The sequence below is a fragment of the Lysinibacillus sp. GW821-FHT14F06 genome (assembly GCF_058803665.1).
Genome location: NZ_JBXAPF010000008.1, coordinates 113980 through 171650 on the forward strand (window position 1 = coordinate 113980; position 57671 = coordinate 171650).

Annotated in this window: 53 protein-coding genes and 1 riboswitch (1 of these 54 running past the window's edge); of the genes, 33 read left to right on the plus strand and 20 right to left on the minus strand. The window is 37.1% G+C overall.

Annotation, left to right across the window (positions count from 1 at the left end; genetic code table 11):
- Positions 1-1437 carry the 3' portion of a protoglobin domain-containing protein gene (locus tag AC1RNS_RS10045; RefSeq protein WP_492992315.1) on the plus strand. Its footprint begins 315 nt before the window's first position, so the window shows 1437 of its 1752 coding nt (coding positions 316-1752); its start codon lies off the left edge, out of view; it ends in the stop codon at positions 1435-1437.
- Between the two features lie 49 nt (positions 1438-1486).
- On the opposite strand, the gene AC1RNS_RS10050 is transcribed toward AC1RNS_RS10045, so the two are convergent.
- Positions 1487-2092: a metallophosphoesterase family protein gene (locus AC1RNS_RS10050; protein ID WP_492992317.1), complete on the minus strand. Its 606-nt coding sequence runs from the start codon at positions 2090-2092 to the stop codon at positions 1487-1489.
- A 251-nt stretch (positions 2093-2343) separates the two neighbouring features.
- On the opposite strand from AC1RNS_RS10050, the gene AC1RNS_RS10055 reads away from it, so the two are divergent.
- The 9 genes from AC1RNS_RS10055 (at position 2344) to AC1RNS_RS10095 (ending at position 15071) form a co-directional block, all read left to right on the plus strand.
- Complete coding sequence (locus AC1RNS_RS10055) at positions 2344-3840, plus strand: class I adenylate-forming enzyme family protein (protein ID WP_492992318.1); 1497 nt, start codon at positions 2344-2346, stop codon at positions 3838-3840.
- Positions 3841-4125: 285 nt separating this feature from the next.
- Positions 4126-5112, plus strand: coding sequence for a C39 family peptidase (locus tag AC1RNS_RS10060; protein WP_492992320.1), 987 nt, complete (start codon positions 4126-4128; stop codon positions 5110-5112).
- A 68-nt stretch (positions 5113-5180) separates the two neighbouring features.
- A complete protein-coding gene (locus AC1RNS_RS10065) occupies positions 5181-6413 on the plus strand; it encodes a carboxylate--amine ligase (RefSeq protein WP_492992321.1) in 1233 nt (410 codons plus the stop codon).
- Positions 6410-7111: a cysteate racemase gene (cuyB, locus tag AC1RNS_RS10070; RefSeq protein WP_492992323.1), complete on the plus strand. Its 702-nt coding sequence runs from the start codon at positions 6410-6412 to the stop codon at positions 7109-7111. Before AC1RNS_RS10065 ends, cuyB begins: the two co-directional genes overlap by 4 nt.
- Before the next feature lie 214 nt (positions 7112-7325).
- A complete protein-coding gene (locus AC1RNS_RS10075; RefSeq protein ID WP_492992324.1) occupies positions 7326-8471 on the plus strand; it encodes a DEAD/DEAH box helicase in 1146 nt (381 codons plus the stop codon).
- Positions 8472-8476: 5 nt separating this feature from the next.
- Positions 8477-9706, plus strand: a complete 1230-nt coding sequence (locus AC1RNS_RS10080; RefSeq protein ID WP_492992326.1) for an aminopeptidase — start codon at positions 8477-8479, stop codon at positions 9704-9706.
- Between the two features lie 33 nt (positions 9707-9739).
- Positions 9740-10642 (plus strand): SGNH/GDSL hydrolase family protein, encoded by a 903-nt coding sequence (locus AC1RNS_RS10085; protein ID WP_492992328.1) that lies wholly within the window; start codon positions 9740-9742, stop codon positions 10640-10642.
- Between the two features lie 194 nt (positions 10643-10836).
- Positions 10837-11994 (plus strand): exonuclease SbcCD subunit D, encoded by a 1158-nt coding sequence (locus AC1RNS_RS10090; RefSeq protein WP_492992330.1) that lies wholly within the window; start codon positions 10837-10839, stop codon positions 11992-11994.
- A complete protein-coding gene (locus AC1RNS_RS10095) occupies positions 11991-15071 on the plus strand; it encodes an SbcC/MukB-like Walker B domain-containing protein (protein ID WP_492992331.1) in 3081 nt (1026 codons plus the stop codon). The genes AC1RNS_RS10090 and AC1RNS_RS10095 overlap by 4 nt, the downstream gene beginning before the upstream one ends.
- Positions 15072-15237: 166 nt before the next feature.
- Here the strand turns inward: AC1RNS_RS10095 and AC1RNS_RS10100 are convergent, their stop codons facing one another.
- The 7 genes from AC1RNS_RS10100 to AC1RNS_RS10130 all read right to left on the minus strand — a co-directional run bounded on the left by AC1RNS_RS10100 (position 15238) and on the right by AC1RNS_RS10130 (position 22031).
- Entirely contained in the window at positions 15238-15957 is a 720-nt protein-coding gene (locus AC1RNS_RS10100; protein ID WP_492992332.1) for a LutC/YkgG family protein, read from the minus strand.
- A gap of 3 nt (positions 15958-15960) precedes the next feature.
- Positions 15961-17385 carry a LutB/LldF family L-lactate oxidation iron-sulfur protein gene (locus AC1RNS_RS10105; RefSeq protein WP_492992333.1) on the minus strand — a complete coding sequence of 475 codons (1425 nt, stop codon included), beginning with the start codon at positions 17383-17385 and terminating at the stop codon, positions 15961-15963.
- Entirely contained in the window at positions 17385-18119 is a 735-nt protein-coding gene (locus tag AC1RNS_RS10110) for a (Fe-S)-binding protein (RefSeq protein ID WP_492992335.1), read from the minus strand. The genes AC1RNS_RS10105 and AC1RNS_RS10110 overlap by 1 nt, the downstream gene beginning before the upstream one ends.
- Positions 18120-18164: 45 nt before the next feature.
- Positions 18165-19478: a GntP family permease gene (locus AC1RNS_RS10115; protein ID WP_427542564.1), complete on the minus strand. Its 1314-nt coding sequence runs from the start codon at positions 19476-19478 to the stop codon at positions 18165-18167.
- Between the two features lie 111 nt (positions 19479-19589).
- Positions 19590-21386 carry a helix-turn-helix domain-containing protein gene (locus AC1RNS_RS10120; RefSeq protein WP_492992337.1) on the minus strand — a complete coding sequence of 599 codons (1797 nt, stop codon included), beginning with the start codon at positions 21384-21386 and terminating at the stop codon, positions 19590-19592.
- A gap of 131 nt (positions 21387-21517) precedes the next feature.
- The gene (locus AC1RNS_RS10125) at positions 21518-21643 is read right to left on the minus strand and encodes a hypothetical protein (RefSeq protein WP_492992339.1); all 126 of its coding nucleotides are present in this window, start codon (positions 21641-21643) and stop codon (positions 21518-21520) included.
- 55 nt (positions 21644-21698) lie between these two features.
- Positions 21699-22031, minus strand: a complete 333-nt coding sequence (locus AC1RNS_RS10130; protein ID WP_492992341.1) for a magnetosome magnetite crystal formation protein family — start codon at positions 22029-22031, stop codon at positions 21699-21701.
- 123 nt (positions 22032-22154) lie between these two features.
- A riboswitch (TPP riboswitch) is annotated at positions 22155-22262 on the plus strand.
- A gap of 119 nt (positions 22263-22381) precedes the next feature.
- Between AC1RNS_RS10130 and thiT the strand changes: the two genes are divergently transcribed.
- Both thiT and map read left to right on the plus strand, forming a co-directional pair.
- The gene (gene thiT, locus AC1RNS_RS10135; RefSeq protein ID WP_492992342.1) at positions 22382-22942 is read left to right on the plus strand and encodes an energy-coupled thiamine transporter ThiT; all 561 of its coding nucleotides are present in this window, start codon (positions 22382-22384) and stop codon (positions 22940-22942) included.
- A 200-nt stretch (positions 22943-23142) separates the two neighbouring features.
- Positions 23143-23898 carry a type I methionyl aminopeptidase gene (gene map / locus AC1RNS_RS10140; protein WP_427542671.1) on the plus strand — a complete coding sequence of 252 codons (756 nt, stop codon included), beginning with the start codon at positions 23143-23145 and terminating at the stop codon, positions 23896-23898.
- Positions 23899-23927: 29 nt separating this feature from the next.
- Here the strand turns inward: map and AC1RNS_RS10145 are convergent, their stop codons facing one another.
- On the minus strand, positions 23928-24635 hold the full coding sequence (locus AC1RNS_RS10145; RefSeq protein ID WP_492992344.1) for a TspO-related membrane protein: 708 nt from the start codon (positions 24633-24635) through the stop codon (positions 23928-23930).
- Positions 24636-24834: 199 nt separating this feature from the next.
- On the opposite strand from AC1RNS_RS10145, the gene AC1RNS_RS10150 reads away from it, so the two are divergent.
- Positions 24835-25659, plus strand: coding sequence for a polyphosphate kinase 2 family protein (locus tag AC1RNS_RS10150; RefSeq protein WP_492992345.1), 825 nt, complete (start codon positions 24835-24837; stop codon positions 25657-25659).
- 140 nt (positions 25660-25799) lie between these two features.
- On the plus strand, positions 25800-26387 hold the full coding sequence (locus AC1RNS_RS10155; RefSeq protein WP_492992347.1) for a GNAT family N-acetyltransferase: 588 nt from the start codon (positions 25800-25802) through the stop codon (positions 26385-26387).
- Positions 26388-26487: 100 nt separating this feature from the next.
- Here the strand turns inward: AC1RNS_RS10155 and AC1RNS_RS10160 are convergent, their stop codons facing one another.
- The 3 genes from AC1RNS_RS10160 to AC1RNS_RS10170 form a co-directional block, all read right to left on the minus strand.
- Complete coding sequence (locus AC1RNS_RS10160) at positions 26488-27057, minus strand: beta-class carbonic anhydrase (protein ID WP_492992349.1); 570 nt, start codon at positions 27055-27057, stop codon at positions 26488-26490.
- 178 nt (positions 27058-27235) lie between these two features.
- A complete protein-coding gene (locus AC1RNS_RS10165) occupies positions 27236-27370 on the minus strand; it encodes a hypothetical protein (RefSeq protein WP_427542539.1) in 135 nt (44 codons plus the stop codon).
- 140 nt (positions 27371-27510) lie between these two features.
- Positions 27511-28746: an aminopeptidase gene (locus tag AC1RNS_RS10170; protein ID WP_492992351.1), complete on the minus strand. Its 1236-nt coding sequence runs from the start codon at positions 28744-28746 to the stop codon at positions 27511-27513.
- Between the two features lie 194 nt (positions 28747-28940).
- On the opposite strand from AC1RNS_RS10170, the gene motA reads away from it, so the two are divergent.
- Both motA and motB read left to right on the plus strand, forming a co-directional pair.
- On the plus strand, positions 28941-29744 hold the full coding sequence (motA, locus tag AC1RNS_RS10175) for a flagellar motor stator protein MotA (RefSeq protein ID WP_492992353.1): 804 nt from the start codon (positions 28941-28943) through the stop codon (positions 29742-29744).
- Positions 29728-30501 (plus strand): flagellar motor protein MotB, encoded by a 774-nt coding sequence (gene motB / locus AC1RNS_RS10180; RefSeq protein WP_492992354.1) that lies wholly within the window; start codon positions 29728-29730, stop codon positions 30499-30501. The genes motA and motB overlap by 17 nt, the downstream gene beginning before the upstream one ends.
- A 60-nt stretch (positions 30502-30561) precedes the next feature.
- Here motB and AC1RNS_RS10185 read toward each other — a convergent pair whose 3' ends face one another.
- Positions 30562-30783 carry a DUF1128 domain-containing protein gene (locus AC1RNS_RS10185; RefSeq protein WP_492992356.1) on the minus strand — a complete coding sequence of 74 codons (222 nt, stop codon included), beginning with the start codon at positions 30781-30783 and terminating at the stop codon, positions 30562-30564.
- Between the two features lie 323 nt (positions 30784-31106).
- On the opposite strand from AC1RNS_RS10185, the gene AC1RNS_RS10190 reads away from it, so the two are divergent.
- Both AC1RNS_RS10190 and AC1RNS_RS10195 read left to right on the plus strand, forming a co-directional pair.
- Positions 31107-31433, plus strand: a complete 327-nt coding sequence (locus AC1RNS_RS10190; RefSeq protein ID WP_492992357.1) for a YtxH domain-containing protein — start codon at positions 31107-31109, stop codon at positions 31431-31433.
- Between the two features lie 23 nt (positions 31434-31456).
- Positions 31457-32398: a YihY/virulence factor BrkB family protein gene (locus AC1RNS_RS10195; protein ID WP_492992358.1), complete on the plus strand. Its 942-nt coding sequence runs from the start codon at positions 31457-31459 to the stop codon at positions 32396-32398.
- 47 nt (positions 32399-32445) lie between these two features.
- On the opposite strand, the gene AC1RNS_RS10200 is transcribed toward AC1RNS_RS10195, so the two are convergent.
- A complete protein-coding gene (locus AC1RNS_RS10200) occupies positions 32446-34350 on the minus strand; it encodes a heavy metal translocating P-type ATPase (protein WP_492992359.1) in 1905 nt (634 codons plus the stop codon).
- Between the two features lie 336 nt (positions 34351-34686).
- The gene (locus AC1RNS_RS10205; protein WP_492992360.1) at positions 34687-36222 is read right to left on the minus strand and encodes a fumarate hydratase; all 1536 of its coding nucleotides are present in this window, start codon (positions 36220-36222) and stop codon (positions 34687-34689) included.
- Positions 36223-36891: 669 nt separating this feature from the next.
- On the opposite strand from AC1RNS_RS10205, the gene AC1RNS_RS10210 reads away from it, so the two are divergent.
- A complete protein-coding gene (locus AC1RNS_RS10210; protein ID WP_492992362.1) occupies positions 36892-37689 on the plus strand; it encodes a YwqG family protein in 798 nt (265 codons plus the stop codon).
- 63 nt (positions 37690-37752) lie between these two features.
- Here AC1RNS_RS10210 and AC1RNS_RS10215 read toward each other — a convergent pair whose 3' ends face one another.
- Positions 37753-37938: an SE1561 family protein gene (locus AC1RNS_RS10215; protein WP_492992363.1), complete on the minus strand. Its 186-nt coding sequence runs from the start codon at positions 37936-37938 to the stop codon at positions 37753-37755.
- A 368-nt stretch (positions 37939-38306) separates the two neighbouring features.
- Between AC1RNS_RS10215 and AC1RNS_RS10220 the strand changes: the two genes are divergently transcribed.
- Entirely contained in the window at positions 38307-39488 is a 1182-nt protein-coding gene (locus AC1RNS_RS10220) for an MFS transporter (protein ID WP_492992365.1), read from the plus strand.
- A 283-nt stretch (positions 39489-39771) separates the two neighbouring features.
- Entirely contained in the window at positions 39772-40407 is a 636-nt protein-coding gene (locus AC1RNS_RS10225; RefSeq protein ID WP_492992367.1) for a hypothetical protein, read from the plus strand.
- 326 nt (positions 40408-40733) lie between these two features.
- On the opposite strand, the gene rlmD is transcribed toward AC1RNS_RS10225, so the two are convergent.
- The 3 genes from rlmD to AC1RNS_RS10240 all read right to left on the minus strand — a co-directional run bounded on the left by rlmD (position 40734) and on the right by AC1RNS_RS10240 (position 43935).
- Entirely contained in the window at positions 40734-42110 is a 1377-nt protein-coding gene (gene rlmD, locus AC1RNS_RS10230) for a 23S rRNA (uracil(1939)-C(5))-methyltransferase RlmD (RefSeq protein ID WP_492992368.1), read from the minus strand.
- A gap of 44 nt (positions 42111-42154) precedes the next feature.
- Complete coding sequence (locus tag AC1RNS_RS10235; protein ID WP_492992369.1) at positions 42155-42973, minus strand: polysaccharide deacetylase family protein; 819 nt, start codon at positions 42971-42973, stop codon at positions 42155-42157.
- 65 nt (positions 42974-43038) lie between these two features.
- A complete protein-coding gene (locus AC1RNS_RS10240; protein ID WP_492992370.1) occupies positions 43039-43935 on the minus strand; it encodes a TIGR01777 family oxidoreductase in 897 nt (298 codons plus the stop codon).
- A 126-nt stretch (positions 43936-44061) separates the two neighbouring features.
- Between AC1RNS_RS10240 and recX the strand changes: the two genes are divergently transcribed.
- The 3 genes from recX to AC1RNS_RS10255 are packed head-to-tail and all read left to right on the plus strand — an operon-like array spanning position 44062 to position 45463.
- Complete coding sequence (recX, locus tag AC1RNS_RS10245; RefSeq protein WP_492992371.1) at positions 44062-44871, plus strand: recombination regulator RecX; 810 nt, start codon at positions 44062-44064, stop codon at positions 44869-44871.
- On the plus strand, positions 44864-45193 hold the full coding sequence (locus AC1RNS_RS10250) for a YfhH family protein (RefSeq protein WP_492992373.1): 330 nt from the start codon (positions 44864-44866) through the stop codon (positions 45191-45193). The genes recX and AC1RNS_RS10250 overlap by 8 nt, the downstream gene beginning before the upstream one ends.
- Positions 45194-45463 (plus strand): YfhJ family protein, encoded by a 270-nt coding sequence (locus tag AC1RNS_RS10255; protein WP_492992375.1) that lies wholly within the window; start codon positions 45194-45196, stop codon positions 45461-45463.
- Between the two features lie 35 nt (positions 45464-45498).
- On the opposite strand, the gene AC1RNS_RS10260 is transcribed toward AC1RNS_RS10255, so the two are convergent.
- A complete protein-coding gene (locus AC1RNS_RS10260; RefSeq protein ID WP_492992377.1) occupies positions 45499-46485 on the minus strand; it encodes a metal-dependent hydrolase in 987 nt (328 codons plus the stop codon).
- Positions 46486-46686: 201 nt separating this feature from the next.
- On the opposite strand from AC1RNS_RS10260, the gene mutY reads away from it, so the two are divergent.
- The 9 genes from mutY to nikC all read left to right on the plus strand — a co-directional run bounded on the left by mutY (position 46687) and on the right by nikC (position 57456).
- Positions 46687-47721 carry an A/G-specific adenine glycosylase gene (mutY, locus tag AC1RNS_RS10265; protein WP_492992378.1) on the plus strand — a complete coding sequence of 345 codons (1035 nt, stop codon included), beginning with the start codon at positions 46687-46689 and terminating at the stop codon, positions 47719-47721.
- A gap of 69 nt (positions 47722-47790) precedes the next feature.
- Complete coding sequence (locus AC1RNS_RS10270; protein WP_492992380.1) at positions 47791-47967, plus strand: gamma-type small acid-soluble spore protein; 177 nt, start codon at positions 47791-47793, stop codon at positions 47965-47967.
- Between the two features lie 929 nt (positions 47968-48896).
- Positions 48897-49445, plus strand: coding sequence for a nucleoside tri-diphosphate phosphatase (gene ntdP / locus AC1RNS_RS10275; protein ID WP_283869608.1), 549 nt, complete (start codon positions 48897-48899; stop codon positions 49443-49445).
- Positions 49446-49649: 204 nt separating this feature from the next.
- Positions 49650-51395: an ABC transporter ATP-binding protein gene (locus AC1RNS_RS10280; protein WP_492992381.1), complete on the plus strand. Its 1746-nt coding sequence runs from the start codon at positions 49650-49652 to the stop codon at positions 51393-51395.
- 301 nt (positions 51396-51696) lie between these two features.
- Positions 51697-52710, plus strand: a complete 1014-nt coding sequence (locus tag AC1RNS_RS10285) for an ABC transporter ATP-binding protein (RefSeq protein ID WP_492992383.1) — start codon at positions 51697-51699, stop codon at positions 52708-52710.
- Complete coding sequence (locus AC1RNS_RS10290; protein ID WP_492992384.1) at positions 52685-53665, plus strand: ABC transporter ATP-binding protein; 981 nt, start codon at positions 52685-52687, stop codon at positions 53663-53665. The genes AC1RNS_RS10285 and AC1RNS_RS10290 overlap by 26 nt, the downstream gene beginning before the upstream one ends.
- Positions 53666-53695: 30 nt before the next feature.
- Positions 53696-55312 carry an ABC transporter substrate-binding protein gene (locus AC1RNS_RS10295; protein WP_492992386.1) on the plus strand — a complete coding sequence of 539 codons (1617 nt, stop codon included), beginning with the start codon at positions 53696-53698 and terminating at the stop codon, positions 55310-55312.
- Between the two features lie 230 nt (positions 55313-55542).
- A complete protein-coding gene (locus AC1RNS_RS10300; protein ID WP_492992387.1) occupies positions 55543-56547 on the plus strand; it encodes an ABC transporter permease in 1005 nt (334 codons plus the stop codon).
- Positions 56548-56559: 12 nt separating this feature from the next.
- Positions 56560-57456: a nickel transporter permease gene (nikC, locus tag AC1RNS_RS10305; RefSeq protein ID WP_427542455.1), complete on the plus strand. Its 897-nt coding sequence runs from the start codon at positions 56560-56562 to the stop codon at positions 57454-57456.
- The last annotated feature ends 215 nt before the right edge of the window (positions 57457-57671 follow it).

Consider the following 57671-nt stretch of genomic DNA (forward strand, 5'->3'; position numbering starts at 1 on the left):
TATGTATTTAAAAGACGGAAAATTGCTTATGTTCATGCACGAATTGGTGTTTTGCCAAACTGGATGATTTCTGCTTACACACTTATAAATCAATTAATTATCCCATTGATTGTGAAGGAATTATCCCGTGATCAGGATAAAATGCTTGATGTATTACTGTCTTATGATAGTTTAGTAACGATTGACCAACAAATTATTCTTGAGACATACATTGAAATTCAGGGAGGCTCAGTAGTCAATGGCTTAGGCGAGATTATTACATATAATACGCAATTAGACTCCATTAAAGAACTTATTGAATTTCAAGATATTCAACAAAAGGAAATCATTGCGGTGGACAACTCCATGCATGATTTAGATGCAAGTATAGAGGAAATAGCAGCTTCTGTAGGGGATATCTCCACTCATACAAAACATGCATTAAAAAAATTAAACGGAGATTTAGAATCACTGCAGCAAGTTTCTTCCATTTTACAGTCAACAGATGAAGGTCATAAGTCCATGCAAGGAGATATTATTCGCTTAGTTGATCGAGTTAACAGTGTAGCGAAGCTAATGGAGCTGATTAAAAGAATCGCAGACCAAACAAATTTATTGGCACTGAATGCTTCGATTGAGGCTGCACGTGCAGGTGAAGCTGGTAAAGGCTTTGCTGTAGTAGCAGAAGAGGTACGAAAGCTAGCAGATGATACAAATACATCGGTAAAATCTATTCATACTGATATTCAGGAGCTGCTACTTATTACGAATAATATTAGTAACTTAACAAATCAATTTTCACAGGATTTACATCAAGGTGTTACAGATACACTGCAAATTTCACAAACACTTACAGAATTAAATAAAAATCTTCAGCAGCAAGGAATACGCTTTGAGGAAATTGCGACAACAACTAGAGCACAGGCAGAATCATCATCGGAAATTTCAGAGCGCAATCGTAATATGACGGAGAGTATGCAAAAAAGTAAGGTGATTGTGTTTGATATGGGTTCTGCGATTTATAAGCTAAGTAAAATGATTGATGGATATCGTTCATCTACTATTTCGAAAAACTTTATCATCAGTCAAGAGGATATTATTGAACTAGCAATTACTGACCATTTATTATGGCGCTGGAAAATTTATAATTTATTGCTAGGCTTTGAAACAATGACTGAACAAGATGTTGGTTCTCCAAAGGAATCTCGACTTGGGGAATGGTACTATGGTACAGGGAAAAAGCTGTTGAGTAATGAGCAAGCATACATTGTATTAGAGCGTCCATTTATCCATGTTCATGAACTGGCAAAAAAGGCAGTTCAGGAGTACAATCGAGGCAATAAAGCAGTGGCTGAAACTTACTTAACTGAAATAACAAAAGAATCCTATATTGTCATCGACAAACTAAAAGAGCTAAAGCAAATTTTAATGAACGAGAAAAAACAATATATACATTAATACAAAGGGGCCTCCCTATACGGGAGAGCCCTTCTATTATCTAACGCAATTATGAAACACTTATCTTTTCAAGTACAGATGCACACATAAATGTTACTGTTCGTTTTTCGCTGTCATAGAGACACCACTCGCGATGATCAACTACTGAGCCAACATTAATGCCATATTGCTTGTCTTGTAATACGATTGGTTGTCCAAAGCGGATTCGAATAGGTAGTTTTTTATTGCCGTGATAAAGACCAGATTCATGGCTATGTCCAAAGAAAAGAAGTGATTTTTTAAATGAAGGAAATGTTGGCTGCCATGACACACTCCATTTAAATTGATGACCATGCATCAGTATTGCCCCTTCAATTTCAATTGTTTCAGGTAGTTTTGTAAATCGTTCAATGCCTGTTACACGTGTAATACGTTCCTCCTGATTACCACGAATTGAAGGAAACGTCAGTAAATTTTCAAAGTCATTATTGACAATGGCGGCGTTTTGAAGTGATAAACCGGACACCCTTTGGGCCTTTTTCTTACTCACAGTACATTCATATAAATCCCCTAAACCTATTATTCTAGCATCTTTGGCAGTTTGCTGGATATGAGCTAACACCGCCCTTGTATCTTCTATATTAGAATGTAAATCTCCTAAAAGTGCGTACTGCATTTTTAACCAAGCCTTTCTTAAAAATATTGTACAAGTATCATACACCTAACAGAAATTGATAGAAAAGTAAAATGTCTAAGTATATTTTGAAGCATGTCGTTCATATTTTCGAATAGGTAGAAAAATTGCCACCTTTCTAATAGCCTGCTAGAATAAAAACATAATTTTCTGAAAATTTTGTGATACCAAGGTTATTTAGAGGTAATTCTACATGTTTAGATGGTAAAAATAAAAAATTTGGGGGGCTTATAATGACAATGCTAATGACGGATATTTTACAAAACCATGCTGTGCAACAACCTGAAGGGATTGCAACGTTGTATGATGGAAAAAGGCTAACCTATCATGAGTTTTTCAAATGTGCTGAAACTTTTGCAGCTTATTTACAAGAGCAAGGTTATAAGAAAGATGATGTAATTGCCTTATATACATTGAATTCCGATCTATTTTTAATTGCGTATATCGGAGTTCAATTAGCAGGTTTTGTAGTTATGCCGATTAATACAAAATTAGCGGCTCCAGAAGTCGAATTTATTTTTAATCATTCAGAAGCAAAAGGACTCATTTATGATGAGCGATTAAGTGAAATACTAGCGGATATTTCATATACTTTTTCGCATGCTGTTGGGTTTAAGGAAATGGAAAAAATTATAGAGAATTATACTGGACAGCGACGTTCTGTCAAATTGGTGAATGATGATACAGCAGTTGTTATGTATACATCTGGGACGACAGGTAAGCCAAAGGGAGTAATGCTAACACATCACAATATTGTCTCAACAGCAGAAATATGGTCATCCTCGATGAATATGACGAAGGAAGATAGAATGTTTATTTGTACACCTTTATTTCACTGTGCAGGGCTTCATGTATTTGCAATGCCGATGTTTTATCAAGGCGGTACAGTTATCATTGAAGAAGCTTTTTCTCCAGCAAACACATTAAAGCAGCTTGCCGCAACTGATGCGACAATTTTTTTCGGTGTTCCGTCGATGTATACGATGATATTAAATACACCTGGTTTTAAGGAACATACTTTTAAGCATTTACGTTTATTATGTTATGGAGCAGCCCCAATGCCTTATGAGCTCGTGAAGCAAGTGAAAGAAGCATTTCTAAATGTCAAGGTACAAAACCTATATGGTCAAACTGAAAATTCTCCCGCAGCTACTTCTCTTTTAGATATGGATGCATTAACAAAAATTGGGTCAGTAGGAAAGCCATTGACACAAACAGAGGTACGTGTAGTAGATAGCTTTGGAGAATCTGTGCCAGCAGGCGAGGTAGGAGAAATATGTGTAAGAGGGCCACAGGTAATGAAGGGCTATCTTCGAAACGCGGAAGAAACAGCTAGAACGATTAGAAATGGCTGGCTCTTATCAGGGGATTTAGGTCGTTTTGACGAAGAGGGCTACCTTTACATTGTTGATCGGAAAAAGGATATGATTATTCGTGGTGGCGAAAATATTTATCCGATCGAGATAGAAGAGGTTTTATATCAGTTGCCAGAAATTTTAGAGGCAGCGGTTGTAGGACTACCACATGAGGTGTATGGCGAAGTACCAAAGGCATTTGTTGTATTAAAGGAAGGAAAAGCTCTCGATGAAAAATCCATATTGATCTATTGTCGAAAGCAGCTTGCAAAATATAAAGTGCCTTATGAGATTGAATTTTTAGCTGAACTGCCGCGTAATGCTTCAGGAAAAGTTTTAAAACATACCTTGCGTCCTAAGGTAAGTACGCATTAAATTTTGTTATTGGTAAAATGGGAACGGAAATCTCTGTGGATTGCGGTTCTATAAAAAGACGTAGCTATTGTAGCCTTGAGCTTCCGCTAGCTTGTATAAAAACCTTACAGAAAAGCGAGGAGGTTGCAATAAACACAAAGATTTCCTTGATCATTTTGGCTCAGGTTCATTAAAGAAAGATAGAATAGGAACGACTATGAAATTAGCGTATAATAGAGTCTATGACAAATTGAAATATAGATTTGAAGTGATGGTCTTCAAAATAGAATAGGAGCGGAATTTGTCTTGTGGACGGGGTATAAACGCTTTTTACTAATAGGTATTATCATCATTATGTTACTTTCAGGCTGTAATCAATTTTCGCAGCAGGAAAAACAAAAAAGTGAATTAACGGTTTTAACGGTAGAGTTTAATAGTGGTGCACCTATCCCGAATCTTTATATAACGGTTACTGATGTGAAGACTGGAAAAATAGTCGAGGATGTAATTGGCTCTGATGAGGGTGAGGCAACCTTTTCAAAGTTAAAAGAGGGACAGGAATATGCCATTGCTGCAACTACTCTTGAAAATAGTACAGAAAATAATGGATATACGACAATTGAAAATTTTACGTACGATTCAACAAAGCCGTACTATCGACTACAAACACATTTTTCAAGAGATGAGCAGGAATTAGATGTACCAGTTGTTATGCAAAATCCTGAGCTACCGCATGGCTGTGAAATTACATCGTTAACAGCTGTCTTAAATTATTATGGTATGAATGTTACAAAGCTTGAAATGGCTGATACGTATTTACCGAAGCAAAAAATTGACACTATAGACGGGCAGCGGTTTGGTCCAAACCCAAATCAGGCATTTGCAGGTAATCCTCGTGATAAAGCAAACGGTATGTATGTCTTTGCAGCTCCTATTGTTAAAGCTGCAGAGGTAGCAATAGCTGATAAACAGGCAGATTTACGTGTTACAAATATGAGTAAAGCCTCACAGGACAAAATTTTACAGCTTGTTAGGGAAGGCATACCTGTTGTGACTTGGGTTACATTGGATTTGTCAGAGCCTAAAACAAAATCAACTAAGGGCTGGATTTATAAAGGTGAAACAACGCCGCGTGACGCGTATATGAACTTACATGCAGTTGTTTTAACAGGGCATTTAGGTGATAAAGTAGTTGTGATGGACCCATTAAAAGGCTATGTTACATACAATGTCAATCATTTTTTCAAAAGCTATAAAGAGCTAGGAGAACAAGCTGTAGCAGTGCATAAATAGTTTCTTAGAAGCATCAGGAAGTAGCAGTATGTTACACTTAGAAAAAAAGCTAAAGTGAGTTGAGTAGAATGGCTATTACCCATGCTTTTTTACCGGTTTTATTAGGAGATGAAATGAATGCTTATGGCATGGCTAGAGCATTTTACGAATCCTATGGTGTAAAACCACTTGCAGTAAATCATACAAATATGGCGAAAATACAACAGAGTGATTTATTAACATTTCGTGAAATACCAAGACTGAATATTGAAGAACGTTTTGTAGTTGCTTTACAGGCAATCGCAGAGGAATTTGCTGATAAAAAACTATTGTTGTTGGCCTGTGATGAGTTTTATGTAAAAAAAATAGTGCAACATAAAGAGGAGCTAGCAGAGCTTTTTATCATACCTTATGTAGATGCGCCACTAGCTAGCCAGCTATTAACGCGTGAGAGTATGTATGAGCTTTCAGCAAAATTTGGCTTTCAGTATCCTGCTATGCATGTTTGTACAGTTAATGACTATGAGGAATTTGAAATTCCCTTTGAATATCCAGTTGTCATTAAACCAATGAATATGACAAAGTATGCTACATGTATTTTTCCAGGTAAGAAAAAGGTATATATTGCATATGATAATGAGGAAAAGGATGCAATTTTCCAGGCTATTTATAAGGAATCTGCCTATAGAGATGACCTGATGGTACAGCAATATATTCCAGGTGAGGATGCCAATATGCGTGTCGTTAATGCATATGTTGGGCAAGACGGACAAGCGAAGCTACTAGCTATCGGTAATCCCATTTTAGAGGAGCATTCTCCTGATGGAATAGGTCGTTATGTAGCGATTATGACGATATATGATAGGGATTTAATGGATCAAGTCAAAGTATTTTTGGAGGAAATCCAATTTCAGGGCTTTGCCACGTTTGATATGAAGTATGATGAACGTGACGGGCAATATAAGCTATTAAGTATTGAATTACATAATGAGCTTTCAAATTATTATGTGACAGCTAGTGGCTATAATTTAATGCAATACGTTGCGGATGATTTTATCCGTGGTAGCAAGCTACAGTTGACTTATGTGCAAAACAAGCATCTGTGGACAATTGTGCCGAACGGTGTACTTTTTAAATATGTTCAAAATGAGCAACTTGTGATTGAGGCAAAGAGCCTGATTCGACAAGGACTAGCAACTGACTCCATTTTCAATTATAAGGATATGAATGCTAGGCGTTGGCTGAACATAACGCTCGATAATTTAAGCTTTTATCGAAAATATAAGAAATATTTTAACAACAAAGGTCTGTCTAACTCATGAAAAAACAAACTTTAGGTATTATTGGTGGCGTTGGCCCACTTGCAACAATGTTTATCGGTGAAATGATTGTAAGGCGTACAAAGGCAAAGAAGGATCAGGAGCATCTGCATACAATTATTGATAATGATACAAATATTCCTGATCGTACAGCCTTTATTTTAGATAAAACAAAAGAAAATCCTGTTCCAGTCATAATAGATGATGCAAGAAAGCTTGCTTCAATTGGGGCAAATATGATTGCTATTCCGTGTAATACAGCACATACCTTTTATGATGAAATTGCGGAAGGCTCTCCAGTTCCAGTACTGCATATGATACGAGAAACGGCGAAGCGTGCCTATGATTTAGGCGCAAAGCGTGTTGGTATTTTAGCAACAACTGGCACTTTAACATCGCGTATGTATCAGACTGCGTTAGAGGAATATGGTCTTACGCCTGTTGTCCCTGATGAGCCAATCAAAGAAAAAGTAATGTCTATTATTTACGATTTTGTAAAGGCTGGAAAGGATGTTTCAGCAGAGGAATGGCAACCGATAGAAGAGGCTATGCTAGAACTTAATTGTGATCGTATTGTTTTAGGCTGTACGGAATTATCGATTGTGAATAGAGATTTAAAACTAAATGATAAATATATTGATTCATTAATTGTTTTGGCAGAATGTGCGATTTTGTCATGTGGCTATGAATTAGTAGATTAACTAGATAAAATCTGCTCGCTTTTCGCGGGTAAGCCCCAAGCCTTCAATGGAGCGCAAGAGGCTTACATTCCGTGCATGAGGTGTGCAGATTTTTTAGTTACAGTATCACATACTGAATTAGTGAAACGATTATCAGATGGTTTTCGTACATATGAAGTAGGATAATGCTTAGTGTGTTAAACTAGTGTCAAGCAGATAGAAGGTGGGAAATAACATGTCAGTAATAAACTTATTAAATGAAGCATTACAAGCAAAATGGAAATTTGAAGAACCGATGAAAATTCAAGAGGAAATGATTCCAGCAATGCTTGAAGGAAAAGATATTGTGGCAGAATCGCCAACAGGATCGGGGAAGACTTTAGCCTATGTGCTTCCTTTATTAAATAAAGTAAATGGTGCAAAAAAACAAACGCAAGGACTTATTGTAGCCCCATCACAGGAGCTGGCTATGCAAATCGTAGAGGTTATCCGTGAATGGACAGCAGGCTCAGATATTACAGTTCAGCAATTGATTGGTGGCGCAAATGCTGCACGTCAAATTGAAAAGCTAAAGAAAAAACCGACAATCGTTGTTGGAACGCCTGGTCGATTAAATGAACTAGCACGAGCAGGAAAATTAAAGCTTAAAGAAATAGAAACAATTATTCTAGATGAATGTGACCAGTTGCTTAGTCGAGAATATCGTGTAGTTGTAAAATCCTTTATCGAAGGCTCTGCTTATGGGCGACAAGTAGTTGTTGTCTCTGCAACGATTACAGAGGAGATTGAGTTAGTGGCTAGTCGTATGATGTTTGAGCCAATCCGCTTTAAAATAAAGCCTGAGGATATGGTGAAGGTTGGTAAGGTAGTACATTCCTTTATCAAGGTCGAAGAACGGGATAAAACTGATTTCCTACGTCGCTTATCACATACAGAAGGGTTACGTGCATTAGCTTTTGTAAACAATATCGACCAATTATTAATGAAAGAAACGAAGCTGCAATATCGTTCTGCACCAATCGTGACACTACATTCTGACATGAAAAAAGAAGAGCGTAAAAAGGCATTAGATGCATTCCGTAAAGGAGAAGCACGTATTTTAATTGCTACAGATATTGCAGCACGAGGTTTAGATATTGCAGGTTTAACACATGTTATTCATGTTGATGTACCAAGAACGATCGAGCAATACTTACATCGTTCAGGACGTACAGGACGTGCTGGAGCAGATGGCGAGGTATTAACGTTATTAGCTTATCGAGATGAAAAAACATATAAAAAATGGATAAGAGAAATTCCAGGCAAATCTGTACAAAAAGTATGGCATGATGGCAAGCTAGTAGAAGGAAATTCAAAAACAATTGGACAAAAGCGAGGTTAACTAATATGACATTTGAAGAAAAATTACAAGCATATGCAGAGCTTGCAGTAAAAGTTGGTGTTAATATTCAGCCAGGGCAATACTTATTAGTCAATACTTCAGTAGAAGCTCTAGATTTTGCTCGTTTGGTAGTGAAAGAGGCTTATAAAGCTGGAGCAGGACGTGTTCATGTAAACTTTTCTGATGATGTAATGGATCGAGCATATTTCGAGCATGCCTCAGATGAAGAATTCAATCGTTTCCCTGAATGGGTAGTTAAAATGCGTGATGAGCTAATCGAACGCAAGGGTGCTTTATTATGGATTGATGCTGCGGATCCAGATAAATTAACAGGTATTCCAGCCGACCGTCTTGCAACACATCAAAAAGTATCAGGAGCAGCACTAAAAAATTATCGCAATGCTGTGATGAAGGATTTAATCGCATGGTCTATTGTTGCAGTTCCTTCTCCGAAATGGGCAGCGAAGGTTTTCCCGAATTTAACAACTGAGGAACAGGTGCCAGCTCTATGGGAGGCAATTTTTAAAACTGTCCATATTGGAGAGGGCAATGCAGTTGAAAATTGGCGTGAACATGTTGTAAATTTAGAATCTCGTGCAGCGCTGCTTAATCGAAAAAAATATGCAAAGCTTCACTATACAGCGCCTGGTACTGATTTAACAATTGCTTTAGCTCCACAGCATAAATGGCTTACTGGTGGAAGTAAAACACCAGATGATACTGTCTTTATTGCGAATATGCCGACAGAAGAGGTATATACGTTACCATTAAAGCAAGGTGTAAATGGCTATGTAAGTAATACAAAGCCATTAGTATACCAAGGCAATATTATTGATGACTTTAAACTGACATTTGAAGAAGGCAAAATTATCAAGGCTGAGGCACAGGTAGGTCATGATTTATTACAGGAGCTTATTCAGGTAGATGAGGGCTCATGCTATTTAGGTGAAGTAGCGCTAGTACCACATGAGTCTCCAATTTCAGCTTCTGAGATTTTATATTTTAATACTTTATTTGATGAAAATGCATCGAACCATTTAGCCATCGGTGAGGCATATCCAACTTGCCTAGAAGGTGGAAGAGATTTAGAAAATGGACAGCTTGAGGCATTAGGTGCAAATATTTCTGTCACACATGAAGATTTTATGATTGGCAGTGGAGAGATGGATATTGACGGTATTTTACCAGATGGTACTGTGGAGCCAATTTTCCGCAAAGGTAGCTGGGCTTTTTAAATTCTGTTGATGTAAGGAAAAGGAGTTGAGCAGATGAAACGCTTACTAAGTTTTGGTATAGCTATTATGACAATGGTATTTGGTGTTTCATCTGTCTTTGCTCAAAGTGAAAATTACGTGGCTATTGGAGATTCCTTGGCAGCTGGTCAAACACCCTACCAAGAGATTGATCACGGCTATAGTGATTTTATTGCCATGAGGTTGGGCAAGACTGGGCAATTAAGCAACTATACGAAGGAGCTCGCTTTCCCAGGCTTTACAACAACAGATGTACTGAAACGGATAAAATCTGAGGAAGCAAGCGACCTATTAGCAGATGCTACTCTCATTACAATATCGGCAGGCGCTAATGATTTATTACGTCTTGTGCAGGTCAATCCGACTGCTGGTACTTTGACCTTTTCACAGATGCAAACGGATTATGCGTTAAATATAGCTAGAAAAAATATGATAGAGATTTTAGAGGAATTAATAGTACGTGCACCTAAAGCAAAGGTCTATGTGATGGGGTATTATTTTGCTTATCCAAATGTGCACGATACACAAAAAGAAGGTACAAATAAACAGCTAATAAAGCTAAATACAATTTTACAACAGCAGGCAGAACAAGCTGGAGCAACTTATGTAAATGTGTATGATGCTTTTGGCTTAAACGCCACAAGTTTTTTACCAAATATTGCTGATGTACATCCGAATTTTGAGGGTTATCGTCAAATGGCCAACGCATTTCTATATGAATATAGTGGAGGCAATGCATTAGCAATTTCCTCTAGTGAATTGCCTAAACCTCAACCTAAATCGTTTGAGGAGATTTTAGAAAAACAAGAAGAATCTGCGGAGACGCGAGAAGAGAAGGAGAAACCTGATCCTATAGCACGAACCATTCGAGGATTTATCGGATATGCAGCCTTTATAGAAAAAATGAGAGCAATTTAATAAAAAATGAAAAGGGTATCGATTAGAGATGCTCTTTTTTTCATGTGGTAATGGATAAAAGAGAAAAAGTGATGGATAGAACTTTCAAATCAATGGATAGAAGAGCAGAAATAATGGATAAAACAATACTAATAAAAGGTAAATCAAACATCTAACAGTCGTGATAGAATGGAGATAGATTGGAGGCGCAAAGAATGAAAATATTTCATACAGCAGATTGGCATTTAGGAAAGCTGGTACAGGGAGTCTATATGACGGAGGATCAGCGCTATATTTTACAGCAATTTATGCAAGCCATTGATGAAGAAAAGCCTGATGTTATCATTATAGCAGGTGATTTATATGACCGTTCAATGCCCCCTATTGAGGCCGTTAATTTACTCAATGATACTTTGGCAGAAATTGTGCTTGATAAAAAAATTCCAGTGTTAGCGATTGCCGGGAACCACGATAGTGCAGGTCGATTAAATTTTGGCAGCAGCCTGATGAGTGATAGTGGATTACACATGAAAGGTCAATTCACGAAGGATCATGCTCCAATTATTTTAACGGATGATTTTGGCGATGTACATTTTCATCTTGTGCCATATGCGGAGCCTGCGTCAGTACGTACAATTTTAGGAGATGATACAATTCGTTCTCACCAAGATGCGATGAAAAAAATTATCGACCATATTGGACAAAGCTTAGATCCAACAAAACGTCATGTGTTTGTGGGGCATGCCTTTGTAACGAAGTATGGTGAGGAGGAAGCGAATACGAGTGATTCAGAGCGCCCGCTATCAATAGGTGGCTCTGATTGTATAGATGCAGCATTATTTAAGCCTTTTCATTACACGGCACTTGGTCATTTACATAAAGCACATTTTGTGTTGAATGAAAAAATTCGCTATGCTGGCTCTCTATTGAAATATTCATTGTCTGAGCATTTACATGAGAAGGGCTTTTTGATCGTTGAGCTAGATGCACAGGGAGATCTTACTGTTACAAAACGAAAGCTTCTGCCGAGACGGGATTTACGCGTAGTAGAGGGCTTGTTGGATGATTTATTAACATTACCGCCAAATGAAGATTATGTATTTGTCCGTTTAACAGATACGGCGCCAGTGGCTTCACCGATGGAACGTATTCGTACAGTGTTTCCTCATGCAATGCATGTTGAGCGTAAAGCCATGCGTCCAGAAATACGACATGAAATACAAGTAGTTGAGACGGAGAAGGTAGACGACATTGATTTATTTCGTTCATTTTTTACAGATATAATTGGTATAGAGCCGGATCAAGATACAGAGCGTCTATTTACAGAGATGCTTCAGGAATTATTAGATGAGGAGCGAGAAACAGTAAAATGAAGCCATTAAAGTTAACAATTACTGCATTCGGTCCATATAAAAATACAGAAATAATTGATTTTCAACAGCTTGGTGACCATCGCCTATTTGCAATTTCTGGCAAAACAGGTGCTGGCAAAACGACTATTTTCGATGCTATTTGTTATGCACTTTATGGATCAGGTAGCGGTGAAGATCGTCAGGATACAGCTATGCTACGAAGTGGTTTTGCAGAGGATGATGTTTACACTGTGGTAGAGCTCACTTTTGAAATGGATGGCAGGGTTTATCAAGTTTTACGTCAGCCTGGCCATATTAAAGCAAAAAATAAAAGTGTTACTGGTAAGAAAATTGAATTGGCTGAAGTCAAAGAAGGTAAGCTTGATTTTGGAATTGTAGAAAAGCAGCAAACACTTGAGGTAGATAAAAAGCTACAGGAAATAATAGGTCTGACAAAGGATCAGTTTAGCCAAATCGTCATGCTGCCACAAGGAGAGTTCCGTAAGCTGTTAACCTCTGATTCTACAAACAAAGAGGTTATATTACGTAAAATATTTAAAACAGATCGCTTCGGTGCAATGACTAAAAAACTGGATGCCAAACGGAAAGAAGCAGAAGGTGATTTACTAAGAGCTCAACAATTAAAGGAGCATTTACTTGGTCAAATTGCAGGTGCCTTACCACAACGAGCATCCTTTTTATTTACTTGTATAAATGATAATACCGAAAACATGCATCAAATGAAAAACGCACTGGAAGAGGAACATGCCTACTATATCGAGCGTATTCAAGTAGAACAGCAGCGCTATGATGAAGCCTATGCTCATCATCAAAAGGAACAAGAATATTATAGTATGGCAAAAACGCTGAATGAGCAGTTTGATGAGCAATCCAAACGCCAAAACAAACTGCAAGCATTGCTACAAGAACAGGATGTGTATGCTGTAAAGGAACGTGAGATTGCTTTGGCAGAGAAAGCTGAACGTCTAGTGTTACTTGAGCAACAATGCATAGATTTACGCAATGAGCAAAATAGAAAAGAACAATCCTATCAGCGAGCGGTGATAGAACAGAAAAATGCTGAGACTCAGCTGATAGTTGCACAAGAACAGTTTAACATTGAAGAGGCAAAAGAGCCTGAACGTCAGCAACTTCTACAGCAAGAAATACAGCTCCAAGCATTATTACCGAAATTTGAGGCGTATGAACATAATCTTCATCAAATGCAACTAGCTGAGCAAAACGTCGTAACAGCAAAACGGGCACTAGCAGATAATATAGCTTTACTAAAGAAAGAACAAAATCAATTACAGCAATTAACAATAACAATTGAACAATATGAAAAACAGCTAGAACCATATGAAGGTTATTTAGAGCGGCTACCGAAGTTAAAAGAGCAAGTATCATTATTAGCGCAAGTTGAAAAATACACGAAAGCAGCTGAGACAATAGAACAGGATGTAATGACTGTTAATGTCCATCACCGAGAAAGTAAACAAGCACTTCAAAAGCTGGAGCAGCAATGGATTACTAGCCAGGCAAGTATTTTAGCACAGCAGCTTAAGGATGGAGAGCCTTGCCCAGTTTGCGGTAGCACAACACACCTTGAAACACATTTAGAACAATTTGAGGATATTGAATTATCTCAAGTGGAAGCTTTACGTTTAAAGGCGGCAACTGATGAGCGTAAGCTTTTGGAAAAAGAAGCTTTATTGAATTCAACCAAGCAGCTTTTACAAGAGGCACTAGCGCAGTTGGAGACTAATCATATTGATCTAACCAATCAAACAGAAATAGTTACTTCCTTACAAAATGCAGAGCAGCAAATTACCATTTTAAAAGTAGTGAATCAGCAATTAGCTGATATACGCATAAAACAAAAGCAGCAACGTGGAAGTCTGGAGCTGCTACAAGAGAAGCACATAAAGCTGGAGCAATATTTTGCTGACCAGACGAAGGAATTAACCAAACAACAGGCAATTGTGGAGGAGCAGCAAAAGCATATTCCTGAAAATATTAAGACGTTACAAGTGTTAAAACAGGCAATTATTGATATAGCTTCACAGAAGGCAGTATTACAAACTGCCTGGAATGCCAGTCAACAAAACCTGCAAACTGCGAAGGAAGCAGCGAATAGTGCCAAAATGGCCGTAGAAATAAATAAACAGGCTTTCAAGGAATTAAAGCTAAAAATGGATGAAAAGCGCGAGCAATTTTCAGAAAGTATGAGGATAGCAGGCTTTGAAAACTTTGAAGAATTTGCTGCTGCTAAGCGTAGTGAGTTTCAATTAGAGGCTTTACGGAAGGCTTGTAGCGATTATGCTCTACAAATACACACATTACAGGTGCAAATTACTGAAGGAACGAAACATCTTCAAGGAAAAGAAAAGCAAGATTTAACGTTAATGGAAGAAAGGTTAGCAATGCACCGTGCAGCATATGAGGAAGCATTTAAAATGTTGCAGCAAATGAAAGGATATGCAAAAGTTTGCGAAGAATTTGTTGAAAGAATCGAAGATACAGCACATGAGATTCGTTTACTTGAAAACGAAGCGGGGAGAGTGAAGGAGCTTTATGCAGTGCTAAATGGTCAGAATTCGAAAAAACTATCCTTTGAGCGCTATATTCAAATCAACTATTTAGATAAAATCACAGAGGCTGCAAATGTACGTTTACAGCATTTATCCAATGGACAATTTGAGCTTCGACGTTCTGATAGATTAGAGAAGCATGCTAAGCAAAGTGGTTTAGGGCTAGATGTTTATGATGCTTATACAGATCAACTACGCGATGTGAAAACATTATCTGGTGGAGAAAAGTTCAATGCATCATTAAGTCTTGCCCTTGGTATGGCAGATGTGATTCAAAGCTTCCAGGGGAATATTCATATTGAAACAATGTTTATCGATGAGGGCTTCGGGTCACTTGATGAAGAAGCTTTAAATAAGGCGATTGATACACTGATTGATTTGCAGGATTCTGGACGCATGATCGGTGTCATATCTCACGTTGCAGAGTTAAAGGCTACAATGCCTGCTGTGTTACATGTTGAAAAAACAATGAATGGCTATAGTCAAACATATTTTGAAGTGAAATAGAGGCTGGGACATAACTAAATGGTTCCTTTATAAAGCCGAATAATCTCTAAATTAACCAAACACGAAAAATAGATAAACCGAACTATTCCGAAACACTTCATGAGCGTTTCATTGGATAGTTCGGTATTTTTGTTGGCTGAAACACTTTTGTTCCTGCCTCTTTATTCTATAAATCCTCAATAATAATATAGGTCATGTAAATTGGACCATGAACTCCAACGACTAAAATCATTTCAATATCGGCAGAGTTACTAGGACCAGAAATAAAATTAACGCAAGAGGCGAGAGTTTCACCATTTTGTAGACGCTCTCGAATTTGTATTGCTGCCTGTGTCATTCGAGGCACAATAGAGCTTTTTGGTATTAGGATAATAGACTTGGTAGGTAAGAAGCTAACAGTACGACCGTGATTTGGATTGCTAAAAAGTACAGCTGTACCGGATTCCGCTAAGGTAATATCACTAATTGTAATTCCGATATTTGCCTTCTCTACTAGTTCTATATTATCTCTGCCAATCGATGGGTCCCAAGTGTGTAGTTCGATTTGTTTTTTAGGTAATGTATTTGAAAATAGCCCCGTCAGACCATAAGTGTCAAATCGTTCATCCTGCCAAGTCATAATTGGCCCACCATCATAGTCGTCAATGACTTTTTCCAGTGTCATAGCTAAATCAGCAGAGGATGTGACAACGCAGTTCGTATTAATACGTGTGCATTGTTTTTGTAAGATGATCAACAGCTCATCCTGAGATAAGTTTTGTAATGTTTTATGTTGTGGTGAATATCGCCATTGAGGACGCTCTACATGCACTGGTATAGATAATCGTTGAAGTCTAGAAGATAATTGACGAATAAATGTCTCACGATTTTGAATTTTGCCTACCATTCCTTATTCATCTCCTTTTTGTCGATTTTCGAACCAGTCACGGAAGCGCTCTTTTTTAGGCGCAGGGAATTCACGAATATTTGTCCAATTTTTTAATGGACCGATGCCTTTTGATAATTGGTCATTTTTTGTTAATGGCTTTAAAACACTTGAAGCAACCTTAGATCCGAATTTATACATACCGCTTGATGAGGTACCAATACCGAAAATAGACATAAGGAAGCGTTCCGATACAGGTGCACGACCTTCTTTTTCGACAATGGTTTGTCGATGCTTATGCAATAATTCATGTAAAGGAATTTTCACTGGGCAAACATCTGTGCAAGCGCCACAAAGTGTTGAAGCAAACGGTAGTTCCTTATAGTCATCATAGCCACCTAGCAATGGCGATAAGACCGCTCCTACTGGTCCAGAGTAAATTGAGCCGTATGAATGGCCACCTACATGTCGATAAACAGGACAAATATTAGCGCAAGCACCACAGCGAATACATTGTAAGATAGCTTGGAATTCACTACCTAAAATTTCAGATCGCCCATTATCAACAATAACTAAATGAAATTCTTCTGGCCCATCTACATCACCATCTTGACGAGGACCACTTAAAACAGTTACATAACTAGGAAGTTTTTGACCAACTGCACTTCTTGTTAGCATATTGACGAGTACTTCAAGCTCTTCAAATGTTGGTACAAGTCTTTCCATCCCCATTACAGTAATTTGTGTTTTTGGTAGTGCTGTTGATAAGTCAGCATTTCCTTCATTTGTTACAATGCAAACAGAGCCAGTTTCAGCCACCGCAAAGTTACAACCCGTAATGCCGATATCAGCTGATAAATAATCATCTCGCAGCATTTTACGAGCATGCTTTGTTAGCTCCTCAGGACGTGCAGAGCCTTCATATTGGTGATGAGATTGGAAGCTTTCCCGCACCTGCTCTTTCTTGCGGTGTAAAGCAGGTGCCACGATATGTGAGGGTAAATCATTATCTAGCTGTAAAATATATTCTCCTAAATCGGTTTCAACAACCTGACAGCCAACATGTTTTTCTAAATAATGATTTAAGTCTATTTCCTCTGTTACCATCGATTTTGATTTGACAATTTTTTTAGCCTCTTTTTCCTTAGCAACATTAGCAATATAAGCTTGGGCTTCCTCAGCAGTAGTCGCAAAGAAAACATGTCCACCTCGTGCAGCAACCTGTTCACTTAATTCCGTTAAATAATAATCAAGATTTGCAAGTACATGCTGACGGATCTCCTCACCAAGAGAACGCCACTCCTCCCAATGGCCAAGCTCATCTGTAGCCAATTGACGATTTGTTTCTAAACGATCTTGTGCACCTGAAACGGCACTGCGCATAAATGTATTTTGAATACCTTCTCCAACACGATTGTTAAATGGCTCATTACCGACCTTCATTGGCATTATGCACGCACCTCCGTTTTGCGAGAATTCAAAATTTCAGCTATATGAAGTACTTGTATATGGGTACCTAATCGTTCTGCACGTCCACGAATATTCATTAAACAACCTTCATCCGCGCCTACTAAATAAGTGGCACCAGTTTCAATGATATGTTGTACCTTTTCATCAACCATTTGCTCGGAAATAGGTGTCATTTTTACTGAGAAGGTTCCACCAAATCCACAACAAGTTGTTTTATTAGGAAGCTCAGTATATGTTAAGCCTTTAACATTTTCTAGTAACGTTAAAGGTGCGCTTTTTACACCAAGCAAACGTGTCATATGGCAAGACATATGATAGGTCACATTTCCGTTGAAGCTAGCACCCACATCCGTAATACCAAGAACTTCTACGATAAATTGTGTTAATTCATACGTTTTTTCAGCTAATTGCTTTGCATTAGATGCCCATTCAGCATCGTTCACAAAAACCTTTTCATATTCTCGGAACATGTAAGCACAGGAACCAGAAGGGCAAACCACGTAATCAGCACCATCAAATGCTTTTATCATATTTTTCATGGCTTCCTTTGCTTCCTGAACATAGCCTGAGTTATAGGCAGGTTGTCCACAGCAAATTTGCCCCCTTGGAAAAATAACTTCACAGCCAAGATGTTCTAGAAGTTCTACAGTTGCTTTGCCCACATTTGTTTGAAACATATCTACTAAACATGTTGCGAAAAGTGAGACTTTCATGTTTGTTCATCTCCTACTGTTTAAATAATAATTGAGAGTATTTACTTAAGAATAAAGTAAGATCGCAGTAATTAATGCTGGTATTGCCGCAATAATGGGCCCAATTACTGAAACAAAAAAGATATGTTTGTAGGCATCTTTATGTGTTAATCCTATAACAGCCAATACAGTAATAACGGCACCATTGTGCGGTAATGAATCTAAACTACCGGAGGCAATTGTCGCAACACGATGAAGTGCCTCTGGATCAACCCCTAAATCTAAATACGTTTGAGCAAGTGTTTCCATTGCAATTCCAAGTCCACCAGAGGCAGTACCTGTAATCCCTGCAAGTGCTGCAATAGCGACATAAAGAGAAATTAAGGGACTTCCAGGTATGTTGGCAAGCATTTCTGTTATTACACCAAAGCCTGCAGTTGCTGCAATAACTGTACCGTACCCGACATCAGCACTTGTGTTGACAATTGGTAGAACGGTATTTGTTGCACCCACATTAATTGCTTGTAGCTTGTTGTCTATGTATTTCCAAAAAATAATGATAGAAAGAAGCACAGTAAGCATCAATGTATAAAGGATATCTACCTTAAAAACGTTTAACGTAACAATTAAGAAGATAGGTGGCAAAATACTTAAGATAAATGGCGGATATCTTCTAACACTTGCCTCAAAAGCTTTTGAATCTTGTTTTTCGGGATTTTTCATATTTTCATAGGTTTCACCACGTGCCTCTGTTTTAGATAATTGTCTTTTTAAATAGAAGCAATTAAAAAGAATAATGGTAATAGTAGCTACAATTCCAACAACAGGTGCTGCAGTAGCTGTTGTATCTAAATATTTTGTTGGAATGATATTTTGTACAGATGGTGAACCAGGTAGCATGGTCATTGTAAATGTTGCCATTCCGAAGAAAAATGCCCCCGTAAATAAATGCCAAGGTATATTCATAGCTTTAAATAATGGTTTAGCAATTGGTAAAATGGCGAAAATTACGACATATGTATTAATGCCACCTAATGTTAAAAAGGCACAAATGATTACGACTGCCATTAGCGCGTTAAATTTACTATGACGTCCCATAATATTCAAAAGTTTTTCAGCTATTGAACGAGCAGCACCACTTTCTTCCATAAATTTTCCGAATATTGCGGCAAATAAGAAGATGAGGTAGTAATTTTTCATAAAATTTATAAACCCGCTCATATAGTTGCCTTGTAATGAATCTAAAATAGGCATTTGATTTAAAATGATGACGATTAAACTTGCTACTGGCGCAATAATAATGATACTGAAGCCACGTAATGCTAAAAATATTAATAAAGCCAGTGACGCAATAATCGTAAATAAACTCCATATTTCCATACCTAGACAGCCCTCCTGCTTAATAAAAATATTCTGAAAATTCAACAAGTAGGGTTTAGTATAACAATGAATACTATGAAAATACTATGTAAAAACAGACAAAGATAAGAACTATCCTTTGTCTGTTTTGGCTAATTTTATATTTTGTAAGTAAGAAAACATATAGATAGCAAGATTTAATTCGAACATAGTTTTCCCATTCTGCTCGTCAATCCCTATTAATGAAAAAATCGTTTGGAGTCTATATTTAATGGTGTTTAGGTGTACAAAGCATGCCTCAGCTGTTTTTTTTCGGTTTTGATTATGTTCAAAAAATAGCTTTAGTGTATATAACAAATCAGTTTTATGTTGATTATCGTATTCCATAATTGGTCCAAGCTTCAACTCAACATATTCTGCCATTTCCTGTGGGTCATTATTTAAAAAAAGTGTATAAGGTCCAAGTTTATCATAGGAAATGATGAATGGTGCCTGTTCTAGTGTCTGTAAATAGTCAATACACTTTGTGGAGTCCCGATATGAACTGAAAATGTTTTCAATTGTGTTAAAGTGTCTTCCGAGACCAACCATAAATGATAGTGAATTGTACTTTGTCGAGTCTTTTTCGAGGAGTACAAAAAAATATTGAATACGCTCTTTAAACTGTTCGACTGAAACTCGCAAATTGTTCATAAATAAAAAATGATAGTGTAATTCATGCTCCGAGATAAAAACTGGTAAGGAAAATAAGCGAGTTAAACGATATAGTAGTTTACTAAATTGGTGCTGCATTTTATTAGTCTGAGCAACATGATATGTACTTCCATCAAGTTGTAGAGTAGCACATAAGTAATGAGAAGTTTGTTGCACTTCTTGACGTTTATAAAAGGCATTGAAATTTGAGTTTAAAAGCTGTTGTAACAAATATCCGTCGTATTTAAAGGAATTTTCTAGCTCCTTTTCCTCCTCAGCTAACTGTAAGGCAAATAATGCACCTGCCTGTTCTACTGCAAATAAATCTAAAGGATCCATTTGTAAATGTTGATTCATCACAATCAGTAGTATTCCTATAACACCTCGTTCTGTATGGATAGGAAATAAGTAACTTACATACGTTTCATCTTTAAATGGTATGTATACTTGATGTCGTACACATTGCTGTACAACTGTATCAAGATGCTGTGATTTTTGCTCTTTTAAAATGTCAGTAGCAAGTTTAGCTACAGGAGATGATGCAAATAATAAATCGTAAAAATCTGTCATAATTGCTACAGATTGGCCTAGTAATGATGCAAGCGTATCAATCATATCGCTGAGTCGGCCACGTGTTAAGGAAACCTGTGTTAAAGCATTATAAATGCGCTTAGAGCGTTCGTTTTGAGTAAATAATTTTGCATTTTCAATAGCAATTGAGGATTGGTTTGCAAATGCCTGTAACATTGTTAAATCACTATTTTCAAACTGTGTATCTCCTGAAAAATTGACAATTGTTAAAACGCCTATACATGAATTACTTTTATCAAGAAGTGGAGCACAAACAGCACTTTTGGGATAAGTTAAATCACCAACTGCTTTTGTATAGTTTTCTTCGTACTGTGGAAATAAATCCGCCATGCTTTCTGAAACATCATTGCTAGAGTGAAATCTAAATGCTTGTTTTTGAGAGAATACCTTTCCAGTCATTCCTTCATTTGAGGCAAGGTGAATCTTTTTTAAATAAGCCAGGTCATAACCAATGGCATGCTTGGCAACTAGACGATTAGTTTCTGTATTCAACATAAACAATACCCCTGCATCAGCACCGTCTATCACATGAAGTACCTCATTCATCAATTTTTCTAATACTTGGTTAATATCGAGTGTTGAAGTTAGAACCTGCGCTGCCTTAACCAAGCTCATTAATTGTTTTTCACTATTTATTTTTAACAACCCCTCATCTGTAGTGCTAAACCCTATTTTAATATAAATCTGCTATGCCAAGTACAAATTAGAAAAAAGTTATAGAGTCAAAAAAAAGAATCTGCTGGAAAAAGATGAGCAGATTCTTTATTTGGGATGTATTATTTCTTATAGCTGTTTTTTGGAGAAGAGGGTGCTCCTTTCTTAGCCGCCATTACTTTTTTGACAATTGGTATAACGATAGGTGCTAATTTTACGGCGGTTTTGACAACTTTAGATACTTTCATAAAAAAACAGCTCCTTTTACTAATAGTTCTACCTGTTTATGTTAGAAATGAAACATTAACGAATAACGCGAACAGCTTGCACGATATTCCAAATAACAATCCCTAGTGAGACAAGTACGTAAATGGCAAATGATGCAAACCAAACAATCATAAATGTATTGCTACCTGCTTGTGGATCAAAAGTGTTAAATGATATGGTTGAGAAGACAAAGACAGCAAAGAAGATGATACCAAATACAAATGGGATTAAATGCGAAATAAGTGCTCGAATGGAGTGTCTTTTTACGTCACTATCTTTCGAAACAAAGTAAACAATTAATGGCACAATAAAGGGTGCGAAAAAAACGCTGAGATAACTAAAGGCAGATAAAATTTTTTGGTTCTCCATAGTTGTACCTCCTTTTTTAATATTTACGCATGAAAAACAGCAAAGTTTCAAAAAATATTGTGAAAGAGAGTTGTAATCATATCCGTATTTGCGTACAATGAGGTTGTTCAAATAAAAAGATGTAACGACCACAAGGGGAGCTGATGATGTCAGCTGAGACTGGGCACGTAATGCCTTAACTCTTTGAACCTGTAAGTTAACACTTGCGTAGGGATGTGGATAGAAACCGACACTTGTACGATGTGAGGCTCTGTCCTGGCATTGTTTTTTTTTGCCAGATAGAGTCAAAAAGTAAATATGATTTCTATTCCTTCTCTTGTATCCTACATCGGAACAAAGGAGAGAATAAAATGGACAAAAAAAGACTTTTAATGCTTGTGGAGATTGCGATTTTCGCAGCAATTGGCCTTGTGCTTGATCAGATTTCCTTTAAAGTATGGGCACAAGGAGGCTCTGTTAGTCTAGTGATGGTACCAATAATTTTGATAGCCTTTCGTTGGGGTCTTTTACCTGGTCTGACAACGGGCTTACTTATTGGTGTTATGCAAACAATGTTTGGTGCTACAGTAGTACATTGGTTACAAGGCTTACTCGATTATGGCGTTGCCTTCACAATAGTTGGCTTGGCTGCAATCGTACGTCGACCAGTGCTTGACGCTGCAAAAAATCAAAACAAAACGAAAATGGCACTGTATATTATTCTAGGAACTGTATTAGCAGGATTTTTACGCTATGCGGCACATACTATTGCTGGCGCGGTATTCTTCTCAGAGTATGCGGGCGATCAAAATGCATGGATTTATTCAATTATTTATAATGGTACGTATATGCTACCGGCTACACTTTTAACTGCCATTGTTGGTGTTCTGTTATTTACAGCAGCACCACAATTAATGCAGCGAAAATCATAAATACACAACCCTTCACAGTAGTGGAGGGTTTTTTGTATCGTTTTATTAGCTATTATAAAATTTACCCGCTGTGAATATATTATTACATTTCAGCACTTTGCAATTTATAAGGGCATACAATATTTAAAGCGTTTAGCGTTTTATGTCAAACAAGTTATGTTATATTAAAGAGTAGATATTAGATGAAAGGGACGTTAAAAATGATTGTAAAAACGCAAGAAGAGATTGAAGCCTTTAAAAAAATTGGCCGTATTTGTGCTGAAATTCGTGAGGCAATGAAGGCTGCGACAAAACCTGGTGTTACAACACTTGAACTCGATGAGATTGCTGGCCGTATGTTTGCTGAGGCAGGAGCAATTTCTGGACCTAAAGGAGAATATGACTTCCCAGGCTACACATGTATTAGTGTCAACGAGGAAGTAGCTCATGGTATTCCAGGAAAACGCGTAATTAAAGAGGGAGACATTGTCAACATTGATGTATCTGGTTCATTAAATGGCTATTTTGCAGATACGGGCATTTCATTTGTCGTGGGTGAAGGCTACGAGGATAAAGAGAAGCTGTGTCGTGTGGCAAAAAGTGCCTTTGATCGTGCAATGACAAAAGTAAAAGCTGGATCAAAATTAAATCAAATTGGTAAAGCCGTTGAGCGTGAAGCATATGCCAATGACTTAACTGTAATTATGAATCTAACAGGTCATGGCTTAGGGCTTTCCTTGCATGATGAGCCGAATCATATTTTAAACTATTATGATGCATGGGATTCTACAATCATGAAAGAGGGCATGGTGCTTGCGGTTGAGCCCTTTATCTCAGCAAAGGCAGAGCATATTGTGGAAGCTGGTGATGGCTGGACCTTCGTTACACCAGATAAATCACTAGTTGCTCAAATCGAACATTCAATTATTGTGACAAAAGACAAACCAATTATTTTAACTTCATTGGATGAGGCATAATATAAAAAATCCTGCTACCCCAATTATTTTTAGGGGGCAGGATTTTTTTTTATGAAAAGTATACCGACTAATAGTACACCACATAAAAATAAAGCAGCTGTTGTTACAAGTAGCTCTTCAAAACCATTATGTAACGCGATTCCAATATAAGCCCAAATAAATACAGATGGATACATAATATCGAAATGATGGAAGCGCATATGTAATGCGATGGCAACACCGATTGTTAATAAAATGACTGCCCATAGAGGGTTGCTAAGACCAAAGCCGTTCCATCCATAAGCTGTTAATGTAAAGCTTGTATCTGTCATCAAAGTAAATGTCGACCATGCATAGTAAATAGAGAAAGGGATACGTCCTGCCAACGACTTGTCGCTGTGAGGATATGTATTGTACAGCGAAAATACACAGAAGACTAAAAGTAGTGTGCTACCAAGAGAGGCGATAAATAACTCCTGATGCCACACGATTATTGTGAATATCTGCAATATACATATGCTGCTAAAAAGAACAGTCTGTTTAATTGTTGTCTTTTTAAAATTCATGACTAACCAAAAACCAAGTAACATGTAAATGGCGATCCAAATTACATGACTGACATTAAAAGGTGCAAATACAACAGGAAAACGATTAGAGATGTCTAACGAAGATTGACCATTTATTTTCATGAAAAAGGATGAAAAGGTTAGGATGACTGAGACAATATAAGTGATTGTCATCAAAAAAAATTGAGGCATATTTTCCTCTCCCTTCGTATTAAATTGTATAGGGAAAAGACAATTAAGTATAGGACTGCACTCTTTCCATTATAACGGAAATTCCCAATAATGTATCGCGTAGTTTCATTAAAATTATCTACTATTTACCATTTGTATAGGCATCTAAATGTTTCTTTAGTACAATAGGAATAATCCAAATAGAAGGAGTGAAGTTTTAATGGCTCAAAATTTAACAAATTTAGATTTATCTATTGAACTAGATAAAAAAATGTATAAAAAAAAGTTAAAAGTACTCCAATATGAAATGTTAAATGCACAACAATTTTTATTAAAAAATAAAATTGGGCTAATTTTAGTATTTGAAGGCATGGATGCAGCAGGTAAGGGAGGGGCAATCAAACGTTTAATTGAACGTGTTGATCCGCGAGGCTATGTGGTACATCCGATTTCTGCACCTCAGCCCCACGAACTGCGCTACAACTATTTACAACGATTTTGGAGAAAGCTTCCACAGCATGGACAAATCGCTATTTTTGACCGTTCATGGTATGGACGTGTTTTAGTGGAACGAATTGAAGGCTTTGCAACAAAGGATGAATGGTCTCGAGCTTATGAGGAAATGAATAACTTTGAAAAGATCTTAACTGCAGGGGATTACATAATCATTAAGTTTTGGCTTCATGTCTCAGATGAAGAGCAGCTCAAACGTTTTACTGAACGTGAGCAAAACCCTTACAAGTCTTGGAAGTTAACGGAAGAAGATTGGCGTAATCGCGATAAAACACCTAAGTATGTAGAAGCAGCAAATGATATGTTTGAGAAAACAGACAAAAAGAATGCACCATGGATTCTAGTTGCAGGGGACGATAAAAAATATGCACGTGTGCAGGTACTGCAAGAAACAATCGCACATATTGAACGAGAAGCACAGAAACGTGGGCTTCATTTAACAAATGTTTTAGACAAGGCTCAGTTAGAAGATGAGGAATCTTCAAACCTTGAAGTACTAAATGATAATTTGAAGAAGAAAAAAACAAAATAATAATTGTAAGATGCTGTGCAAACAAGACGAGCTGTTTTAGTTGTAGCAGCATCTTTTTTTACATACAATAAAGTGACTAACTTATTTTAGAGTGAAGCATGTACCAAGTAAGACAATTATCGGAAGGCTAGTGTGGAAAAATGGTGCTTAAAATTTGGAATTTATTAAGGAAAAAGGGTGGAAATGTGGTATCAATTCAAGGAGAGAAATGCTACATTCGCACATTCCAAGAAAAAGATGCACAAAGTTTAACTGGTCTCGTAAGCCGTAATAAATACTTTTGGTCTACATACGAGCCGTTACAACGACCTGAATATTATACAGTTGATGCTCAATATAAAAAAATTCAAGAAAGCCTATACTTAATGGACTCAAAAAGAGAATTTACTTTTGGGATTTACGAGCTTGGAACTAATAATTTAATTGGGCATATTGCGCTTTACGCAGTCAAACGTTTACCTTACTCAAGTGCTTTTGTTGGCTATGCGATGGATGAGATTTATATTGGGAAGGGGATTGTAACAGAGGCTGTAAAAATGGTTGTACGTTTTGCGTTTGACCAAGTAGGCTTACATCGTGTAGAGGCCTATGTGTCAACACAAAATAATGCTTCTATTCGAGTATTAGAAAAATCAGGATTTCAGCGTGAGGGATTGTTAAGGAAGCTTTTGTATATTAATGGTCAATGGGTAGATCATTACATGTATGCCTGTTTAGAGGATGAATAAAAGAAGAGTCTATCTTTCAAACAATGAAGGATAGACTCTTTTATCTGCATTGACTGTTGAACCTTTGTCTCAAAGCTTTGACAGGCTGTTAAAATAGTGTCTAGCCTTGATAATGACTTCCATCTTCGAGCAAATCAAGACGCCCTGTATTTGGATCAATAACTAATCCATGGACAGGAACATCCTTCACCATTAATGGGTGATTGCGAATAGTATCAACACTTTTCTTTACACTTGTCGCAACGTCGCCAAAGCCACGTAAAAATTCCTTTAAATCTAAACCAGAGTATTCCATCATCTTGATAGTTTCTGGGTTAATTCCACGATCCACCATTTTGCTAAGCATTGCTTCAGGATCAACTGCGCTCATACCACAGTCGTAGTGTCCAACAACGTACACCTCATCTGCTTGCAGCTCGTAAACTGCTACAAGTAAACTACGCATAATTGCACCAAAAGGATGACTTACTAATGCACCAGCACTTTTAACAATTTTTACATCACCATTACGTAAATTCATTGCTTTAGGTAATAGCTCTACAAGACGAGTATCCATACATGATAAAACAACGATGCGTTTATCAGGATACTTAGTTGTAATAAAAGGCTCATATTTTTTTTCTTGAACGAAATCTACATTAAACTTCAGAATATCTTGTAACATTGTCATGAAAGTTTGCTCCCTTCCCTACAAAAATATTTTAGAGCAAAACTTTAAATATGCAAATAATAATGACAATATTCACGCAATTTTTACGAAAAAGAAAGAAGTTTAGTAAATAATTTAGCGAATCGAAGGAAAGTTCATAAAAAAACAGCTACTAGAAAGCAGCTGTTTTTCAATAATATTAATATTTTTCTTTTGGTTTTGGATCTACAGTGACTGAAGATTTAGAATCTAAACCAACTTGTAGATAGTGGATGAAGAATGCCGTAGCAATTAATAGAACGGCTGAAAAGCCTAGGACAGTCGTTAAAAACATGATAAAAGTTCCTCCTTACTAAAAATAATCAAGTATATTATCTAAATTAATTATACAATAGGTTACTAGGAAAATCTAAGGATAATTTATGACATCAATAACATACCTTACCTAGAAAGAAATTAGTAGAAATGAATTACTTAAATTGCCCAATTACCATTGCGGAAAATAGGTTCTTTTTGCTCGTCTTTTGTAATACCATCTATATTCATTTGGTCAGAACCAATCATAAAGTCCACATGTGTTAAACTATGATTCAGTCCCTTTGTAAGTAATTCTTCAGTGGACATTTCTTTGCCACCCTCAATGCAAAAGGCATAGGCATTACCTATGGCTAAATGATTGGAGGCATTTTCATCGAATAATGTATTGTAAAATAATAGACCTGATTGAGAAATAGCGGATTCATGTGCTACTAACGCTATTTCACCAAGATAATGTGCTCCCTCATCTGTTTCGATTAGAGAGGTTAAAATTTCTTGTCCTTGCTCAGCTGCTATGTCAACAATTCGGCCATCCTTAAATGTTAGCTTGAAATTATTAATAATATTTCCACCATAGCTCAAAGGCTTAGTGCTTGTTACATAGCCGTTAACACCTGTTTTAAGCGGTGCGGTAAAAATTTCTTCAGTTGGCATATTAGCCATAAAGATTTGCCCTTGTACATTTTCGCTACTTCCACCAGTCCATATATGTTTTGAAGGTAATTCAATCATCAAATCTGTGCCTGGTGCTAAATAGTGCAACGCTTTATATTGTTTGCTAGTTAAATAATCAGCTTTGCTATGTAATTGCTGATCATGCTCTAGCCAAGCTGCAACCGGATTTTCGAGATTGATACGTGTGGCCTCAAATATTGCTTCCCATAAAGCATTCATTTGTTGATCTTCTGGCAAATTAGGAAATACCTTTGCTGCCCATTGTTCTGATGGAGCGGCAATAACTGTCCAACTGAATTTATCTGCCTGTAACCAACTATAATAATTAGCTAATGCTTTTCCAGAGGCTTTTTGGAAAGCCATAATTTTTTCATGCTCAATGCCCTTTAATAAATCAGGATTATGCGAAGTAATGCTTAAAAAGGCAGCCCCATTCTCAGCAAGCCATTCGCGCTCCTGTACCTTCCACGGTGGGAAAAAATCAAATGAGTCTTTTGGGGCTTTTTCGTAGCGAGTACGTACAAGCTCATCGTCAGACAAATCTACAAATACCTGTTTTGCACCATTTTCATAGGCTGATTTAGTAATTATTTGTGCTAGTTTTAAATTATCGGTCGAACAGCTTATATAGAGGTACTGATTTTTTTGGATATTTACTCCTACTTTCACAGCTAATTCGGCATATTTTAGTAATTTTGTGTTAAAAGATAATAACAAATTCTTAACTCCTTCCTAATAAAGACAATTTAGTGTACTATTCTTAATTCAATATAATCAAATATGGCTTTAAAGTGAATAAAAAGCATTTATTACATCGAAAAATTAGTGAAATACATTTATACTATATTATATATTTAAAAATATGGAAAAAAGACGAAAATAACATTAATAGTAGATTTGGAGGTTCTAGAATGGATATATCGTCGATTGTAGGGTTAATAATTGCGTTTATAGCGCTATTAACAGGAATGGTGCTAAAGGGAGTAAGCTTAAGTGCATTTTATAACCCAGCAGCCATTCTAATTATCATCTTCGGTACTATTTCCGCTGTAACAATTGCCTTCCCTATGAAGGAATTGAAGCGAGTACCAAAGCTATTTAAAATTCTTTTTAAAGAAACTAAATTAGCGGATGATATAGAGATTATTAGGATGTTTTCACAATGGGCAGATTTAGCTCGTCGTGAAGGATTACTAGCACTTGAAAGTAAGGCTTCAGAAATTGAAGATCCATTTTTGAAAAATGGGCTTACATTAGCGATTGATGGACAAAATGCAGACTATATCCGTGATGTTTTAACGGAAGAGGTTGAAGCAATGGAAGAACGTCATGCTAGTGGTTCTGCAATCTTTACTCAAGCAGGTACATATGCTCCGACTTTAGGGGTACTTGGTGCGGTAGTAGGTTTAATCGCCGCACTAGGAGATATGAATGATATCGAAAAATTGGGGCATGCTATTTCGGCTGCCTTCATGGCTACATTATTAGGTATTTTTACAGGTTATGTTTTATGGCACCCATTTGCAAATAAGCTTAAACGCAAATCTGCTGTAGAAGTTAAGCAAAAAAGAATGATGATTGAGGGTATTCTTTCGGTTTTAGAAGGAGAGGCTCCACGTGTTATTGAACAAAAACTTGCTTCTTATTTAACGATGGAAGAACGTCGTCAAATTTCGGGTGAAAGCGGGGCGGGTGGCCTTGGCAAAGAAAGCTAAGAAAAAAAAGCATGATGAGCATATTGATGAATCCTGGTTAGTACCATATGCAGATATTTTAACATTGCTATTAGCTGTGTTTATTATCCTATTTGCATCTAGTTCCATAGATCAAGAGAAATTGCAACGAATGTCAGCGGTTTTTAATCAAGTATTCGATGGTGGTACAAGCTTTTTAGAGCAGCCTTCGCCAGTACAAACTCCGAATGCAGAAAGTGATAAAACGCCTCAACAATCACAGCAAAATTCAGCCTATTTAAAGGATCAACAGGAGCTAGCTGAAATTAAAGAGAGTGTTGAAAATTTTATTGCTGTTCATGAGATGGAAGGGCAATTTGCAACAGAAATGACGGATGAAGGTTTGCTAGTCACAATTCGAGATAGCATTCTGTTCGATTCAGGTAAAGCAACTATTAAACCAGAATATAAACCGATTGCAAAAGAGCTTGCGGATGTATTAGTATCAGATCCAGCGCGTAATATAGTTATTACTGGTCATACTGATAATGTTCCAGCTGGACCTGCCTTCTCGTCTAACTTTGAATTATCGGGAATGCGAGCAATAAACTTCCTTAATATTTTATTGATTAGCAATTCGAAGTTAGATCCTATAAACTTCAGTTTTAAAGGCTACGGCGAAAACCGTGCTATCGCGCCAAACGATACTGCAGAAGGGCGTGCGAAAAACCGCCGAGTTGAAGTATTAATATTACCATTTGTTACTGAGGATGGTTCAGAAGCAAAAAGTACACAATAGAAAAAAAGCTATTAGTAAAGGCTTTGGTCCTTGCTAATAGCTTTTTCTCTCTAATCATTATTATTTTCGTAACGCACCTAATTCAGCAACAATGGCCTGCATCTCACTTGGGCTAAATGATTCCCGTTTCATCACCATTTCGTATAAATAAACTAAGTCTTCATAATTTGCTTCATCAAAGTTTTCCGATTTCATGGCATCAACATTTACCATTCGTAGCTTGTCTTTCATTTGGTCAACCATATAAATAACGTTCTCTTTTGACGGTACTGATAAATCCATTTTTTTGAAACCTTCCTTTCGTCATCCTCGCACATATCATTTCATTGAATAAAAAAAATGTCAACACTGTATTTGGGCATTGCTTTAAAAATAGACTGTTATTGGGTAGAATAAGGGCAGTAAGTCGTTTATTGGCTCTTTATCAAAATTTAAGGTAACCGTACAATCTGTATAAATCATTAGGAATAGAGGCGTTCAAGGCTTCTAAGAAAATACTTAGTGGGAACGAAAATAAATGCTATATAATGGTTATTAGCTTATTTATTGTTTAATGAAGGAGTTTTAGGGAATATACATTTACACAAACGCAGGGGGTTTTTATTATGGGTCAAAGTAAATTATTAATTTCTGTTGTAACAGGTGCAGTAGTTGGTGCTGCGTTAAGTATGCTTGATCGTACTACTCGCGAAAAAACAATAGCGACTACACAAAAGATGAAGGATGCGATTTCGTATTATGCGACTAATCGTGATGAGTTACAAGTTCTAGTTGAGGAAAAGGTATTGGCAGCTAAAGTACTTTGTGAAAGTGTATCAGAAAATGTCAACACGATTGCTGAAAAAGTGGATGAATTCAAAGAGCTACCTTCCACAATTCAGGAAATGATAAATGATACAAAATCGGCCTTTTCTTTACCGCATAAAGAATAGCTTGTCTGATAGGAGGGAATTGTATGGAAAAGAATAAAACGTCCATACATACAGCAATCGGTGTGGTAAAATCATTTGTTATGCCGGATGAGGATACTGTAGATGTAATGACCTCAAAAGGCTTTCTGCAAGATTTAATACTACGCTTACAACGGGTTGATGTATCAGCTCTTGCTGCCCAGTTAGCTTATTTCTTTTTACTATCTTTCTTCCCACTACTGATTTTCCTGGTTACTTTACTACCATATTTAAATTTAGAGACGACACAGGTGTATTCATTTTTAGTGAATGTCATGCCAGATGAAGTATATAGACTTATCGAGAATACATTAAACGAAATATTAAACAACCGTAATAGTAGTTTATTATCCATTGGGGTATTGGGTACGTTATGGTCTGCCTCCAAAGGCATTAATGCATTAATCAGAGCATTAAATAAGGCTTATGATACGAAGGAGAGTAGGGCTGGTATATTGGATCGAGGCTTGTCCCTTGTTTTCACTATAGCCCTTGTTTTAGTATTCGCTGTCGCACTTTTATTACCTGTATTTGGACAACAAATTGGCCATTTCTTATTTTCCATTGTTGGTATTGAGGAGCAGTTTGAAACAATATGGCATAGGTTACGCTGGTCGATGCCGCCACTATTAATTTTTCTTGTATTAATGGCAATATATAGATTTGTTCCAAATACAAGTCCACGATTGAAGTTACTCGGCGTTTGGCCAGGAGCGCTGTTTTCAACCTTTGCCTGGTTAGCTGTAACGTATGCTTTCTCGTTTTATATTAGTAATTTTGCAAATTATTCTGCTACATATGGAAGTATCGGTGGAGTTATTATCTTAATGCTATGGTTATATTTCACAGGTATTATTTTGATTTTTGGTGGAGTTCTCAATGCAACGATGCAGAAAAAGGCTTTACAAAAGGAATATCTCAAACAAAATACACTAATGGACAGCTAGAATGAAAATAGCCTCGTGGTCACTTTTTGTGATACGAGGCTATTTGTTTAAATATTTTTATTAAGCATGCGTAAGCCATTTAGAATAACTAAAATAGTACTACCCTCATGTCCAATAACACCTAATGGTAAATCGACAACTTGTAAAAAGTTTGAGGCAATTAATAATATGATTATGCCAATAGAGAAGAAGATATTTTGTTTGACGATACGTTGCATTTTACGTGATAAGCGTACAGCATAGGCAATTTTTGATAAATCATTTTTCATAAGGACGACATCTGCAGTTTCCAAAGCTACATCTGTGCCTTCTCCCATAGCGATACCTGTAGTAGCTGTTGCTAATGCTGGCGCATCATTAATCCCGTCTCCAACCATCCCTACAAATTGATGCTGCGAAAGTAGTCGTTTCATCTCAGTAACTTTTGTTTCAGGAAGGCATTCTGCAACATATTCAGTAACACCTGATTCTTTAGCAATTGCCTTGGCAGTTTTCTCGTTGTCTCCTGTTAGCATGATGACATTAATACCAAGCTCTTTAAGTAATGTGACAGCTTTCTTTGCCTCATCACGAACAGTATCCTTAAGGGCTGTTAATGCGACAATACCATCTTTATCACGAATGAAAATAACGGTTTTACCCTCTGTTGCTAATTTTGCTGCAGCACCATCTGCGAAGGAATTAGCCTCTTCTGCACCCACAAAATCGGGTTTCCCAACGAGATACTCCATATCATTTACGTAACCCTTTATACCCCAACCTGGAATATCTTTAATAGTGACCTGAGAAAAAACGGTTACTTCCTCAGCTTTAGCAAAGGAAGTAATTGCTTGTGCTAGCGGATGATTTGATTGCGATTCAATCCCTGCTAAGATAGACAATGCTGCCTCTCGATCTACTCCTTCACGAATAATAAAGTCAGTCACAATTGGTTTTCCTTGTGTTAATGTTCCTGTTTTATCGACTGCTATAGCACGTAAAACACTTAAATGCTCTAAATGTATGCCACCTTTAAATAGTATGCCGTTTTTGGCACCGTTTGAAATAGCTGCTAAAGTAGCTGGCATAATGGATGCTACAAGAGCGCATGGTGATGCAACTACTAATAGTACCATTGCACGGTAGAATGTTGTTGTCCAGTCCCAATCAAGCAAAAAGTGTGGTAAGAACATCATTAACGCAACGCTGAGTAAAACGAACTTTACGTAAGTACCCTCAAATTTTTCAATAAACTGTTGAGAAGGAGATTTTTCACTTTGAGCACTTTGTACAAGCTGAATAATTTTTTGGAACAATGTTTCTGAATTTGGCTTTGTCATTTCCATGGTAATCGCACCATTTAAGTTGACTGTACCTGCAAATACTTCATCGCCATTGCGTTTTGCCACTGGAAGGGGTTCGCCACTAATAGCTGATTCGTCAATAGAAGATTGCCCTTTAAATATGATGCCGTCCGCTGGTACACGTTCACCAGGTTTTACAAGTAGATGATCTCCAATTTGTAAAGTAGAAACGGCAACCTTCATTGGTTCAAAGCCACCACGTACAAGCCAAGCCTCCTCAGGTTGTAAATTCATTAGTGCTGATATTTCACGATTGCTTTTATTCATCGCATATGTTTCGAGAGCACCGCTTACTGCGAAGATGAATATAAGAATGGCACCTTCTGTCCAATAACCGATTGCTGCCGAACCAATTGCTGCTAATACCATTAGTAATTCAACATTTAATTTCTTATCTTCAATTGTTTCTTCAATACCTTCTTTTGCCTTTGCAAATCCGCCAACACAAAATGCAACAATATATAAAAGTACAGATGCTGTTGTTTGTCCGCTTGTATCTAAACGCCATGCTAGTAAGATAAACAAGCCTGCTATAAGGGCAGCAAGTAATTCAGCATGCTCTTTTATTTTCTCAATTATGTTTATATTTTCTCGATTAGAGTATTCCATCTTTATCCCTCCTGATAATGAAAATCAATATCAAAAACCTTATAATATAATGATTTGGTAAAGTTTTTAAATGAAAAACAATTTCATTTAACTCCTTCTTATTTTAGAATTATTATAACAAAGGTTTCTGGAAAAAGAAAGACAGAAGTTTTAAGATGGATTTTCAAGGGACAATAAAAAAGATGTGAAGTTTTAAGTAAACAAAAAGCACAGTCTATTCACTAGGAATATTCTGTGCTTTTCAAATTGGTGCAGTAAAATGACTAGCCTTTAGAGAAATACTGCATTCGATTATATGATGTTAATTTTTACAGCAGTGGATGCTTTACTTCGCTATTAGAATACTCTTTCTGCATGCATAGCTAGTTTTTCTAAAGATGATTTATCTACATCAGCATGTAAAGAGTTGCCATGAGAGTCCATTGTAACTACAGCAGTGAAATTCTCTACATTTAGGTGCCACATAGCTTCTGGTACACCAAATTCCATTAAATCAACGCCGTCTACACCTTTAATACAGTCAGCGTAGTATTGAGCTGCTCCACCGATAGCGTTTAAGTATACACCACCATGCTCTTGTAATGCAGCAAGTGTTTTTGGTCCCATACCACCCTTACCAATAACAGCACGGATACCGAATTTTTTCATGATATCACCTTGATATGGCTCTTCACGAATAGAAGTAGTTGGACCAGCAGCCTTAACTGTCCAGTTGCCTTCTTCGTCTTTAGCCATAACAGGGCCACAGTGATAAATAACCTGTCCATTTAAATCAACAGGTGCATCATGGCTCATTAAATGATGGTGAATCGCATCACGACCTGTATACATACGACCAGTAATTGATACAACATCGCCAACTTTTAGAGTACGGATTTGCTCCTCTGTAATCGGTGCAGTAAGTTCAACTACATCTGTTGTCGTATCTTCTGTCGTTGCAGCAACTTCATCTTTAAATGTAATTTTTTCGCCTTCTTGATAATGCCAATTAGTAATTTCTCCAGTTTGTGGGTCAATGTCCACAGCCATACGACGATAAGCCCAGCAGTTATAAGCTACTGATACGTAGAATGATGCAGGGATACGGTGCATAACCCCAATTTTACAGCCAAGTAATGTTGCTTCTCCACCGAAGCCCATTGTACCAATACCAAATGTGTTAGCTGTTTTTACTACATAATCTTCTAATTTAGCAAGATCTGCATTTGGATTTGTATCTTCCACATGACGGAATAATTGTTCTTTCGCTAAGTCATACCCAGAAGAGCGGTCTCCACCAATTCCTACACCGATGAAACCAGCTGAACAGCCTTGACCTTGCGCTTGATATACAGAGTGTAGGATACATTTACGGATACCATCTAAGTCACGACCAGCACGACCAAGGCCATCTAGTTCACAAGGTAGGCTGTATTGAATATTTTTGTTTTCACAGCCGCCGCCTTTAAGAATTAATTTAATCGTAATATAGTCATTTTCCCATTGTTCAAATTTAATAACAGGTAAACCTTCCCCAAGGTTATTACCACTATTTGCACCAGTTAATGAATCAACTGCATTAGGACGTAATTTTGCATCAGCTGATGTATCGTTGATTGCTTTTTTGATAGCAGCTTTAATTTCTAATTGATTAACGCCTACAGGAGTGTAGACTTTAAATGTTGGCAAACCTGTATCCTGACAGATAGGTGATACGTTATCTTCTGCCATAATAATATTATTTGCAATTGTATCTAAGCTCATTGCAGCACGCGTACCAGCATTCTCAGCATCTTTTGCTTTTTTAATAGCACGGCGCACGTCTTTCGGTAGGTTCGTAGATGTTTCAGTAATTAAATTGTATAGACTTTTCTCCAAAGTTTGTACATTCATTTTTGTATTGCCCCCCATAGAAAATTTAATTATTTCCACGTTACATTATACTCTTTTCAACTAATGAAAAAAAGAGCCCATCTTTTGGAGGTCGGAATTAAAGGATGTTCTCCCGAAAAAATGTGGGGGAGAAGGTGAAGGTGATTAAAAAGTGGAGAACCTTATCAAAAACTTGGAGGAGCTGATTAGATAAAGAGTGAAAGTGATCAAAAACCTGGAGGATCTGATAAAAAAAGGGAAAAGGTGATCAAAAACCTGGAGGATCTGATAAAAAAAGGGAGAAGGTGATCAAAAACCTGGAGAACCTGATCAAAAAGAGAGTAAAGGCGATCAAAAACCTAGAGGACCTGATCAAAAAGAGAGTGAAGGTGATCAAAAACCTAGAGGAGCTGATCAAAAAGAGAGTAAAGGTGATCAAAAACCTAGAGGAGCTGATCAAACAGAGTGTAAGGTGATCAAAAACCTAGGGGACCTGATCAAAAAAAGTTTAAAGGTGATCAAAAAACCAAAGAACCTGATCAAAAAATCTGTGCCTGTAATCAAATCCCATACGAAACGGATTATTTATATGCCATGCACTCAACCTAGTATCTTTTTCCTTTGAAAATCATTGATAAAAAGGAACGTTTGTTCTATAATTGAGATGAATCTACTTTAGGAGGGAATTATATGTCTGAAAAGAGCGTTCTTATGTTACCTGAAGCATTTGAAGTATATAGAAAAACTATAGAAGAAACATTACAGCCAGTTATAAATATTGAAACAACAATGCGAAAAACATCGTTATTTGAAAGTAAGTTTGCAGGTAATCCATATTTTCCGCTGTCGATGGAATATCCAAAAAATTCTGATGGACAGCCATTAAAATTACTAGCGCAAATTAATTTTAAAGAAGTACCTAATCATTTATCAAAATTCCCTGAAGAGGGAATCTTACAGTTTTATATTGATTCCTTTGACGATGTATTTGGATTGGACTTTGATAATGGTCAAAACCAAAAGGGCTTTCGTGTTCTTTATCATGAACGTGTCATCGATGATGCATCACAATTAATTCAAGACTTTTCTTTTATTGAAGCGCAAAAGGATGAAATGTATTTTCCTGTTGAAAAGGAGATGGCATTGTCCTTTGGGGCTGCATATGAGCCTTTATCAATAGATGATTTTAGAAGTAATGACCATTACGCAAGCATTCTAGATAATATGGAAGATGATGCTCTAGAGGATGCTTTTTACGAAGCATTATCTGGTGATGGTCATAAAATTGGCGGCTATCCATTTTTTACACAGGATGATCCAAGAGCATATGGGGATTACCAACAATCTACTGTTTTGCTACTGCAAATTGACAGTGTTGGTGATCATATAATGTGGGGCGATTGTGGTGTAGCGAATTTTTTCATCTCAGAAGGAGAGCTTCAAAAGAAGGATTTTAGTAAGGTTTTGTATAACTGGGACTGTCATTAAACGGCTAAAATCGCGAGAAATCAAACGGTGATTTCTCGCGCTAAAATTATTCTTATGCCAAGGCTATTGTTCACGAGCGTTAAATTGCTCCATTTTGTCTTCTAAATCATCCATCATTTGTATTAAACGATCAATATCCTCTAATTCAGTTGTTTCAGGATCAATTGCATCTAATACTTCTAAAAATATTTCAAGACGTTCTCTTAAGTAATTCACTTGCTGTTTTTTATCAGTAATTGGCTTCGACATTCGTACACCTCATTTCATCACCTTCATCGTAGCTGATTTAGGTCTAAATTTCAATGTTTAGGTAAACACCTAGGACTTAACGATTAATTTTAAGAAAACAATAGACAGAATATTTACAATATTGATTACCTGTGTTAAAGTTGTATTAAGAAATCGTAAAGGAGTGATTATCAAAATCTTACGAATTCTAACTCGAAAAGGAGGGAGTTTAAACAAGTTCTCGGCGAAAGTAAATGCTGAAATTCGTGTTTATACAATTAAATGAAAATAAGTATTCGTTAAGCCTTAGCGTAAAATCACATGTGGTGAGCGCTAAGGCTTTTTGGTATGCTGTTCTTTGGAAGAATGACTTGATGTTGGAGGAAAAGATGACGTACTTCTCAGATTACAGCAAAAAAAGATTTGCCATTCTAGTGTTAATTGTATCAATTTCCGGATTTTCACAAGGGATGCTATTACCACTAATTTCAATTATTTTCGAGCGGGATGGTGTATCCTCTGCATTAAATGGATTGAATGCAACAGGTTTATACATAGGAACTTTATTAATCTCCCCATTTATTGAGCAGCCTTTAAGAAAATGGGGCTATAAACCAATTATTTTAATAGGTGGGGCATTGGTGTTTATATCTCTTCTCGCATTTCCTCTATGGAAAAGTGTGACCTTTTGGTTTATTCTTCGTTTACTCATTGGGGTAGGAGATCATGCATTACACTATGCGACACAAACGTGGATTACTAGCACAGCAGATCATAAAAGCCTAGGAAAGGGTATGGCCATTTACGGCTTGTCCTTTAGTACAGGTTTTGCAGTCGGACCGTTAATGGTAAAGCTTATTCAAATTACAGAAGCATTGCCGTTTATAGTCTCCTCGATTCTGTGCTTATTGGCATGGTCATTTGTATTTTTATTGAAAAATGAAAAACCAGAGCGTTTAACGGGAGATTTACATGCAAGAGGCTGGCAGCGGTATAAAATGGCCTTTGTTTTTGGCTGGATTGCGTTTTTAGGTCCGTTTGTTTATGGGTTTTTAGAATCTTCTTTAAATGCTTTATTTCCAGTCTATGCTTTACGGAAAGGTTTTGAAGTTGGAATGATTCCAATTATTTTATCTGTCTTTACTTTCGGAGGAATTTTAACACAGGTGCCCCTTGGAGCAATAGGTGATAAAGTTGGGCGACGAAGGGTATTGATGATAGGCTCTTTTGGAGGAGCTGTTATTTTTGGAATTGCTAGCTTTTTAGAGCATTCACAAATAGCCGTAGCCATCGCATTTTTCTTTACAGGTACATTGGTAGGCTCGATGTTCTCGTTAGGGATTACATATATGGCTGATTTAACACCGAAGGAATTACTGCCTACTGGAAATCTATTGTGTGGTATTGCTCTAAGCATTGGAAGTTTAACAGGACCGTTTCTTGGCGGGGTGTATATAGAATACGTGAAGAATTATAGCTTCTTATTATTAGTAGCAATGCTATTACTTGCGGTAGCGATCGTGTTAATGCTATTTGGTGAAAATAAAAATAGGCGATCTGCGCCAATGTAGGTAATAAACAGGTAGAGGAAAATTTCAAAGAAAAAGAGCGGGGCTCATCTTCCCGCTCATAAAATAAAAAACGCCCAGCAAATCCGTGCTGTATTGGCGTTTTTTGCGTGATAAGGATGTTCCGTCCATATCACTTAGGTTTGGCACCTAGTTTGATATTATACAGATAAGGAATCATAAAATCAAATACTATTAATTATAGGTAATATTTGTACTTTAAATAGCTAACTGGATATAATAGAAGAACATTGCGCTTAGATTACAAATTATGGGGAGAATAAACATGACTGAATATAAAAAGTTATCCATTCACCGTGCATTAACAGAATTAAAGATGCTCAATCATCGTATAGAAACAGCAACAAATGAAGTTAGTACAGTTTTAGCTAATCGTAAAAGTAATAGCAAAATTAATGGTGTTGAGATTCAAGAATATGAAAAACAGATGCAATCCTCATACGATAAAGTAGTTGGTTTAATTGACTATCGCAACCGTATTAAATCATTAGTTGTAGCATCGAATGCTAGAACAAAGGTGACTGTAGGGAAAGAAGAAATGACTGTGGCAGAGGCAATAGAACGCAAACAGTCCATTCAATTTGAAAAGAAATTATTAGAAGTTATGCAGCAGCAATACCGTTCAGCAATCAATATGGTCGCTAAAGAAAATGATGCGTTGCCTGCAAAGCTTGAAACATATTTAATCAATATATTAGGTAATAAAGATAAACAATCTCCAGAAGAGGTAAAACTACATACAGAGACATTTATGAAAAGAAATGAATATGAGTTAATTGATCCGATGAATGTTAAAAAGAAAATTGAAGCATTAAATAGTAGAATTGAGGAATTTGAATCAGAGGTAGACGCTGTGCTATCGGAATCAAATGCCACAACATTTATTGAAGTACAAGCTTAATGTAATATGCATGGTCTAGCGAAAATGGAAAACGAAAAATCGCTCGCGCTTCAAGGCATGTGTGCGAGTTGAAACCTTAAACATGTCTTATTACAAAGGAACTTTAAACAATCTAAAATAAAAGCTTAAAGGTTAAAATTAAAAACACAAAGTTCACGTTTCAAAGCTTTTTAGCTCAAAGTTAAAAATTTAACGCATAAAAATCTTTTAAATCCTGGGTTTTTGGTTAAGGTGTTGATTTTTCTGGACCGTCCATCATCCACCAGGCAGCTTGAGCTGTGCATCAAAAAAAGGACGTCTTAAACTTCTGAGACGTCCTTTTTGACTTATTTTTTTAATACCAGCTTCGCCACACACTCCACCTGTGCCGTTTGTGCAAACATATCCACTGGCTGAATATACTCAACATCATAAATTTTCGATAATTCGTTTAAATCCTTCGCCAAAGTTGATGGATTGCACGATGTATAGATAAAGCGTTTCGGTTTTAGCTTCAATACAGTACGGATAAATTCAGGTGCAAGTCCTGTGCGAGGTGGATCTACTGTAATTACATCTGGCGTAAAGCCTTCCTTACGCCATTTTGCTAAGACGCTTTCTGCTGTGCCGACTGCATATTTTGTATGCTTGAAGCCGTGGTTACGTGCATTTTTGCGTGCGTCCTGAATACTTTCAGGAATAACATCCATTCCACGAACTTCTTTAGCTTTGTCTGCTAGCCATAAACCGATTGTCCCAACGCCGCAGTAAGCATCCACCACTGTTTCTTTACCTGTTAATGCAGCGGCCTTTTTAATTTCATCATATAGATGAACTGTCTGTGTTGGATTCAACTGGAAAAAGGCACGTGCAGATAAGTCAAAGGCTAATTCACCAAGCTCCTCATGGATTGTTTCCTTGCCATCAAGAACAATCGTTTCATCACCGAAAATGAGCGATGTTTTCTCACGATTAATATTTTGTGCAATGGACACAATACTTGAGTCAATTTTTTTAATACGCGAAATAAGCTCAGCTAAATGTGGAATTTCTTTACGCGTTGTAACAAGCACAACCTGCGTTTCTCCTGTATGAATTCCTGTACGCACAACAATCGTACGCACTAAACCATCAAGCGTACGACCATCGTAAATCGTAATATTTAGCTTTTGTAAAATCTTACGAGTGGCAACAGTTATTTTAGACGTAATTGGGTGCTGCACAAGGCAATCATTAATATTGAGTAGCTTGTTGCTCCCTTCAGCAAATAGGCCTGCATATACACGCTTGCCTTCTTTTCGTACTTGGAATTGACTTTTATTACGGTAATGCCATGGATTATCCATCCCAAGTGTTTTTCGCACTTCAATAGTTGAAACTAATGGTTTTGCATAACGCTCTAATGCTTGGATAACAATATCACGCTTTTCCATTAACTGTTTGTCATATGTCATATGTTGAAGCTGACAGCCGCCACATTCATTGTAAACTGGACAAGGTGCCTCCTGGCGATATTTTGAAGCTTTGCGAATCGTTAATATTTCTGCCTCGGCAAAGTTTCGCTGAGTTTTCGTTACCTGTGCTGTAATTTCTTCACCAGGTATAGCACCCTTTACGAATACGACATTGCGCTTATAAAAGCCTACACCTTCGCCATTAATGCCGAGTCTTTTTATTGTTAAAGGGAATTTTTGTCCCACTTCCATTGTTGTTTGCTGTGTCAAGCATTCCACGTCCCTGTTCGTTTAATATCATCTACCCATTATAACTAAGGAGTGGACGATTGCAAAGCGACAGGGAAATCTTCATATTCTAAAACTAAATCGTCAAGGGATAAAAATGTATACCCTTGTTTTTTCGCTTCGGCAATAAACATTGGAAGCGCTTCGGCATTATCCTGTGCCACAGTATGCATTAATATGACAGCGCCAGGGTGTAGCTGTTCCATTAAAGCATTATATGCATAATCTGCACCGCGGCGTTCATCTCTCATCCAATCCTTGAAGGCAACAGACCAAAAAATATGGCGGTAGCCTTCAGCATTTCCTACCTCTAATAATTTCGCATTAAATGTACCTTCCGGTGGACGAGCATAGGTTGTCCGTTCAATGCCTGTCAATTCACGGAGCTTATCGTCAAGTTTTTTCCATTCCGAACGCATAGTTTCTGGTGTTATTCTCGCCATATTCGGGTGTCCATAAGAATGATTGCCAATTGTATGACCATCTTTAACCATACGTTTCACTAAATCCGGGGCACTTTCTAAATAATGACCCGTTAAAAAGAAGGTTGCTGGTGCATTTTCCTTCTTCAATGTGTCCAAAATACTTTCAGTAAACCCATTTTCATATCCGTTATCAAATGTTAAATAAGCAACTTTTTTATCGGGTTTACCTTTATAAATAGCACCATATTTATCGAGTAGTTGATCAAGCTGTGCTCCTGCTTCAGCCTGTTCACCATTTTTTGCTCGTTTAAAGCCCCAATTGTGTTCATCAGAGCCAGAAGCAAAATATGGATTGAAGCTAATTGCCCCGGCAATAATAAAAGTAGCAATTACTGCTCCAACTATATGTTGTTTCCACATAAAAAACGCATCCTTTCTTTTTCATTAGAATGCGTTGTTTTTTAAAATTTATCCTACTACATTTTTTAGAGCAAATCTTGAAGTGCTTCTTTTAAATGGGGGTAATTAAATGTAAAATGTTGTTTTTCTAATACACTAGGTAAGACGTGTTGTCCTTCTAAAACAAGCACACTTTGTTCTCCAAGTGCTAAACGCATGACCATACTAGGCACAGGCATCCAATGACTTCTTCCCATTATCATAGCAATTGTTTTTCCGAAATCTTTCATACGAGCTGTATGGGGGGCAACGACATTAAAGGGACCTTTAATATTCTCATTTGTAATGGCAAAATAAATAGCACGAGCAACATCCTCCACATGAACCCATGACAGCCATTGCTTACCAGAACCGATAGGACCTCCAATATGCATTTTATAGGGTAGCAACATTGAAGGAAGTGCACCTTGTTCACGTCCTAAAATTACACCAAATCGAGCAAGCGCAACTCGTATTCCTAATTTTTCTGCGCGATTAGCCTGTCTTTCCCAATCTTGAACTGTTGTACCTAAAAAATCAGTTGCATAGTCCATGGAATTTTCAGTATAGGTTGTTATTGTAGATGTAGGATAAATCCCAACTGCACTGGCATTAATTAATACTTTTGGCTTTGAGGAAAGTTGCTCCATAATTCTCACGATTTCAAGTGTTGCATCCATACGGCTTGTATAAATGGCTTTTTTTTGTTTTTTTGTCCAACGTCCATTATTTAAAGAAATTCCTGCTAAATTAACAAATGCATCAACTGTATTTAACAACTGCTCAGGTCGTGCACCCTGCTGAAGCCATTGTACATATTGGATATCTTTTTCTAGCACAGTTTTGTTTCGAGTTAAAATAATGATTTCATGTCCATTTTCTTGTAACAGCCTAGTTAGCACTTTCCCTACAAAGCCAGTGCCACCTGCGATAACGATTTTCATAAGAGCTCCCTCCTTTAAAGTAATATAGTGAAACATATGATATTTAGTTTACCATCTAATAGCAAAATACGGTGAAAATGCAGTACTGTGAAAAATGTTATAATCGTAGATAGTGAGGTGTTTGATATGCGTATTATTACAAAAATTGCACGCCAAAAAAACAATCCAGAACGTTATAATATATACTTGAACGAGGAGTATGCCTTTCCTGTAGACGAGGCTATTCTTATTCAATTTGGTTTAACAAAGGGCAAGGTGCTGGAAGAATTTGATATTCAGGAAATTGCCTATGAGGATGAAATTCGGAAGGCTTTCAATAAAGCGTTAAATTTTTTATCCTATCAAATGCGAAGTGAGCATGAAGTTAAGAAAAAGCTTTTGACATTAGAGTTTGGAGAAGCAGTGATTTTAGAAGCCATACAAAAACTGAAATCATATGGCTTTTTAGATGATGAAACATACTCCAAGGCTTTACTCGATACGAAAAAAGCTACAATGAAAAAAGGACCTAAGGCAATTAGACAAGACCTTATAAAAAAAGGAATTGATAAGGACTTACAAGATGAAGTACTTGCTACCTTCAGTCATGGGGAACAGGTGAAACTTGCGACACAGTTGGCTGAAAAGGTTGTTCGTTCTGAGAAAAAGAAAACGCCAACACAAATCAAGGCTAAAATTCAGGATTTGCTGATGCGCAAAGGTTATTCTTTTTCAGTTGTAGATGAGGTGATGAGCCAAATTATCATCGAACAAGAGGAAGATGAGTGGCAGCAACTGCTAGATGTTCAAGGCGAAAAGGTTTGGAAAAAGTACGCGTCAAAGTATACTGGTTATGAACGAAAAATGAAGATAAAACAGGCGCTCTATCAAAAGGGCTTTCCTATTGAAGTTATAGACCGTTTTATAGAAGAAAAGGAGAATGAGGAAAATGAGTGAAAAAAACTACGCGGTCATGTCAGAGCATGAATTACGCGAAGAAATTGCGATGCTAAAGGAAAAAGCACGTAAAGCAGAACAGCTAGGAATTATTAATGAGTTTGCAGTGTATGAACGAAAAGCTTTAATGGCGGCTGCTTATTTAGTGGATTTAGATACAATCATATCTGGTGAAATGTATCGTATAGATGGCTCTGATAACGAATTTTTCCAAGTAGATTATTTAAAGGGGCGCTTTGCTTGGGGACATCGATTAGGTGGTGACAAATATCAAGAAGCCCTACCAGTTTCGATGCTATCTCCTGTAAAGGTGGGAAAATAAGTGGAAGAAAAGATTGAAAAATTGATTAGGGAGTTACTTGCAAAAAATCCACAGATGTCAGTAGGGCGTGCACGTGTTTGGGTTGAGCTTTTATGGAGTGATTTTGAATCAACTTCAGCAAGGGCAGGCTATGACTATCGTGGGGCTGACTACACGGAGAATTTGGTACGTCAATTAATTACTAGCTATGGTGACAAGCTGCATAACTTTGCAGGTCGCAATCCCAAATACGCTCATTTATTAGATGCTAGTGATGATATGATGCAATAACGAAACCCTGACCATCACTGGTCAGGGTTTACTGTTCAATTACTTGCGCCAATCTGTAATTTTTTTTGAAGTTTATCTTCAGTAAAAATCCAACCAGTATAGGAGGTAATAATCTCGTTATCATCATTTAAATGAGCAACAGCCACAAAAGGATAACGATTATCACTACGATAGCGAAGGTCAATTAACCTCACTTCCGTTAAACCATTTTCTAGCTCAGAAATTTCCCAGCGATATAACGGTGAGAATGACACGAATGCATCTAAATTACGGTCCTTCATGGCTTTTTCTATGAGAGGCGTTTTTGGTAAGGGCTTTATTTCAAATTTATCATAAATATTGACTGTTCGCCCATAGGCACGACCAACGTAATAATGTGTTTTAGATTTTGCTGCAATGCGCCAGTGAAAGAAGCGCATTGTTGGTGCTACAATAACATATTCCTCATCTTGAATAGTATGATGTACAGCCTTTTTAACGGATTTTTGGACTGCAAATCGTAATAGATAATACATGATAATGATGAGGTACATGATGCTAAATGTCCAAACAGGATTTGCACCAAAAGCCCATAATAAAATGCCAATGCAATGAAGCGAAAAAATAATAGGATCAAAGGTATTGATTACGCCTAATGCTACCCATTTTCTGGAGAATGGGCGAACGGCTTGTGTACCATATGCATTGAAAATATCAACAAAGACATGAAGGGCTACAGCTAAAAATGTCCAGAGCCATAAATGAAACACATTTGCGTCTTGAATAATGAATGATAGAACTGCTGTAATTAAGATAGGCCAGAGAGCTACTGCTGGGAGCGAATGTGTAATTCCTCGATGATGCCGAATATAAATTGCATTGTTGCGCAGCTTTAAAACAGTATCGACATCAGGTGCCTGTGAGCCAATAATCGTGCCTGCCATTACTGCAGTAAATGTCATTGAATGATTTGCTACCACGGGATCAGCTAAAGCAAGACCGCCGAGGGCTATACCCATAACGAAATGTGTACCTGAATCCAAAAATATCCACTCCTAGTATGCATGTAAATAGAGTACAATTGCATACATGTATATTTCAATAATCTGTAATTAACAAGTCAAGATATCCAATAGAAAGAATATCTTTGAAATAACGATTTTTATCGTTATAGATAAATGAGCTTTTCTTAATTGTATACCCTTTTTACCATAATTTAAATCGTAAAAACACTGGAGGTCACTGTGAATTATCCATATGTAACAGAATTTCGACAATCATTAGTCGAATGGTTTAATGTTGAGAAACGTGATTTACCTTGGAGACATACGAAGGACCCTTATAAAATTTGGGTATCTGAGGTCATGTTGCAGCAAACACGTGTCGACACTGTTATTCCTTATTACAATCGTTTTATAGAAAGTTTTCCAACATTAGAATTACTGGCGGAAGCACCACAAGAATATTTACTAAAGCATTGGGAAGGTCTAGGTTATTATTCTCGTGCCCGTAATCTACAGGCTGGAGTACGAGAGGTATTGGAGAACTATGGAGGGATAGTACCCAATAATCGACATGAGATATCAATGTTAAAAGGTGTAGGCCCATATACAGCTGGTGCTATTTTAAGTATTGCCTATGATAAGCCAGAACATGCGGTTGACGGCAATGTAATGCGTGTGTTAAGCCGTGTGCTAGATATTCATGAGGATATAGCCATCCCTAAAACAAAAAAGATTTTTGAAGCAGCCGTAGAAGGATTGATAGACCCTGGAAATGCATCATCTTTCAATCAGGGCTTAATGGAGCTGGGTGCACTAATTTGTACACCAACATCACCAAAATGTTTATTGTGTCCAGTACGTGAATATTGTATTGCCTTTAATGAAGGTGAACCAGAAAAGCTGCCTGTTAAATCAAAAAAAGTAAAGATGAAGCATATTACATATGATGTACTTGTATGTGAAGATCAAAATGGCCAAATTTTAATGGAACAGCGACCAGCAGAAGGTTTATTGGCTAATCTATGGCAATTTCCAATGATAGAGCATGGGAAAGATTCTATTGACACTTTTATAAATGAATATTCTTTAGATGTTCAATTAAAAAAGGATTTACTTACATTTAAACATGTTTTTTCACATTTAACATGGAATCTAAATAGTTATTTCATGACATGTCATTCTACTGAAAAAGGCGTTTGGCTGACTAGAGAACAAATAGAGCAAATACCTATGCCAGTGCCAATGCTTAAAATATGGAGAGAATTGGGAAAGTAAAATAAAATAATTTATAAGCATAAAAGCATTCACCTCGGTACACAATAATTATCGTGGAGGTGAATGAAAATGAAAAAGCAAAACAACGCAAATTTCCAACCAAATAAAAACATGCAACGTCAAAGTCAAGAGTTTGGTTATGAGACTGATGTGAATGAAGTGCAAAAGCAAAATGCTAAAGCAGAGCAAAAGAAAGCTCAAGCTTCAGGAAACTTCTCTAAAACAAACCAAGATCTTGGTGAATAACACTTTGTAATTGCATATTTGCATTTACCTCTAAGGAGCTGTCAAAATCGAAAAGATTATAAAAGACAGCTCCTTTATTTTATTAAAAACGTTCACTCTGCCTGGGCCAGAAGAGAAATAGCTTAGGTAGTCGAAAAATTTGCTTAGAACTGCTCAAGTAGTAGAAGGATTCGCTCGGGTCGAAGGTAGAATCGCTCAGGCAGTCGAAGGATTCGCTCGGGTTGAAAAAAGAACTGCTCGGGTAGTAGAAGGATTCGCTCGGGTCGAAGGTAAAATTGCTCGGGTAGTAGAAGGATTCGCTCGGGTCGAAGGTAGAATTGCTCGGGTAGTAGAAGGATTCGCTCGGGTTGAAGGAAGAACTGCTCAGGAAGTCAGAGAATTCGCTCGGGTTGAAGGAAGAACTGCTCAGGAAGTCAAAGAATTCGCTCGGAATGAAGGAAGAACCGCTCAGGTAGCCGAAGGATTCGCTCGGGTTGAAAGAAGAACTGCTCAGGAAGTCAGAGAATTCGCTCGGGTAGAAGGAAGAACTGCTCAGGTAGTAGAAGGATTCGCTCGGGTCGAAGGTAGAATTGCTCGGGTAGTAATTCGCTCGGGTCGAAGGTAGAATTGCTCGGGGAGTAGAAGGATTCGCTCGGGTTGAAGGAAGAACTGCTCAGGAAGTCGAAGGATTCGCTCAGATCGAGGGTAGAACCGCTCAGGCAGACAAAAATCATTTAATATTAGAAGAGAAATCACTGATTCACAATTAAAAATTCTAATTGGATAATGGGTATGATAAAATTCTCTTTAAATTTACGATTTTTTGTAAAAATTGAAAAGGACACAGGGAAATTTGTGGTTTTCTAACTACACCTTTCGCCTACACATTGCTATAATATACTAGAGACTGCTAGATTTAGGTAGCATAGACGAAAAGGTGGGCTTCAAAAATGGCAATACCGGTAGAAGGAGAAACGATACAAATACATAGTTATAAGCACAATGGCCGTATCCACCGAGTTTGGCAAGAAACAATGGTGTTAAAAGGAACAAAAAATATCATTATCGGTGCGAATGAACGGACACTTGTGACAGAATCCGATGGTCGTACTTGGCTAACGAGAGAGCCTTCTATTTGTTATTTCCATGCGGAGCACTGGTTTAACATCATCTGCATGCTGCGTGAGGACGGTGTGTATTATTATTGTAATCTAAGCTCACCATTTGTTTTCGATAATAATGCCATTAAATATATTGACTATGATTTAGACATTAAAGTGTTCCCTGACATGTCTTATTCGCTTTTAGATGAAGATGAATATGAGTTACATCGTAAGGAAATGTCTTATCCAGATGTCATTGATAAAATTCTAAAGCGCAATGTCGATAAATTAATTAGCTGGATTCAACAAAAAAGGGGACCCTTTGCACCTGATTTCATCGATGCCTGGACAAATCGCTATAAGTTTCAGCTCGATATGCAAGCAGATGATTGTTAAGAAGCACCTATTAGTTTTACTAATGGGTGTTTTTTGTCTTTCAAGAGAGTGGAAAAATAGTTAGCGAAAAAGTCATATTACATGTACTTAAAACGAAATATTGCTATAATACGTTTGGGCATTCAGTTTGGAATGTCCATTTATTTTTGCCCTGTATAAATGGGTCTTTATCAAGAATGTTCTCCATTAAGGATGTGATTGGAAATGGGTAGTATAAAGCGGTATATGCGTTTTGTAAAACCATATACTTGGGAAATCATTTTAACGATATTAATTGGTATAGTGAAGTTTGCCATTCCATTATTTATCCCCTTGCTTATAAAAATTGTGTTAGATGATATTATTGCTGCAAATGATCTATCAGATGCAGAGAAAACAAAAGAGTTATTTTATTGGTTAGGTGGCACTATCATTGTGTTCTTTATCGTTCGACCACCAATTGAGTATTATCGTCAATATTTTGCTCAACATGTTAGTAATAAGGTGCTTTTTGATATTCGAAAGCAAATCTATGCACATTTACAACGACTAAGTTTAAAATACTATGCAAATACAAGAGCTGGCGATGTTATTTCAAGAGTGATTAATGATGTGGAACAAACAAAAAACTTTATTATGACAGGCTTGATGAATGTATGGCTAGATCTTGCCACAATTGTTATTGCCATCGTGATTATGCTGACAATGGATGTTAAGCTGACACTTGTAGCTTTGATTGCGTTCCCATTCTATGCATTTAGTGTGAAGTACTTTTTTGGTAAGCTGAGGGATTTAACTAGAAAGCGCTCCAAGGCACTTGCAGGTGTACAAAGTTATTTGCATGAACGAGTCGCTGGAATGAGCATAATTAAAAGCTTTACACTCGAAAAGCATGAACAAAAATTATTTGATGAGGCAAATGGTGAATTTTTAGAGAAGGCATTGGATCATACAAAGTGGAATGCGAAATCCTTTGCTGTAGTGAATACTATTACGGATGTAGCCCCGTTGTTAGTAATTGCCTATGCAGGCTATCAGGTTATTAATGGTCCTCTGTCCATAGGAACGATGGTTGCCTTTATTGCTTATATTGAAAGACTTTATGGTCCACTCCGTCGTTTAGTTAGTTCATCTACTACATTAACGCAGTCGATTGCTTCAATGGACCGAATGTTTGAATTAATAGATGAACCTTATGAAGTGAAAAATAAGTCTGATGCCATAGAGTTGAAACGGGTAAATGGTGAGGTCCACTTTGACAACGTGAATTTTCAATATGAGGCTGATGGCTCAAAAATTTTAAACAATATTCATTTTACCATTAACCCTGGAGAGACAGTGGCATTTGTAGGTATGAGTGGTGGCGGTAAATCCACGATAATAAGCTTGATTCCACGCTTTTATGATACAACAAATGGTATAGTGCGTATTGATGGCTATGATGTGAAGGACGTAACACTTCATTCATTACGTTCACAAATCGGCATCGTGTTGCAGGATAATATTTTATTTAGTGATTCTGTAAAAGAGAATATTTTAATGGGCAAACCAGATGCTACTGATGAAGAGGTAATTTCTGCAGCGAAGGCAGCAAACGCACACGACTTTATTTTGAGCTTACCAAATGGCTATGACACCAAGGTTGGAGAGCGTGGAGTGAAGTTATCTGGTGGTCAAAAGCAGCGTGTCGCTATCGCTCGTGTATTTTTAAAAAATCCACCTATTTTAATACTAGATGAAGCTACCTCTGCATTAGATTTAGAAAGTGAAGCACTTATTCAAGAATCATTAGAGTTGCTTGCACATGAACGTACAACAATAATTATTGCTCACCGACTTTCTACAATCACTCATGCTGATAAAATTATTGTCATCGATCATGGGCAATTAATTGAAAGTGGTACACATGAAGAACTTATGCAAAAGCAAGGAACATATTACAATTTATTTCAAGTGCAGCATTTAAATTGAAATTCCCAATAGGATTCATCGGAAAATATAATAAAAAATTAAAAAATAGTCTTCCATTTAATTTTTAATGGAGGGCTATTTTTTTGCGATTTATGTAAATTATTATCGTTTAATAAGAAAAAAATAGTATGTGGGTCGAGTTTTGTAGAAAATTTATGTTCTATACAGAATAATAATGATTGAAAGAGATAATTTTTTTAGTTAGAATTATCTGAAAATAGGGAATTTAATGATAGTTAGTGTATTATATTAATAGAATTATGCAATTTAGTAAAATATAGGTAGGATGGAGCGATTGTGCATGAGGAAAAAGCTGCTAGAAATAAAAGGTTTAAAAACGACCTTTTTTACAGATGATGGGCAAATTCCTGCCGTTGATGATATCGATTTTTCTGTGCATGAAGGAGAAATATTAGGGATTGTTGGAGAATCGGGAAGTGGTAAAAGTGTCACATCACTATCCATTATGGGATTAATACCATCACCACCAGGAAAAATAACAGGTGGCGAAATACTATTGGATGGTAAAAATCTAGCGGCATTATCAGATAAACAAATGCAAAAAATTCGTGGAAAAGATGTAGCAATGATATTCCAAGAGCCTATGACCTCCTTAAATCCTTTATTTACAATTGGAGATCAGCTGAAAGAGGCAATTTTAATACATCAACCAAAGTGGTCAAAAAAGGAAGCGTTTACAAGAGCGATAGAAATTATGAAGCTTGTAGGTTTGCCACGTGCGGAATCATTGTTAAAAGATTATCCACACCAATTATCAGGAGGCATGCGACAGCGTGTCATGATTGCGATGGCACTTCTCTGCGACCCAAAGGTTTTGATAGCTGATGAACCAACTACTGCTCTTGATGTAACGATCCAGGCACAAATTTTGCAGTTAATGAAAGACTTGAATAAACGTTTAAATACAGCTGTATTATTGATTACCCATGATTTGGGCGTTGTAGCAGAAACATGTGAGCGTGTCATTGTTATGTATGCAGGACAAATTGTTGAAGAGGCGCCGATTCAGGAGATATTTGCTAATCCTAAGCATCCTTATACGCAAGGGCTTATTAAATCTGTACCTGATATGCGTTATAAAAAGGACAACCTTTATTCGATACCCGGAAGTGTACCAAAGCCAGGGAGTATCAAGGTCGGCTGTCGTTTTGCAGCACGTTGCGATTTTTCAATGGATCGTTGTCAACAGGAAACACCACCTTTATATGAAGCAGCAGAGCAACATAAATCAAGATGTTTTTTACTAGAGAAGCAGGAGGTGGTGCAGCATGTCGAAAGTTTTATTGAAAGTTGATGGCTTGAAAAAATATTTTCCTATTCGGAAAGGCATTCTTAATACACAGGTTGGGGATGTGAAGGCAGTAGATGATGTTTCTTTTGAGGTTTTTGAAGGAGAAACATTAGGCATTGTAGGAGAATCGGGATGTGGTAAATCAACTACTGGGCGATTGTTAATGCGATTAATTGAGCCAACGGAAGGAAATATAGAATTCGCAGGGAAAACGATTTCAGAATTATCCAATAATGAAATGCGTAAGGCACGAAGGGATATTCAAATGATTTTCCAGGATCCCTATGCTTCCTTAAATCCAAGACACAATATTGGGAAGATATTAGAGGAGCCGCTTATTGTTCATGGTATGGGTAATGCTAAAGAACGTAAGCAGAAGGTTTTGGAGCTTCTAGAAACAGTAGGTCTAAATGAATATCATATTAAGCGATATCCACATCAGTTTAGTGGAGGTCAAAGGCAGCGTATTGGTATTGCTCGAGCCTTGATGACCAATCCTCGTTTAATTATTGCGGATGAGCCAGTATCTGCACTTGATGTGTCGATACAGGCACAAGTTTTAAATTTATTGCAAAAGCTGCAAAAGGATTTAAAGCTGACATATATTTTTATTTCACATGACTTAGGAGTAGTGCGTCATATCAGTAATCGCGTTGGTGTGATGTATTTAGGTAAATTAGTAGAGTTGACAGCAAGTGAGGATTTATATGCAGAGCCGCTTCATCCATATACACAGGCTCTCTTATCTTCGGTTCCTGTTCCAGATCCTACGTTTGAACGTGAACAACTGATTATTACTGGGGATATTCCGAGTGCTTCAAATGCGCCTAGTGGATGCACTTTCCATACAAGATGTCCGTTTAAAAAAGAAGAATGTTCTCAAATTGTTCCAAAAATGCAAGAAGTAAAACCGGGTCATTATGTTGCTTGTCATCTCTATGATGCTATTCAACATTAAATGATATAAAAAAACATAGGGGGAAATTTAATGAAGAAAAAGAAGCTATGGACTTTGAGTGTAATGTTTATCCTTGTTCTCTCGACAATCTTAGCGGCTTGTGGCGGCTCAGACACTAAGAATACGGGTAGTAAAGATGCTTCAACTGGTGGCGATAAAGCTAACAGCGGCGAACCGAAAATATTAGTCTATGGTCGTGGTGGAGATTCGGTAGCACTCGACCCTGCTGTTGTAACAGACGGTGAATCCTTTACAGTTACAGCAAATATTTATGAAACGCTAGTAAACTTTGGTGAACGAGATGTAACGATTCAACCAGGCTTGGCAAAATCATGGGAGCCGTCAGAGGATGGGTTAACTTATACATTCCAATTACAAGAGGGTGTAAAATTCCATGATGGCACAGATTTCAACGCAGAGGCAGTTGTCAAAAATATTGAACGTTGGAAATCAAGCAATGATAAATATCCATATTTTAAAACTCAATTTGTCGTTGGTGACAAGCAAATTATAGAATCTGCTACTGCTGAGGGTGACTATACGGTTGTTCTTAAGTTAAGCCAACCACAAGCACCATTCCTGAAAAATTTAGCGATGTCTCCATTTGCAATCGCTTCGCCAACAGCTTTTGAGGCAGATGAAGAAGGCTTATCAGCAAATCCTGTAGGAACAGGTCCATTCAAGTTTGTCAGCTGGGTACGTAATGATGCGATAACTATTGAGAAAAACCCAGATTACTATATTGATGGCTATCCAAAATTAGATAAAGTTATTTATCGTTCTATACCAGAAAACACTGCACGTTTAACTGAATTAACGAGCGGCAATATTGATGTAGCTGATGGCTTAAGTCCATCTGATAAAGGAACAATCGAAGGAGATACCAACTTACAGCTAATTGAACGTCCTTCTATGAACGTTGGGTATTTAGGTTTAACAGTTACTAGACCTCCATTTGATAATGTAAAAGTGCGTCAGGCAGTAAACTATGCTATTGATAAACAAGCACTAGTGGATGCATTTTATGAAGGGTTAGCGGAGCCAGCGAAAAACCCAATGCCACCAGTAATTTCTGGTTATAACGATGAAGTTACAGGCTATACGTATGATCCTGAAAAAGCGAAAGCATTACTTGCTGAAGCAGGCTATGATGGCAAAGAGATTGAGCTATGGGCAATGCCAGTACCACGACCATACATGCCAGATGGTCAAAAAGTTGCAGAAGCGATTCAGAAGAACTTAGAAGATGTAGGCATTAAATCTAAAATTGTGTCATATGAATGGGCTACTTATTTAGATAAAGCTGAAAAGGGTGAAGCAGATGCATTCTTACTTGGTTGGACAGGTGATAATGGAGATGCGGATAACTTCCTATATTCATTATTAGACGGCGATAATATCCATTCTAATAACTATACATTCTATGACAACAAAGAATTACACAAGCTATTAACAGCTGCTCAAACTGAAATTGATGAGGACAAGCGTAACGAGCTTTATAAGCAAGCTCAAGTAATTATTTCTGAGGATGCTCCATGGGTTCCACTTGCTCACTCTATTCCAATTTTAGCTGCTAACAAGAAAGTTACAAATTATATTGCGCATCCTACTGGCTCTGACCGTTTAGATGCAGTAGATATTCAATAGTAAAGTTCATTTTTTAATTGAATAGAGAAGTTTAAAAGAATCTGCTTGCTTTTCTGCGGGTAAGCCGTGGAATTCTCGCAGATTCTTTTCTAATAAAGGAAAATCAAATCCTTTTCTTCTGTATGAAAGATCTCATCTAAACATTTAAAGCCGTTTGGTGAAGACTCAACCTTTCAACAGTATATAAAGACTTCAAAGTATATTATGAAAATCATAGAGAGGTGATGAAAATGCTTCACTATATGGGGAGACGTTTACTTCAACTAATCCCAGTTTTGCTTGGAATGACTTTTATCGTTTTTATGTTGATACGTGCAATACCTGGTAATCCAGCTAAAGTTATTTTAGGACAACAGGCGACAAAAGAGGCGGTCGAGGCATTAAACGCAAGTTTAGGATTAGATAAACCCTGGTATACACAATATTTTAGTTATTTGTCAGGCATTTTCCAGGGAGATCTGGGAGTTTCCTTACGTACAAAATTACCTGTATCAGAAGAAATATTTCCATACTTAGCAGCAACGGCAGAGCTTGCACTTTTTGCTATGATTATTGCCATCGTTATTGGTGTTAATGCTGGCATTATTTCTGCATGGTTCCAAAATTCTTGGTTCGACTATATTGCAATGATAGTGGCATTAGTCGGTGTATCTGTACCAGTATTCTGGCTAGGTTTGATGGAGCAATGGACATTTAGTAGTAAGCTTGGCTGGTTGCCTACTTCTGGTCGAGAGGATGTTCGAAATCCAATAACCGCCATAACCCATTTCTATTTATTTGATACTCTTATTCAAGGACGCTTTGATCAATTCATTGAAGTTTTAAAGAGATTAATATTACCTGGAGTAGCACTTGCGACCATTCCGATGGCTATCATTGCAAGAATCACAAGATCTTCCATGCTAGAAGTAATGCGCTCAGATTATGTACGCACTGCAAGAGCGAAAGGCCAAAAAATGTTCATTGTTGTCTATAAGCATGCCTTAAAGAATGCTGTGATTCCTGTGTTAACGGTAATTGGTCTACAAACAGGATTACTGCTTGGTGGTGCCATTTTAACAGAGACTATTTTTAGTTGGCCAGGAATTGGTCGTTATATTTATGATGCGATTGGCTTCAGGGATTATCCTGTTATTCAATCAGGTATTCTAATCGTTGCATTTATTTTCATCATGATTAACTTAATTGTGGATTTACTGTATACAGTGATTGATCCGCGTATTAAATACAAATAGAAGGGAGCTGCAATGATGACTGGAGCAATGGATATCAAAAAAGAAGCAGCACCAGCTCGAGAACGTGCGGTAGGTCCGTGGCTCGAAGGCTGGCGTAGCTTTAAAAAGAGCAAAGTCTCCCTCGTAGGAGCAGGAATTGTTATATTTTTTATTTTACTTGCTATAGTGGGTCCGTACATTGCACCACAGGGTATCAATGAACAAAATTTTGCGAAGCGTTTATTGGCACCATCAAGTGAACATTGGTTTGGAACAGATGATTTTGGACGGGATATTCTCTCTAGAATCATACATGGAGCACGGATTTCGTTATGGGTAGGCTTTTTCTCGGTTATTTTATCCGTAATCATTGGCAGTTTACTTGGTATTATTGCAGGTTATTATGGAAAATGGATTGATACAATTATTTCACGTATTTTTGATATTATGTTAGCTTTCCCTAGTATGCTATTAGCGATTGCAGTAGTGTCAGTGCTAGGCCCATCTTTACAAAATGCATTAATTGCTATAGCAATAATTAACGTACCGAATTTTGGTCGTCTAATTCGTTCTAAGGTATTGAGTGTTAAGGAAGAGGAATATATTGTAGCGGCAAAAGCAATTGGCATGCGTGATTCACGAATTTTATTCTCTCATATTTTACCGAATTCCATAACACCAATAATTGTCCAAGGAACACTAGCTATTGCGACAGCCATTATTGAGGCGGCAGCATTAGGCTTCCTTGGACTAGGAGCTCAAGCACCAGCACCCGAGTGGGGAAAAATGCTAGCTGATGCTCGAAAATTTTTAATCAATGCTCCATGGACAATGATTTTCCCAGGTCTGGCTATTATGTTAACAGTTCTCGGCTTTAACCTAATGGGTGATGGACTACGTGATGCACTTGATCCAAAAATGAAAAGCTAGTTTATACCTTAATAGCCTTCTACAAGTTAGAAGGTTTTTTTACTGTGGTAAAAGAAACTCATTTAAAGTGAAAACGTCTTTGTTAAGAAGAATTCTCGAAAATAAGGCTCATCTTGGTATTGAACCAAGAATAAGTGAATAAACCTTTTTGGAGCCATTAATTGAATTTTTTGTAATGTTATTTTAGACTTAATATATGTTGAAAAACGACAATC

What these genes read in the sequence shown, in the direction of transcription:
- AC1RNS_RS10050 (WP_492992317.1), bottom strand. Translation starts at nt 2,092, where the DNA reads ATGCAGTACGCACTTTTAGGAGATTTACATTCTAATATAGAAGATACA.
- AC1RNS_RS10055 (WP_492992318.1), top strand. Translation starts at nt 2,344, where the DNA reads ATGACAATGCTAATGACGGATATTTTACAAAACCATGCTGTGCAACAA.
- AC1RNS_RS10065 (WP_492992321.1), top strand. Translation starts at nt 5,181, where the DNA reads ATGGCTATTACCCATGCTTTTTTACCGGTTTTATTAGGAGATGAAATG.
- cuyB (WP_492992323.1), top strand. Translation starts at nt 6,410, where the DNA reads ATGAAAAAACAAACTTTAGGTATTATTGGTGGCGTTGGCCCACTTGCA.
- AC1RNS_RS10075 (WP_492992324.1), top strand. Translation starts at nt 7,326, where the DNA reads ATGTCAGTAATAAACTTATTAAATGAAGCATTACAAGCAAAATGGAAA.
- AC1RNS_RS10080 (WP_492992326.1), top strand. Translation starts at nt 8,477, where the DNA reads ATGACATTTGAAGAAAAATTACAAGCATATGCAGAGCTTGCAGTAAAA.
- AC1RNS_RS10085 (WP_492992328.1), top strand. Translation starts at nt 9,740, where the DNA reads ATGAAACGCTTACTAAGTTTTGGTATAGCTATTATGACAATGGTATTT.
- AC1RNS_RS10090 (WP_492992330.1), top strand. Translation starts at nt 10,837, where the DNA reads ATGAAAATATTTCATACAGCAGATTGGCATTTAGGAAAGCTGGTACAG.
- AC1RNS_RS10095 (WP_492992331.1), top strand. Translation starts at nt 11,991, where the DNA reads ATGAAGCCATTAAAGTTAACAATTACTGCATTCGGTCCATATAAAAAT.
- AC1RNS_RS10100 (WP_492992332.1), bottom strand. Translation starts at nt 15,957, where the DNA reads ATGGTAGGCAAAATTCAAAATCGTGAGACATTTATTCGTCAATTATCT.
- AC1RNS_RS10105 (WP_492992333.1), bottom strand. Translation starts at nt 17,385, where the DNA reads ATGCCAATGAAGGTCGGTAATGAGCCATTTAACAATCGTGTTGGAGAA.
- AC1RNS_RS10110 (WP_492992335.1), bottom strand. Translation starts at nt 18,119, where the DNA reads ATGAAAGTCTCACTTTTCGCAACATGTTTAGTAGATATGTTTCAAACA.
- AC1RNS_RS10115 (WP_427542564.1), bottom strand. Translation starts at nt 19,478, where the DNA reads ATGGAAATATGGAGTTTATTTACGATTATTGCGTCACTGGCTTTATTA.
- AC1RNS_RS10125 (WP_492992339.1), bottom strand. Translation starts at nt 21,643, where the DNA reads ATGAAAGTATCTAAAGTTGTCAAAACCGCCGTAAAATTAGCACCTATC.
- AC1RNS_RS10130 (WP_492992341.1), bottom strand. Translation starts at nt 22,031, where the DNA reads ATGGAGAACCAAAAAATTTTATCTGCCTTTAGTTATCTCAGCGTTTTT.
- thiT (WP_492992342.1), top strand. Translation starts at nt 22,382, where the DNA reads ATGGACAAAAAAAGACTTTTAATGCTTGTGGAGATTGCGATTTTCGCA.
- map (WP_427542671.1), top strand. Translation starts at nt 23,143, where the DNA reads ATGATTGTAAAAACGCAAGAAGAGATTGAAGCCTTTAAAAAAATTGGC.
- AC1RNS_RS10145 (WP_492992344.1), bottom strand. Translation starts at nt 24,635, where the DNA reads ATGCCTCAATTTTTTTTGATGACAATCACTTATATTGTCTCAGTCATC.
- AC1RNS_RS10150 (WP_492992345.1), top strand. Translation starts at nt 24,835, where the DNA reads ATGGCTCAAAATTTAACAAATTTAGATTTATCTATTGAACTAGATAAA.
- AC1RNS_RS10155 (WP_492992347.1), top strand. Translation starts at nt 25,800, where the DNA reads ATGGTGCTTAAAATTTGGAATTTATTAAGGAAAAAGGGTGGAAATGTG.
- AC1RNS_RS10160 (WP_492992349.1), bottom strand. Translation starts at nt 27,057, where the DNA reads ATGACAATGTTACAAGATATTCTGAAGTTTAATGTAGATTTCGTTCAA.
- AC1RNS_RS10165 (WP_427542539.1), bottom strand. Translation starts at nt 27,370, where the DNA reads ATGTTTTTAACGACTGTCCTAGGCTTTTCAGCCGTTCTATTAATTGCT.
- motA (WP_492992353.1), top strand. Translation starts at nt 28,941, where the DNA reads ATGGATATATCGTCGATTGTAGGGTTAATAATTGCGTTTATAGCGCTA.
- AC1RNS_RS10185 (WP_492992356.1), bottom strand. Translation starts at nt 30,783, where the DNA reads ATGGATTTATCAGTACCGTCAAAAGAGAACGTTATTTATATGGTTGAC.
- AC1RNS_RS10190 (WP_492992357.1), top strand. Translation starts at nt 31,107, where the DNA reads ATGGGTCAAAGTAAATTATTAATTTCTGTTGTAACAGGTGCAGTAGTT.
- AC1RNS_RS10195 (WP_492992358.1), top strand. Translation starts at nt 31,457, where the DNA reads ATGGAAAAGAATAAAACGTCCATACATACAGCAATCGGTGTGGTAAAA.
- AC1RNS_RS10200 (WP_492992359.1), bottom strand. Translation starts at nt 34,350, where the DNA reads ATGGAATACTCTAATCGAGAAAATATAAACATAATTGAGAAAATAAAA.
- AC1RNS_RS10205 (WP_492992360.1), bottom strand. Translation starts at nt 36,222, where the DNA reads ATGAATGTACAAACTTTGGAGAAAAGTCTATACAATTTAATTACTGAA.
- AC1RNS_RS10210 (WP_492992362.1), top strand. Translation starts at nt 36,892, where the DNA reads ATGTCTGAAAAGAGCGTTCTTATGTTACCTGAAGCATTTGAAGTATAT.
- AC1RNS_RS10215 (WP_492992363.1), bottom strand. Translation starts at nt 37,938, where the DNA reads ATGTCGAAGCCAATTACTGATAAAAAACAGCAAGTGAATTACTTAAGA.
- AC1RNS_RS10220 (WP_492992365.1), top strand. Translation starts at nt 38,307, where the DNA reads ATGACGTACTTCTCAGATTACAGCAAAAAAAGATTTGCCATTCTAGTG.
- AC1RNS_RS10225 (WP_492992367.1), top strand. Translation starts at nt 39,772, where the DNA reads ATGACTGAATATAAAAAGTTATCCATTCACCGTGCATTAACAGAATTA.
- AC1RNS_RS10235 (WP_492992369.1), bottom strand. Translation starts at nt 42,973, where the DNA reads ATGTGGAAACAACATATAGTTGGAGCAGTAATTGCTACTTTTATTATT.
- AC1RNS_RS10240 (WP_492992370.1), bottom strand. Translation starts at nt 43,935, where the DNA reads ATGAAAATCGTTATCGCAGGTGGCACTGGCTTTGTAGGGAAAGTGCTA.
- recX (WP_492992371.1), top strand. Translation starts at nt 44,062, where the DNA reads ATGCGTATTATTACAAAAATTGCACGCCAAAAAAACAATCCAGAACGT.
- AC1RNS_RS10250 (WP_492992373.1), top strand. Translation starts at nt 44,864, where the DNA reads ATGAGTGAAAAAAACTACGCGGTCATGTCAGAGCATGAATTACGCGAA.
- AC1RNS_RS10270 (WP_492992380.1), top strand. Translation starts at nt 47,791, where the DNA reads ATGAAAAAGCAAAACAACGCAAATTTCCAACCAAATAAAAACATGCAA.
- ntdP (WP_283869608.1), top strand. Translation starts at nt 48,897, where the DNA reads ATGGCAATACCGGTAGAAGGAGAAACGATACAAATACATAGTTATAAG.
- AC1RNS_RS10280 (WP_492992381.1), top strand. Translation starts at nt 49,650, where the DNA reads ATGGGTAGTATAAAGCGGTATATGCGTTTTGTAAAACCATATACTTGG.
- AC1RNS_RS10285 (WP_492992383.1), top strand. Translation starts at nt 51,697, where the DNA reads ATGAGGAAAAAGCTGCTAGAAATAAAAGGTTTAAAAACGACCTTTTTT.
- AC1RNS_RS10290 (WP_492992384.1), top strand. Translation starts at nt 52,685, where the DNA reads ATGTCGAAAGTTTTATTGAAAGTTGATGGCTTGAAAAAATATTTTCCT.
- AC1RNS_RS10295 (WP_492992386.1), top strand. Translation starts at nt 53,696, where the DNA reads ATGAAGAAAAAGAAGCTATGGACTTTGAGTGTAATGTTTATCCTTGTT.
- AC1RNS_RS10300 (WP_492992387.1), top strand. Translation starts at nt 55,543, where the DNA reads ATGCTTCACTATATGGGGAGACGTTTACTTCAACTAATCCCAGTTTTG.
- nikC (WP_427542455.1), top strand. Translation starts at nt 56,560, where the DNA reads ATGATGACTGGAGCAATGGATATCAAAAAAGAAGCAGCACCAGCTCGA.